Source organism: Streptomyces sp. NPDC001816, assembly GCF_042892235.1.
In the GTDB taxonomy this organism is placed as follows: domain Bacteria; phylum Actinomycetota; class Actinomycetes; order Streptomycetales; family Streptomycetaceae; genus Streptomyces.
The window spans coordinates 1,009,103-1,065,665 of the sequence record NZ_JBIATY010000002.1; the positions used below are offsets into that span (position 1 = coordinate 1,009,103).

A 56,563-nucleotide genomic window follows, 5' to 3' on the forward strand; every position below is an offset into this window, starting at 1 on the left:
GCTTCATGGTGTCGTTCCTGCTGGGCGGGCTGAGCGGGGTGCTCATCGCCTCGCCGCCGCTCGACTTCCACGCCACCGACTCGTACTTCATCGTCGCCCACCTGCACTACGTCCTGTTCGAGACCGTGGTCTTCGCGATGTTCGCAGGATTCTCTTTCTGGTGGCCCAAGTTCACTGGCAGACTCCTGGACGAGCGGCTCGGAATGCTGCACTTCTGGCTGCTGTTCCCCGCGTTCCAGCCGACGTTCCTCGTCCAGCACTGGCTCGGCGTGGAGGGCATGCCCCGCCGGTACGCCGACTACCTGCCCGCCGACGGCTTCACCCTGCTGAAGTCCGTGTCGTCCTTCGGCTCGTTCCTGCTCGGCGTCTCGACCCTGCCGTTCCTGTACAACGTCTGGCACACCGCCAGGTACGGTGAGCGAGTCACCCTGGACGATCCCTGGGGGTACGGCCGCGCCCTGGAATGGGCGACCTCCTCACCGCCCCCGCGGCACAACTTCGTCGCGCTTCCGCGTATCCGGTCGGAGTCGCCCGCTTCCGACCTGCACCATCCGGAGATCGGCCGGCCGCTCGAGACGGGAGGGCGCCGATGAAGGCCGAGTCCGCGCTCTTCTGCGGTGTCGCCGTGTTCTTCGGCGGTTCGGCCGCCCTCTACGCCTGGTGGTCCCACGCGGACCCGGCCGGCACGGCCGCGCTCGTCGTCGCGTGCCTGATGGCCGCCGTGGTGTCCTTCTTCTGCTTCGTGCAGTACCGGCGCAAGGGGCCCCGCCCGCAGGACCGCCGTGATGCCGAAGTCGTCGATGCCGCAGGTCCGCTGGAGTTCTTCCCGCCGGAGAGCGTGTGGCCGATCCTGACGGCGCTGGGCTTCGCGCTGCTGTGCATCGGCGTGGTCTACGGGCTGTGGCTGTTCCTCATCGGTTTCGGTGTTCTGGCGCGTGGCGTCCTGGGTCTGGTGTTCCAGTACGCGCGCCGGGTTCCGGGGGAGCGGCGCTGAGCGCTGCCCTGGGGGCGCCCGGGCGAAACCTCTCGACGGGTACATGGGAGCTCTCACAGCCCCCGACGTGTTCTGCCGCACCTCTCCGCTCTCCACTCCCTCGGCGAGCCGCTCCCGCTCCGCCGCCAGCAGAGCCGTGCACAGCCGCCGGGTGAGCAGGAACGCGAGCACGGGCCCTATCACCAGCGCGACGCGGAAGATCCAGGTCAGAGTGTTGACGGACATCCGGAAACTGGCCGCGATCACGTCGTTGCCGCCCGCCAGCAGCAGGACACCGTAGAAGGTGAAGCCCGCCACGCCGAGCCCGGTACGAACGGGCCGCTCGCGCGGCCGGTCGCACAGATGGCGCTCGCGCTCCCCCTCCCGCGTCAGCCGCTGTTCGACGAAGGGGTAGGCATAGAGCACGAGAAACAGCAGCCCGGGCAGGACGACGGCGGGCAACAGCACGTTCCACATGAACGTGTGGCCGGCGACATCGGTCTCCCACGGCGGCACGAGCCGCAGCGCCCCTTCCAGGAAGCCGACATACCAGGCGGGCTGGGAGCCGGTCGAGGCCTGGTCGGGCCGGTACGGTCCGTACACCCACACGGGGTTGATCTGCGCGAGGCTGCCCAGGAGGAACAGCCACCCGGCGACCATGAGGGAGAGACCGCCGGAGGAGGCCGTGAACTGCGGGAACATGGGCTTGCCGACGGCGTTGCGGTTCGACCGGCCCGGGCCGAGCCACTGCGTGTGCTTGAGGTGGAACACCAGGATCAGATGGACGGTGACGAGCGCGATCAGCGCGCCCGGCAACAGCAGCACATGCGCGCTGTACAGCCGCGGCACGATGTCCTGGCCGGGGTTTCGGCCCCGAAGACGAAAAGGCTCACGTACGTCCCCATGACCTGCAGGGAGAGCATGATGCCCTGCGCGATACGCATACCCGTGCCGGACAGCAGGTCGTCGGGGAGCGAGTAGCCGCGAAACCCTCGGCGAGGGCGAGTACCAGCAGGGTGACGCCGATGACCCCGTTCATTCCCTCGGCCGGCGGAAGGCGCCGGTGAAGAAGATCCGCATCATGTGCACCCCGATCGCGCCGACGAACACGAGCGCCGCCCAGTGGTGCGTCTGCCGCATCAGGAGACCACCGCGCACGTCGAAGCTGATGTGCAGCGTGGAGTCGAAGGCCGCGGACATGGGCACGCCCCGCAACGGCACATACCCACCGCCGTAGATCACCTCGTGCATGTCCGGCTGGAAGAACAGCGTCAGCCACACACCGGTCAGGACGAGAACGATCAGGCTGTAGAGAGCCTGCTCCCCGAGGAGGAAGGATCAGTGGTCGGGGAACGCCTTGCGCAACAGTGCGGCGCCGCGGTCGTACATCGGAAGCCCGCTCGTCCACCGCGTCGGCGACGCGCTCGGCGGCTGGCCTTCCTCGCGGCGCCGTCACAGTGGGTCCGTGCCGTGCCCGACGGCCGAGCCGCACCCCTCACGCTTCACAGGACGCCTCCCTCCGCCCCCGTACGGACCCGTTCTCGTCACCCCTTGCCCAGCAGTGGGTGTGCAGGCTGTCCCTGCGCCGCGAAACACTCGTGCGACGTGGGCGCGGCACCCGATCGGATGACATGGCCGCCGGGCGCGCGCGGCAAAGAGCTCACCGAGAACGGTGCGGCGAGGGCAGCCGGATGCGACGCGTCCGGCGTGCGCGCGGACGGCCCTGAGCGAGTGGGCCCCCTTCACAGCTCCGCCGTATCCTTCGCCAAGGCATTCGCGAGACTGCGTGGCATGCTCAGAGGGTGGAGAGCGATCCCGCGCTCCAGGGCGACGGTGCCATACCTGAGGTACTGGCCTTGGCCAAGGTCGTCACCAGGCTGCGCGCCGAGGCCGCGGAGCTGGCAGACCTGGCCGCGACGACGGCCGTCGTGGAACGCGCCAAGGGCGTCGTCATGGCCCAGGAAGGCGTGTCGTCGGACGCGGCGTACGAGCGTCTGCGCACACGTGCCGAGCGGCGCGGACGCACCCTGTTGGAGGAGTGCTGGATCACCTTGGGCCGCATCGGCCGGGGCTCCGCCCACCCATCGGTGGAGACCGCGATCGACCCGCCGACCGGCACGACCCCGGACACCGGGCTCTCGCCGTTGACTGCCGGCACATACCTGGCCGGTAAGACGGCGGTCGGCGCGAGCCGCACGAACGTGCTGGCCGAGATCGCCGAGGCCCTTGTCGGCGCCCGCACGCCGGACGATGTGGCGGAACTGCTCCAGAGGGCGCTCGGCGGCCTCGAGCACGTGGATGCCGTCGTGATCTACAGCATGGCGGCCACCGGAAGCCTGGAACTCGTGGGGTACTCCGGGATCGACGACACCACGGCCGAGCAGTGGAGCCACGTCCCACCACTTGCCGGGTTCGCGGGCCTGGCGGCGGTCGCCCATGGGGAGGCGCTGTGGCTGGAGTATCCGGGGCAGGACGCCTCGCGCTACCTGCTCATCGCCGACCCGGCCGGGCGGTGGCCGACCCGCGCCTGGCTCCCCGTACCGGGAAAGGGGCCGGCAGCGGCCGTCGTCGGGCTCTTTCGGACCTGCCGCGCCCCGTTCGACGCGAGATCGCGGACCCTGCTGCGCCGGGCCGTGAGGCTGTGCGCCGAACCGCTCAACGCGGGCCGGGGTCGGCGTACACACGCTGTCGACCCGGTCGACCCGGTCGGCGAGGTCCCGACGGCCGAGGTCCAGCGGATCTTCGACGCCCTGACCGGACCAGCGGTCCTGCTGACCCCGCTGCGGGCACCGACCGGCGCCGTGGAGGACTTCCGCATCGACGCGGCGGCACCCGAATCGGTCGACGTGGCCGGACGCCGGGGTAAGGAACTGGTGGGCCGAAGGGTCCTGGAAACGTATCCGACCATGGCGGGCACCCCCGTCTGGAGCGGGTACCTGGCAACCCTGCTGACGGGTTCCGTCTACGAAAGCGGACCATTCAGATACCGGGAGGTACTCGCCGGTGTCCCGCTCGAGTCCACCTATGCGGTGCGGGCATCACGGCTGGGGGGCCGCCTGGTGGTGTCCTGGACCTGCCAGGACACGCGCGAACGGGAGGACCGCCGCCTCGCCGAGCTGCAGCGACTGGGCAACCTCGGCTGGGCGAACTGGAATCTGATGACAGGCCGCATCACCTGGTCGGATCAGGTCTACACCACCTTCGGCCGTGCCCCCGTCAAGGGACCCATCGCCCTGGAGGCACTGCCCGAGCACGTGGTGCCGGACGATCGGCCAGGCCTGGCCGAGGCCGTACGAAGGCTGCTCGATCACGGCATGCCCATCGACGAGCCTTTCCGCATCGCCGTCGCGAACGGGGTACGGCACCTGCGCATCGTCGCGGAGGCGCAGACGGACGCAGACGGCGCCGCCGTCGAAGTGCACGGCTTCCTCCAGGACCTCACGGCGCTGCGCGATGCCGAGATCGCCCTGGGGGAGAGCGAACGCGCCGTCCTCGTGCAGCGCGGCATGCTCCAGGCCGAACGCGCGCTCGCCGACCGGCTCCGGGAAACCCTGCTGCCGATCCCCGAGCAGTCACTGGAACTGGCCGACGTGTGCGTGAACGTCGCCTACGTCGCCGCCGACAGAGGGGTGAACGTCGGTGGCGACTGGTACAGCGCCATCGAACTTCCCGACAGGAGCGCGCTGTTCGTCGTCGGCGACGTCGCCGGTCACAGCCTCGCCGCGGTCGGCACGATGGCCCAGCTGAGGTTCACCGCGAAGGGCATGGCCGTCACAGGATCATCACTGCCCGACGTCCTTCAGCGTCTGAACGCCCTCATGCTCCATACGCCCGAGAACGAGTACGGCTCCACCGCCACCGTGGTCATGGCCTACTACAGCCCCCGGAACCGCCGTCTGACCTGGGGCAGGGCGGGCCATCTGCCGCCCTTGCTGATCCGTGGCGGTGAGGCGACGTTCCTCCCGCAGCCCGAGGGCATCCTCCTCGGCGCCTCCCGTGAGCCGTCGTACGGGCAGTCGGTGCTCGACCTGCTGCCGGAAGACCACCTCCTGCTCTACACGGACGGCCTCGTGGAGGACCCGGGCGAGGACATCGACGCCGGCCTGGAACGGTTCGCCGAGACCACGCTGCGGCTCTTGCGCGAGGGCCATGGTGAAACCCTCGCCACGTCCCTGGCCGCGATGCGGCCGCACCGCCGCGACGACATCTGTGTTCTGGACATCCACGTGCCGCGGCGCGCGGATCCGCGTCCCTGTGCCGATCAGTGAAGTCGGCGATCCAGCAGGAGGTGCGACGATGTCGCCGCTGTTCGTGACCGGCGACACCGGCCTCGGCCACCCAAGGCGTGTTCGCTCTCGATCCGCGGGACGCGCCTCACATGTTCTTGCGGGCCCGTCCCTTCATCTGCTCCCCTTTCCCCTTGATTTCCTCGGCCGTCCCGCGCACTGTCTGGCCCGCCTCACCGGCCTGCTGCCGGGTCTTTCCCGCGATGCGGTCTCCCACGCCTTTGCCGCGCAGTTCCTCGTCACCGGTGGCACGTCCGGCCGCTTCCTCGACCTTGCCCTTCGTTTCCTGAGCCTTGCCCCGGATCTTCTTTCCCTGAGCAGACATCTGGATCAGCCCCTTGTCAGAGGATTCCGGCTTTCCCAGGCCATCCGATTACCTCAGCCGGTACGCCTCAAACCCGGACTGATGCCGACTTCCGGCGCGGTGAGGACATCGGCTACACATTCCGCTCTGTCGACTACTCACCGTCGGGCATTCGGCGAACCTCACTGCCGTCCCGATCCGGCCTGTCCAGAATTCCGTGTAGCAGGGCCGCCGTCGGCGATGGAACAAATTCCCCGAAATTTTCTTCCGGAATTTCTGTGCATGTCGCGAACGTGGGTACTCGGCGCCTGATCGGCGAGCGGCAGGTGCCGTGGCCGAGGCTGATGATGGAAACAGAGGAAGCGGGTGAACGATCACGAGCGAGGATGAGCGGGAAGAGGCACGTCCCTCGTCACGAAAGGCGAAGGCGACCCCGCAGCGGGCGTCGGCGACCGAGGCCATGCGGGGAGCGGCCCAGCAGCTGGCCGAGTTGCTGGGGCGGGCTCCAGAGTCCGTTTCCGCACTGAAACCGACCGATGACGGTTGGGAGGCCGAGGTCGAGGTCGTGGAGTTGGAGCGCGTCCCCGACACGAGCAGCGTGATGGCCAGCTACAAGGTCGCTCTGGACCCCGCCGGCCAGCTGGTGGCGTACGAGCGAACACGCCGCTACACCCGCGCGCAGACCGACAGAAACAGACAGGGCCGCTGACAGCGGCTCACCGTTCGCGTGAGGAGAACAAGACCGTGACTGTGGTGCCGCAAGGCGAAGGTGGTGTGGCCGCGCCGGCGGGTGGCGGATCGGGCACCTTGTACGACGTGCTGGAACTCGTCCTGGACCGAGGCCTGGTCATCGACGTGTTCGCACGGGTGTCCCTTGTGGGCATCGAAATCCTGAAGGTCGACGCACGCGTCGTCGTCGCCAGCGTGGACTCGTATCTGCGCTTCGCCGAGGCCTGCAACCGGCTGGATCTGGAATCGGGCCGCAAGGCCCCCGCCCAGCTGACGGACGTTGTCCAGAGCGTCGAGGAAGGAGGCGCTCAAGGGAAGGCCAAAGGGGCGCTGACCGGCGCCGTCGACGCATTCGCCGAATCGCTCCACAAGGGGCGTGGGGACGACAGCGACCGCAAGCGTGAGAAGGAGCACGAGCACGCCGAACGCGGCTCGAGCCGCCGTGCCCCAAAGGACCGGGAGGAGTGAGCGAGCCCATGTCCGTGTACGTGTACGCGATCACCAAGTCCGGGCATCCACTGGACCTGGACGGTATCAAGGGCGTGGGCGAAACACCCACCGAGTTGCACTCTGTGTGCAGCGACGAGCTGTGCGCTGTCGTCAGTGAGACCCCGGAGGACCTTTCCGTCACACGCCGGGACTTGGACGCGCATCTCGGGGTCCAGGAGCACCTGTGGGCCGCGGGCACCATCCTGCCGTTGAGTTTCGGGTTCGTCGCTCCGGACGAGGACGCCGTACGGGCCGTGCTGGAGCAGCAGGCCCAGGAGTTCTCCCAGCGCCTCGATGAGCTCACCGGGCGGGCGGAGTTCAACGTCAAGGGCATCCAGAGCGAGGAGGCGGTCCTGCGCGCCATCCTCGAGGAGAACGAACAGGCCCGCGCGCTGAACGAGGCGACCCGCGAGGGTGGCGGAACACAGGAGGACCGGCTGGCGCTCGGCCAACTCGTGGCACAAGAGGTGCAGAGCCGGCAGGAGGCACTCGCCGCCGACGTCGTCGCCGCCCTGAGGCCGCTGGCAGTGGCCGAACGGCTGGCCGAGCCTTCACAGCAGTACTTCGTGAACGTGTCCTTCCTGGTGGACGGCAAACAGTCCGAGGAGTTCACCCAGGCCGCGCGGGAGTTGGCAGAGCGCTACGGGGAGGACATCGAACTGCGGGTACGGGGACCGCTGCCGCCGTACAGCTTCACCTGAGCCCGTTGCGACGGACCGCTGCGGTGACAGCACGAGTCACAAGGAGGAGGAATGGCAGGACTGGTCACCGAGATCCTGGCACTTCCATTGGCTCCCCTGCGGGGCGTCGGCTGGGTGCTGGACAAGGTCGCTCGTGCGGCTGAGGAGGAGTTCTACGACCCTGCTCCCGTACAGGAAGAACTCGTGAACCTGGAGCGCGCGCGGACGGAAGGCCGTATCGACGACGAGGAGTTCGCACGGCGCGAGGAGGAACTGTTGCACCACATGGAGGACATCAGGGCCTACCAGCTGAGGCGCGGCGGGCAAAGCGGGCTGTGAGCCGTGGGCATGGAGGAAGACAGAATCATGAACAACGCCAAGATCGGCGCGGCTGTCCTCGGCGGTTACGTGCTGGGCCGGACGAAGAAGGCAAAGCTCGCCCTGAGCCTGGGTGCACTGCTGGCCGGATCACGGATCAAGCCAGGACAGGTCGCGAAGGTCCTCCAGGAGTCCCCCTTCGTCAGCAACGTCACCAAGCAAGTGCGCAGCGAGCTGACGGGGGTCGGCAAGGAAGCCGCCAGCACTGTGCTTTCGGCGAAGGCCGACCGCCTGGCCGACGCCCTGCACGAGCGCACCGCGGGACTGCACGAGAAGGCTCACCCGGACGGTGAGCGGGACCTGGACGAAGAGAACGAAGAGGAAGAGAACGCACAAGAGGCGCGCCAGGACGAGGAATCTCCGGACGAGGGGGCCCGGAGCTCGGAACGCGAGGGCAGGGGGCGCGGGAGCCAGGGGCGCGAGAAGAGTGCGCAGCACCGCGGGTCGGATCAGAAGGACGAGCCGCGCAGGAAGAGGACGACGGCCGGCGGGAGCCGCTCGAAGAGCGGCTCGTCATGATGGAGGAGGCCGGATGATGGCTGAGGGCAAGTCGGGAGGTGCCGGCACCCTGAGCAAGGTGCGCGAGCAGGCACGGCAGAACCCCGGCGCGAACCGGCTGAAGGAAGAGCTGGAAAGCTATGTCGAGGCCCGCGTTCAGCTGATGCTCGAAGGCGTAGGCCATCGCCTGGGCGAAGGGGCGCGCAAGCTGGGTGAGGCCCACATCGGCCCCGGCCTGCTGACCAGTGCCGTCGCCAAGGGCGGCAAGAAGCTCCTCGCGGGCGCGCCGTCGGGTGAGGCGTTGACGGCGACGGCGTCCCACGCCAAGGACACGCTGCTGGACAAGGCCAAGGACGTCACCGGGAAGCGGCACGAGAAGCACCCCGACGCCGCCGGTAAGGGGCTGACCATCATCGAGGACATCGACGTGGGCGTGCCCGTACGCGAGGCCTACAACCAGTGGACGCAGTTCACGGAGTTCGAGCGGTTCGCCAAGGGTGTCAAGCATGTGGAGCAGGAGGACGACATCACGACCCACTGGGAAGTGCAGATCGCCAAGGCGAGCCGCCGCTGGCGGGGCATCATCACGGAACAGGTGCCCGACGAGCGGATCGCCTGGACCACCGAGGGCGAAAAGGCCACGACCAAGGGTGTCGTCACCTTCCACCCGCTCACGGACAACCTCACCAAGGTGCTGCTGGTCCTGGAGTACCTCCCCAAAGGCGTGGTCGAGCGCGTCGGTGGCCTGGTGCGGGCGCAGGGCCGGCGTACCCGGCTCGATCTGAAGCTCTTCCGCACCTTCGTCATGATGCGCGGCGAGGCGACTGGCGCCTGGCGCGGGGAGATCCAGGAGGGAGAGGTGGTCCGCGGGGCGGAGGAGGCCGAAGAGGGCCGCGCGGAAGAGGAAGAGGCAGAGGAAGCGAAGGTGGAGACCGGGGGCGAGGAGCCCGAGGTACGCGACGAGGAGTACGACGAGGAAGAGGAGCCCGCAGAGGACGAGGACGAGTACGAGGAGGAAGAGGAGCCCGAGGACGAGTACGAGGAGGACGAGGAACCCGAAGAGGAGGACGGGGAGGAAGAGCGAGCGGCCGACGACCGCGACGACGAGGGGGAGGGAGAAGCCCCCACGACGCGTCGGCGCCGCACATAGATCCGCGAAACGAGGTCGAGTGCGCCGTGACCGAGTCACAGTCCCCCGTCCCCAGGTCGTCGCGGGCCTTGTACCCGTACGGTCAAGAGAGCGGCGGCTCAAACCTGGCCGACATCCTTGAACGCGTCCTGGACAAGGGCATCGTGATTGTCGGAGACATCAAGATCAACCTGCTCGACATCGAGCTGCTCACCATCAAGCTCCGGCTGCTGGTCGCGTCCGTCGACAAGGCGAGGGAGATCGGCATCGACTGGTGGGAGCGCGATCCCGCCCTGTCGTCCCGCGCCGATGGCCGGCACAGCCTCCAAGAGCAGAACCAGCGGCTGCGTGCCGAGGTGGAGGAGCTGCGCAGTCAACTCGCCGAGTCCCCGCGGGAGCTGGCCGGAAGCCAGGCCGGCGGCCCGCGGGGCTCCCGCGATGCCGAGCGGGTCCGGAGGGAATCGCGGGAGTCGCACGCCGAACCACGCCGTAAGCCCCGCAAGGTTCGGGACGCCGAGGGGGCCCGGGGCGACGAGGAGCGGAGCTGAGGCCGGTGGACGAGCAGCTGTGCTACGCGTACGCGGTGTTGGGATCGCCATCCACCGCACTGGAGCGGACGGTGCTGGCCGACGTTCGCGGGGTGGCCCAGGCGCCCGTCACCCTGGTGTGTTCCGGCCCGGTGGCCGCCGGGGTCAGCGCGGTGCCTCGGGACGAGTTCTCGGAGGCGGCCCTCAAGGCGAACCTGGAGGACCTGCGGTGGCTGGAGGCGACGGCCCGGGCGCACCACCTGGTCATCGAAACACTGACCGAGCACACCACGGTCCTGCCGCTGAGGCTGGCCACCGTGTATGTCGACGAGCACCGTGTGCGGGAGATGCTGAGGGAACATGAGGCGGATTTCACCGCGCTGCTCGACCGGCTCACCGACCACGTGGAGTGGGGTGTGAAGGTGTACGCCGAGGCGCCTCCACAGCCTCCGTCCGCGCCCTCGGCCGCCGGCGATCCGGCGGACGACACGAATCCCGGACGCGCATACCTGCGCAGCCGACGGCATCAGCGGCAGGCTCGCGAGGACGTGTGGCGGCTTGCCGAGGAGGCCGTGCAGCGGACGGAGTACCAAGCCCGCGGCCTGGCGGCGCAGCACACTCGGCACCGGCCGCAGCAGGGAGGCCTGACGCAGGTGCCGGGCGAGAACGTGGCCAACGACGCCTATCTGGTGCCCCGCACTCTGGCGGAGGAGTTCCGCAGCCGGATGCTGCACGCCGCGGACGATCTGCCGGGAGTTCGTGTGGAGGTCACGGGTCCCTGGGCGCCGTATTCCTTCACCGATCCCCTCGCGCTCGACGAACACCAGGAGGGAGCCGGCCGGCGGTGAGCCAATACGGAGGGTACGAGGATCGCCCGGTCGTCCAGCCGCAAGTCGCGCTGATCGATTTGCTGGACCGGCTGCTCAGCGGCGGTGTGGTCCTCACTGGCGATCTTGTACTGTCCATTGCCGACATCGACCTGGTGAGGATCTCGCTGCGCGCTGTGATCGTCTCCATCCGCGAGCAGCTGGACGACGAGTGGGCGACGATGTATCCGCCGAGGAGCGGGGGCGGTCACCGTGACACGACGTGACGAGGGGCCGCCCGCCGACCGGCTGCGGGAGGTGGCCGAGGCCGCGAGCAGGGCGTTCTCACTGCTGCCCGCCCGGCCTGACGAGATCTCCGCGCCCACGTCCAGCCGCGGCCAGACCGCCGCACGGCGACTGCGCGCCGATCCGGACACCGTGGAACGGGACCTGGTCAAACTGGTTCTGACCATCGTCGAGCTGCTGCGCCAGCTGATGGAGCGACAGGCCCTGCACCGGGTCGATGAGGGTGACCTCACCGAGGAGCAGGAAGAACGGCTCGGTCTGACCCTGATGCTGCTCCACGACCGGATGTCCGAACTCTGCGACCACTACGGCCTCACGCTCGCCGACCTCAACATCGACCTGGGACCACTGGGGACGCTGCTTCCCCCGTGAAGGCTGCGTCGGTCGCCGTTGTGCACCCTCGTACGGCCCTGAGACGGCCCGAGGCTCGGCCTGTTGGATGGGCTCTGACGTCACAGCTCAGGATGCCGGTGGAGCACGGTCGTGCCACGCTGGGAGAGGTTGCGCCGCTCCGAGCGTTCGGTGGACGCATGGCCCTGCCACACAAGGACTCCGACATGGCCCGTGACGCCGTCCCACTCAGAACGGCCAATGCGAACCCACGGCCGTGGCACGCAGCCGCGTCGGGTACGACCGTCCTCGCAGCAGCACTGATGATCTTCGGTGTGCGGCACTGCACAAGCACGGTCTTGATCACTGACGCCAGGTAGGTGGCCCATCTGGTCGTCTTGGCCGAGTCAGGCTGCTGTGGCTACGCGTGCTGGTGGCGGCGCGGTGGTGAAGGGGCGGTTGTCGCGAAGAAGAGCCCACAGAACGGCGGCGCGGCGGCGTGCGAGGGCGATGACGGCGGCGCGGCTGGGTGCGGAAGGCATCGCTGATCTGCCGGTCGAGCTGCTTCAACCGGCACCTGTCTGTGTCAAGCGGTTCGGGCAGCCTCCGTGCTTCGGCAGTCGCGGATGAGCTGGCGACAGATCACATCCGGGCGGGACCGGGCGAGTCGTCAACCGCGGGTGATGCTCGTTCATGCCGCCCTCGTCGCAGGCAACGCCCAGGCGATTGATGAACGCCGGCTCGCTGCATGCCAGGACCCGCCGCAACTGCTCCCGCCACTGCGTGTAGTAGGCACCTGCGTCGGGTCGTTGTGCTGCCATGCCGAGATCAACGAGTGTCGGCGGGCAAGAGGTTGTACGCCGGACGGGCAGAGTCCTGACGTCGGTTGCGGCACCTGGCCGCGGGCGCCGACCGGATCAGGTGCCGGCCGGTGGGGTGGAGCGCAGGGCGAGCAACGCGATGTCGTCGGTGCTGTCGGCGCCGAGCCCCCTCAGCAGTTCGTCGCAGAAGACGTCCAGGGGCTCGCGGGCGAGGGCGGCGGCGTGCTGGCGCAGCCGGGTCAGCCCGTGGTCGAGGGATTCGCCGCGGCGCTCGATCAGTCCGTTGGCGAACAGCAACACGGTGGAATGGGCGGGCAGCTCGTCGATGGCGGTCGGGCGCCGGTGCTCGGCATCCATGCCGATCAGCAGCCCCGCGCCCGTCTCCAGAGGACTCTGCCTCCTCCTCCCGGTGCCCTCGGCGCTCTGAGGTTGAGCAGGACGACGTCACATGTAGAGCCGCGCCCTGCCTGGTCGCGGCCCGTCCGCGAGTCGGTCTCCCGCTCGCGGGCCCGCTGCGCCCCTGGCTGAGGAGTCCGCGGTCGCGGCTCCAACCCTTCGGCGTGGAGATAGGGGGTCCGACAGCAAAGATGCCCAACACTTTCCGAGTTGGGCATCAGGTCCGTGCGCGCGCTGTCCCGGTGCCCTGCCGAAGGACCCGGCCAGGCGCCGGGTTCGTTCGGGCAGGCAGGTCCTCGGATTCTCCGGCCAGGGAGGTACACCGTTGTGGGACAGTTCCGGATTCTCACCGGATTTCCCTGCGACTGCTCGACTCGACTGTACCGCTGGCCCGGCGAGGTGCGCGGGACCACCGTCGGCGGTCTTGCACCGCCTCGTGCCACCGTGCGTGGTGACGGCAGGAACCGTTCGTCTTACTGATCATTTCAGAATGAAGTGCTTGGCCAGACGGTTGTGCGCTGCGAACATGCGATCTCCACTGGGCAGTGGAGGACCCAGCACCTGATGACGCAGTGTCGGCTCTGGCGGCTCGCATAGGCTGGCCGGTCTCATCCGACGCACCGCGACGAGGATCAGCCCATGTGCAGCAGCACCAGGATCCGCCTGATAGAGCCCGCCGATGCCGCCCCGATCGCCGCGCATAGAGTGCGGGACTTCGAGGCTTTCCGGCCGTGGGAACCGGCCCAGCCGGCCGACTTCTTCACCCCGGAGGGCCAGGCGGAGCGGATCGACAGGCTGCTGGCCGGATACCGGGCCGGCGCGGCCTGGCCGGGTGTGGTACTCGCCGACGACCGGGTGATCGGGCAGGTCACCGTCGGAGGCATTCTGCCGCAGCCCCACCTTCGCCGCGGTTCCGTTGGTTACTGGATCGCCAGCGTCGCCCAAAATCAAGGGCACGCCGGGCGCGCCGTCGGGCTTGTACTCCAGGTGATGACGGACGAACTCGGGTTGCACCGCGCTGAGGCGTCCACCAATCTGGAGAATCTGCCGTCGCAACGGGTGCTGCGCCGCAACGGGTTCAGCCCGTACGGCGTCGCACACTCCTCGATCTTTCTCGACGGGAGCTGGCGGGATGGGCTGCTGTGGGAGCGGGTCCTGGGCGACTGACTGATCGTTTCACAACGAGGTCTGCAGGCGGCGGAGGCATATGAGGCTGCAGGCCAGTTCGAGCAGGCCGTGATGGAGGTCAGCACGTCTTTCGTAGCGGATGCGGAGTCGTTTGAACTGGTGAAGCCAGGCGAAGGCGCGCTGGACTACCCAGCGGACCTTGCCCAGTCCGGAGCCGTGGGCGGCATCGCGTCGGGCGATCACGGGTTTGATGCCGCGTTTCCACAGCAGGCGGCGGTACTTGTCGAAGTCATAGCCCCGGTCGGCGTACAGTCGCCGGGGCTTGCGCCGAGGGCGTCCCCGCAGGCCCCGGATCGGGGGAACCGCGTTCAGCAGGGGCAGAAGCTGGGTGACGTCGTGCCGGTTGCCGCCGGTGAGCGTGACGGCGAGCGGGGTTCCGTGCCGGTCGACGATCAGACATCCGATGGGGTTAAGCGGTCAAGCTGCGGCAGTGAGGATGGGCTCGGGGCGGGAGGGGAAGGCGATGGTTTCGTCGTAGTGGACTTGTTTGTCGAGGCAGTGGTGCAAGCACCCGATCATGCGGTTGAAGAGATTTCGCAGGGCTGAGATGTGCCGGTCGCCGGTGGTGCGTCTGCGGTCGTAGTGAGCCCTGGCGCCGACTGAGGCCGTCAGGGACGCGAACGACCAGACGTAGCCGGCAGCAGCGAGACGCTGGTTCTTGATCCGGCGGGCCCTGACGGAGACGCTCTTGCCGGATGCCCGGGTCACTGGTGCTGCTCCGGCGTAGGACTTGAGGGCCCTGGCATCGGCAAAGCGGGATCGGTCGTCTCCGATCTCAGCGAGCACACGGGCGCCGGTGAGGGAGCCGAGTCCGGGGAAGCTGGTGATGATGTCGGCGTCCGGGTGTGTCTCAAAAGCTTCCACCGCGGCTTCGGCGAGCTCCTCTGCGCTGGTGCAGGCGGCGTCCAATTTTCGGAGCAGTGTCAGGGCCTGGTGGCCCATCGCGTCTTCGACCAGCGGGAGTTGGCGCATTTGAGGGGCTCGTAGGACCGCGTGTAGGCGCGTGGCCTCGGCCTCGATCCCGCGTTGGCGTCCGGCTCTTTTCAGTGCGGCCCGCAGCTGGGTTTTGGTCAGCCGGGCGGCCCGGGCCGGAGTGGGTGCGGCTGCCAGCAGCGCGCGGGCGACGGATGAGCACAGGCCGCCGAGGATCGGCTGGACGGCGGCGAGGTAGCCGGGGAAGTATTCGTGCAGGTGGGACCGTAGTTTGTTGGCAGCCTGGGTGCGGTCCCAGACCGCGTCCTGCTGGGCGCGGGCCAAGACGGCGATGGCCTGGGCGAGTTCGGTGTCGGCAGGCAGCGTCCGGTGTGCTGCGGCGTCGGTGCGCAAGATGTTGGCGAGGACCATGGCATCGAGGTGGTCTGACTTCTTGCGTGCGACGGTGTGGCGGTCACGGTATCGGGACGCTGCCATCGGGTTGATCGCGTAGACGGGGCAGCCGGTGGCTCGCAGGCATGCCACCAGCAGTCCTCGGGACGTCTCGATGGCGGCTGGTATGCGGGTTTCGGGCGTGTCCCCGTGTTCGGCCAGGAGGTCCAGTAGTTGCTGGAGGCCGGTGGCGTCGTCAGCGATCCTGGCCCGGGCGACCAGCGTGCCGTCGGCGTCGATGAGGGCGATGTCATGGTGGTCGCTGGCCCAGTCGATACCGCAGAAGATATTCATGGGGTTGTCTCGCGTCCTTCCTGTCGGTTGCACCTCTCGCTTGCTGGTCACAGCCGTGGAGACACGCGACTCCCTAATGGAAGGGCTCTGACGGCCCGGCATCCGATTAGCCGTTCGTGACCCCAGCTACCCGCGAGGTCCTCAGTCTTTTCAGGAGCTTGAAGGCTCCCGGTGAGCTGGGAGGTGTTCCTCGCGAGCGGCTCAGACCACGAACATCCTCGCCTCGGTTGAGTACGTGCCGCCGCCACGACGCAAGGCTGGTGAACCCGTCTGATCAAAGGGCTCCGGGCCCGGTGGTGTTTCAGGCTTCACCAGCCTCGTAACTCACCATTAGGTGGTGTTTCGATCCTGCCCGGCCCCGGTCGACCGGTGAGGGACCGACGTGGTCCCCCCTTTGAGGGCCCGGATGTGCGAGCCGTCCACGGAACAGTTGTCCAAGTTCAGCAGGTTGGCGCGGCGTAGCTCGCCCAGCAGGGGGGCGTGCAGGCGGGGCCAGACACCGGCCTCGGTCCAGTCCCGTAGCCGGCGCCAGGCCGTCACACCGGAGCAGCCCACACTCTCTGCGGGAACGTCACGCCAGGCGACACCGGTCCGCAGCACATACATGACGCCAGCAAGCGCCGTTCGGTCGGGAACACGCAACCGCCCTGGATGGCGACGGCGCCGCTCGGGAGCAGGGGGCAACAGCCGAGCCACCCGCTCCCACAGGTCGTCGGGGACAAGATCACCACGCACCCCGGACACCCTGCCGACCAAGATCGCCGAGGGCAAGACCCACAGCTCAACTCGTTCTGAAACGATCAGTTAGGCGCTCAGGGTGGTGACGTGTGCGGTGGCTGCCTTGACCCCGCCTGACCGTCTCGCGGTGGCTTCGGTCGCCGCCCACCCCACACCCTCCGCAGGCATCCCTTGGAATTGATCATCTAGAGTCCGGCCACGCGCCCTCTCTGTACCCTGATTCCCCGTGAGCCCCCGCTCTGGCACGAGAATGGCACCGCCCTTTGGCTACTCGTACACGACGGCTGCGCTGAGCGCCCGCGCAAAGAACGTCCAGTCGCCGTCCGGCGGCATCTCTTCGCCGAGGTACCGGTACGAGCCGGGCGAGTCCGTGATCCACGCGGCGAGCGCACCGAGGTAGTCCTCCACGGTGCGGTTCTCCCACTCCTCGCCCCGTCGGTGAAAGTCGTCGCAGAGGCTGTGGATCATGGCGGCGAGGGACTCTCGCGTCATGACTTCCTTGAAGGGATCGGGCGCATCGTTCGGCATGGCTGGACCGTAGCGTGGTCGACCTAGTGCCGTCCGTCGATTGGTCACGGCTCCACGCCGGCTTTGCAGTCTGGCCTCATCTCGACCAGGTCGATCACAGTGCCCTGAAGGCAGTGCGAGCGGAGGTGAGTCGTGGAAGATGATGGTGCGGCCGATCCACACGTAGTCCATTCCGCGCGAGCGGAGGTGAGCCGCTGCTCGCAGCGTCGCTGCTGCCAGCGATGAATCTGCCGCGCGGTGCTCATCTTCACCGCCGCGTCCCTGTCCGCGACCGCGCAGGAGGCGTTCGGTGACACCTTCAGCGTGATCGCCCTCGCTCGGCGCTGAGGACGGGCAGGCGATCGTGGGCAGATGTGGCCCCGCCTCTCCAGCACCACTTCCTCCCCGATTCACCGTCTGGGAGACACTGGAGGCTTGCCCGTTCCCAACGCGTCGGCCTCGGGAACGGCCGTCTACAGCTGGGTCAGCTGGTCCACACGAAGCCCTCCGCGTCCGTGATGGACCTCTTACCCCTGTAGTGGTCGAGGTGCCATGTATCCGCATGGGGCGGCCGGGTACAGAAACCGCGCTGGCTGGGGTGCCACTCTCCGCAGTAGCCGGCCGCCCTACGCGCGGACAGTCCAGGCGCCGCCGCGGGCGTGACGGGGGGGCTTAGGTTCGATGTTCATCGTCGGCATTCCCTCTGGAGGCGGTACAGGCCGCGGCCGAGGATGCAGTCCGCCGCCGTGTCCGCGTCTGCGCACAGCGGGCAGAACGAGCTGTGGTCGAGCAGCGCGCGGTGGGCGCGGTCGGCGGTGCACCGGTGGCAGCTGCGGGGAACCAGTGTACTCCGTCGAGATACTCAACGTAGCGGCCCAGTGGTTCGCTGCCGCGCCCGGAAGCCATCAGCCCCGGGCCCAAGTCCTCGCCCTTCTCGCACGCGGTCGAGTAGTGCGACAAGACGAGTTATCTAGGGTGTCGATTGAGCGTCAGGTGTGTCAGGCAAGTAGCCCCATAAGTCCGTTCCTTGGAAGTATCCGACGGTTGTTCAGGCATGTGCGGGACGTCCGTGAAGCCGCCGGCCTCTCCGGTCCTTGTACGGAACGTCGGCCAGAGACTGCCCTGACTGCGGTCCGGGACGCAGTAGGCCACGCCCCCGCCACGGGCCGCGAAAAGTCCTTCCCGCGCCTGGATCTCAGTGTCACAGTGGTGGGCTGCGGACGGGGAGGCATGAATGAACGCAGGGGGCCATGGGGGCGGGGGCCACGGAGGCGGGCATGGTGGGCATGGTGGCGGCCACCACGGAGGTGGGCCCGGTGGGCATGCTGGCGGGCACCACGGGCACGAGGACGGGGGCGAACGCCCCGACGCCCCCCTCCCGCCTGAAACTGGCCACAGCAGCCCGCCCGCGGAGCCAGGCGGTTGCCTTGGCCTTCTCTTAGTCCTGCTTTGGGTAACCGGAGTTTTAGCCGGCTGCGTCGGCGCCCTCCGTATCTTCCCCAACAACGTGTGGCTCGCAGTCCCCGCCGCATTCTTCTGGTGGGTCTTGATGATCGCCCTGCTCGTAGGCGCACTGAACCTCAAGGAACGTCGCTAGGGGCGCTCCCTGCCCTCACCCGCGGGCGAAGCCCGCCCGCCCGACCCCACCCAGGTCGTCCTTTGTTGCTGCCGCTCCACAGCGGCCCCCAAGCCGCCGCACGCGCCAGCGGCGGGCTCTACTCCGACGTAGCTCGTCGCAATGGCCACAGCCATTGAAACCCCTCCACCAACAGGGCCTTGGTGTTGCCGTTGTCGGCGACCTGCCGGGCCAGGTTCTCCGCGCCTTTCGGGTCCCCGGCCTCCTCCCGTATCAGGGCAAGGCGGACCAGGGCGTCGGTCTCGCCGTGGTTGGCGGCCTGCCGGCAGAGGGCTTCGGCACCCTGCTGAGCTTCTGCCACAGGCCGTTGATGTACTCGTACAGCTCGTAAGGGCGCCGCGCCGGGAAGTGCCGCCCGGCGCGGCGCGGTGTTGGGGGAGTGAAACGGCGGTTGACGTGCGACTGTTCGCGGGGTCAGAAGTCGCCGTCGGCGACCTGGAGGACGGTCAGGCCGATGGCCCGCCAGGCCTGGACGACCTGACTGCGGTCATCGAGCACACAGACGACGTCAAATGTGTCTCGTACGTGGGCGTCGAAGAGTTCGACCTTGACGATCGAGTCCTTCCGGGAGTCCCCGGTCGGCCGCATGAACGGGCCCGCGAACGGGACGTCGACGTGCTCGGTCAGCCAGGCCTCGGTCGCCTCGCGGCAGCTGTCGGTGCGGCCTGAGAGGAACACGATCTGGTTGCCCGCCGCGTGCAGCGCCCGTACAACCTGGATGACTGGCGGGTTCGGCAGGTCCTCGTGTACCCGCGTCTCGTCGAACGGGCTGCGGCCCGTCATCAGGGCGACCGTCCCGTCGATGTCCACGAGGACCGCCTTGAGACTGCCGGGCTTCGGCTCGTATGCCCGCCCCACCGGCGCGACCGCCCGGCTTTCCTCGGGCAGCGGCAGTGGTGTGGGCTTGCCCGCCAGGTAGCGTTGGTGGAGGTCGCGGATGACCCCTTCTCCCACGGAAGCCGCGCGGGCTTCATCCCGATCAAGGCAGGTGGCAAGCGGGACGTGGGTGAAATCGTGCACGCGCAACTCGGCACCGGCCCGGTCCGCAAGGCGGGCCAGGTCGCGGGCGACGCGCTGCGGCAGATTGGTGTCATCGCAGACCACGTCATAACCGCGGCGCAGGAGATCGAGAATCGCAGCGTCCCGGGCGGCCATCACGCGCTTCTCGGTTACGCCCTTGATGTGCTCGCCGGAATCAAGCATGGCCCGCAGGTCGTCGCGGTTGACGCGGGCCCGGCCACCACGGTTTTCGGCCGTCCAGGCACGCGCCCAGGTGGTCTTGCCGCTGGCGGGCAGGCCACGGGTGAAGTGCAGAGTGGGCATCAGGAGTTGTCCTCGGTGTTGGGGTTGACGGGCCGCAGGTCGCCCTCGGGGCGCAGGGTGTGCCAGATCCGGGCCGACGGGTCACGGCCGTCCAGGAGCTGGAACAGCCAGGCGCGCAGCGGCGAACGGCTGGCAAGCGCGGCGTATTCCTTGCGCGTCCACCCTTCGGCCAGCGCGTCGAGGATGCGCCGGTGCTGAGCACTCGCCTCGGTGAGGATCGCGTCGCGCTGCGCGGTCAGGTCGGCTGCGACGTCCTTGACCCAGCCGTGAAACTCATCGGGCAGCCCGTCACAGATCTCGGCGGTGGTGTCGCCCGCGCCGAGGCGCTCCCAGACGGCCCGGGCGTTGAGGCCGGTAATGATCCGGTGCAGTGCCACGTAGTCGTCCTGCTTGATCTTGATCATGGAGTCGTCGTGGCCAGGGAAGCGCAGGACGAAGCCTTCGGCGCCCAGGCGCGGCGCAGCAGCCAGCGCCTCGGCAAGCGTTGCGAAGTCGAAGGTATCTACTCGGGGTCCGTCCCACGGGAGGTTATCCGCGGGGACGGGTGCTCCCGTCGCGAGATCGACACCGCCGAGCAGCACGAGGTCGTCCATGGTCCCGTAGTCGCAGACGATTCGGTTCTCCGGGAAGATGATCTCGAAGAGGTAGGTGACACCAGGCTTGATCGTGGCAGTGGCCGCGTAGCGCTCCTGCCAGACCTTCGTTGCGTGCAGGGCCTGGTCCGAGGCAAAGGAGCCCCGGGTGGCGATCGCGTAGCCGCCGCCAGGCACCGGGTAGAGAATGCCCAGCGAGCCGTCGAGCTTGTCAGTGACCACGACCGGGTCGTCCAGACCGAAGGTGCCCTCGGGGTGCTCTGAGTAGTTGAAGAACTTGGCGTACGGCCGGGCCAGGATCCGCCCCTGGCGGTCGATGACGAGCCCGCGGCACTGCCGGGTGACCTGGTTCCACTCGCGCTCGAACTGTGCCTTCTCGGTGTAGTTGAGGATGCGCAGCGGCAACGTGGGGTGGGTCTGCTCACGTACAAAGCCCTCGTCGAGGCAGCGCGCGAGCAGGCTGGGGTCGAACAGGTCATCTATGTGGGAAAGCATCGTCGTCTCTCCTGGCGAGGGGCAGAAGGGCTGATCATGCCTGGGCGCCTATGGGAGGCGCCTTCGGTTTTCTCAGTGCGGATCATGGCGGGCTCTCGGCTGAGCGGTCGCGTGGCGGCGAATCCTCGGAACGGCCAGCTCCCAGGAGGCGGGGTGTCCTCGTCGTAGGTTGCTGATGTCGTCGCGCAGCTCCAACGCGGCGTACTGCAACGCCTCGAACTCGACTGCCATGTGGGGTTCCTACGATGGAAGCGGATGTGGTGCGCTGCATCCCTGCCTGCCAGGTAGGACAGGCCGCGTGTGGTCAGACAGAAGCGAGCGCCGGCTCGCCGCACCGACGAGTGCCGAGAAGCGTGTGCAGCATGGTCGCGGTACGGGAGGCCTGCCCGTGGGTTCCTCATCGGTGACAGAGGCGGCCGGTGGGACTGCCCCAGGTCACTCGGCGGCCTTCGCCGGGTCGAGCGGCCCGGTCATGCCGTCCGCCTGCGGCCCCCGGGCAACAATTTCCTCGCCGGCTGCGGCTTCATCGGTGCGCTCGCCTGCGATGGTTCGCAGACCGTGGGCTACTTCTGGAGGCGCTGGGCTGGCCGCTGGTCTGGGACCAGGACGAGGAGACCGCCATCCAGTCACCGAACGGCGGTACGAAGATCACGTGGGGTGGTCCGCCGCTCATGCCGGACCCCGGCAAGGACCTGCACTTCGACCTCGCACCGGACGACGATCAGCAAGCGGAGGTCGAGCGCCTGCTCTCCCTCGGGGCGAAGCGTCTCGACTCCGCCCACGGCGGGGACGGCGCAGTGCTGCTGGCCGACCCCGACGGCAACGAGTTCCGCGTGCTCACGCGCCGGTGAAGCGGGAGCCGCGGTGGGCGGTTGCTGCTGCGAGGAGCGCAGCAGAGAGTCGGGCAGGCCCCCGTCACCCAACGAGCAGCTCAACGCGTCCCGCGAGTAGAGAGCCACACCCAACCCTGAATTAGGCAGCAGAGTCGGTCTTGCCTTCGCCGCGGTAGCTCTCGGAGGCGCGGTGGATGGCCCGGCCGGAGATGTAGTGGACCGGCTGGTCGTGGTGGAGGAGGATCGCGATGGCCAGGGCGGCGCTGCCGTCGGCCAGGTCGATGCCCCAGGTCACCTCGTGGCTCAAGGCCAGGACGTCGGCCAGGAGTTCGAGGAGTTCGGTCTCGTCGTTGGTGACGCGTCGGGACAGCAGCCGGTGGCCGCTGTCGTCGATCGCGACGCAGTGGTGATGGGTCTTGCCTGCGTCGATGCCGGCCCAGATCGCGGCCATGTGGTGCCTCCGTGCGGTGTGGTGCTGGTGCCTCCCGACGGACGACCTCGCTGTCGATTCCCTACGGAGCGATCATTCGCAATTCCTAATTGGCAGCCGAGTCGTCGTGGGGCGTCGAGCGGCCAATCGATGGAAGCCACAAGCGGCAGAAGATTGAAAGCCACGCCCGACGCCCCTGGGTGGGCCAACCATACGAAGGGCTCGCCCTGTCCCGGAGAAGAACGCAGGGAAGATTGATCGGCATGGTCCGCCCTGCCTCTGGCCCGTGTCCTGGTGGTGAAGGTGGCGTGGGGGAGTTGTCAGAGCTGGTCGACGCGCGTAGCGGAGGGTGCCGGGGCTGCGGTTTTCTCGTGTGTGTATCTCCAACCCCCCACACTTCATGGAGACTTCATGCGTTGCGCTGCCTTCGGCCTGCCCGCAACCGCGCTGTTCCTGATCGGCATAGCTGCCGCTCCCGCGCTGGCTGAGCCGCCCGCGCCCCCGTCGACGGCGACCGCCCGGAGCGAGCTGGCCGCCCTGGCCGTGGCTCCGCCGCATTCGATGGACGGCTATGCCCGCGACAAGTTCGACATCTGGTCCACTCAGCCGGACGGCTGTACCACCCGCCAGGACGTCCTCGCCCGCGACGGGAAAGACGTCCAGGACAAGCCCGGCCGCTGCCAGCCGGCAAGTGGTTCCTGGTCCTCGGTCTACGACGACACCACGGTCACCGACGTCGCCCAGGCGACCATCGACCATCGACCACATGGTCCCCCTCGCCGAGGCCTGGCGCTCGGGTGCCGACACCTGGACCGCGGATCAGCGCAAGGCCTTCGGAAACGACCTGCAAGACCCCCAGCTGCTGATCGCCTCGGAGTCCTCCAACTCCTCGAAGTCCGACAGCGGGCCGGCCGACTGGAAGCCCACCGACCACGCCTTCTGGTGCACCTACGCCAAGGACTACACCCACATCAAATCGATCTGGAAGCTGACCACTACCGGCCAGGAGAAGACGGCCCTGTCCTCCATGCTCGACACCTGCACGACCTGACACCCACGCGTCTGCCCCTGGCGGGCAACCGCAGTGACGCGACGCAGACGTCGGCCCTGGCGTGCCGGACACCGGTGCAAAAGAGCCGATGGTGCGCGGCGGTGGGGTATCGGCCCCGTTGAAACGCCGGCCGCGCACACGGCCGGCGCCGCTGATGCGGCACGCGTCGAGCAGGGCAGTGAGGCCGGCTCACGCAGAGCCGACTGCTGCCGACGCGCACGGCGACTTTGGTGTGCCGTTTTCCCTGGTGGGAGCGGTCGGCCGATTCCCGACCAGCATTCACCCAGCGCAGTGACATGCACGTGTCATACATGCCAGTCTCTGTTCACCCGCTGTACGAGCACCACCCATTCCACAGCTGTTCGGGTTGGCCCCATACCGGCCCGGCGGCGTTCCCCCCACAACAAGGAGCCTTTGTGAGCCTCCTCAATGTGCGTCATGAGCGCACCACTTTGGCCATCGCGACCGCGGTGGCGGCCGGAGCCCTGCTGTCCACGGGTCTGGCCACCAGTGCCTCCGCCCAGATCCCGGGCGAATCCGCGGCCGCGAAGCCGCTTGGTGCGGCCCCGACCTCCCTGTCGGCCGCCGCCCGCGCCACTCTGGTCCAGAGGGCGCAGGCCGGCGCCGCCACCACGGCGCAGCGAATAGGTCTGGGCGCGAAGGAGAAGCTGGTCGTCAAGGACGTCGTCAGGGACGTCGACGGCACCGTGCACACCCGCTACGAGCGCACCTATGCGGGTCTGCCCGTGCTCGGCGGCGACCTGGTCGTCCACACGGCCAAGTCCGGCAAGGCCGAGGGCGTCACCAAGGCGACCAAGTCGGCCATCAAGGTGGCCTCGCTCAAGCCGCAGATCACCGCCGCCCAGGCTAAGAAGCAGGCGGCGTCCGCCGCCAAGGCCCTCGGCTCCGCCAAGTCCGCCGCGAACGGGGCCCGCAAGGTGATCTGGGCCGGCTCCGGCAAGCCCGTCCTCGCCTACGAGACGGTCGTCGGCGGCCTGCAGGACGACGGCACCCCGAACCAGCTGCACGTCATCACCGACGCTGCCACCGGCAAGAAACTCTTCCAGTACCAGGGCGTCGAGACCGGCGTCGGCAACACCCAGTACAGCGGCAAGGTCGACCTGGCCAGCACCCAGTCCGGATCGTCGTACACCCTCACCGACGGCACGCGCGGTGGCCACAAGACCTACAACCTCGACCACGGCTCCGACGGAACCGGCAAACTGTTCTCCCAGGACAGCGACACCTGGGGCGACGGAAAGGTCTCCAACGCGGCCACCGCAGCTGCGGACGCCGCCTACGGCGCCCAGGAGACCTGGGACTTCTACAAGAAGACCTTCAACCGAAGCGGCATCAAGAACGACGGCGTCGGCGCCTATTCCCGCGTCCACTATGGCAACGCCTACGTGAACGCCTTCTGGGACGACAGCTGCTTCTGCATGACCTACGGCGACGGCACCAAGGACGCCGCCCCGCTCACCTCACTGGACGTCGCCGGCCACGAGATGAGCCACGGCGTCACCTCCAACACCGCGGGCCTGGAGTACTCCGGCGAGTCCGGCGGCCTCAACGAGGCCACCTCCGACATCTTCGGCACCGGCGTGGAGTTCTACGCCAACAACTCCACCGACGTCGGCGACTACCTCATCGGCGAGAAGATCGACATCAACGGCGACGGCAAACCACTGCGCTACATGGACAAGCCCAGCAAGGACGGCGGCTCCGCCGACTACTGGTCCGCGGACGTCGGCAACAAGGACGTGCACTACTCCTCCGGCGTCGCCAACCACTTCTTCTACCTCCTCGCCGAGGGCAGCGGCGCGAAGAAGATCAACGACGTCAGCTACGACTCGCCCACCCAGGACGGCTCCAAGGTCACCGGCATCGGCCGCGACAAGGCCCTGCAGATCTGGTACAAGGCGCTGACCACGTACTTCACCTCGAAGACCGACTACAAGGCAGCCCGCGAAGGCACCGTGAAGGCGGCAACGGACCTGTATGGCGCGGACAGCACCGAAGCCAAGACGGTCGCCGCGGCCTGGACCGCAGTCAACGTCAGCTGACCCACCGCACCAAGGGCGGCAACAGGGACTCGACCCCCTGCTGCCGCCCCCGGCGCACGCCCCGAACCACAGGCCGTCTTTCGCGGCAGACACCCAGCAGGATCGACGAGCAGCTCGGGCATCCGCGGCTCGGCGCCGGCGACCTCGCGGACGGCTTCCCATGTGCCGTATCACCGCCACCCTCAGCTCCCTGGCCCTCGGCGCCGCGGGCCTGATCGCCGCCTCGGCCGGCACCCGCCCAGGCCTCGACCTGTTCCCACGCCTGTCTGCCGCTGCCCGACTCCTCCTGCATGCCGGGCTCCTACAACCCGGACGTCACCCAGTCGACCATCCACAGCACCATCTGCGTCTCCGGCTGGACCGCCACCGTCCGCCCCCCGACCACCCACATCAACCCCCTCAAGGCCCAGGGCATCATCGACTACGGCTACACGGACACGAACATGGCCGTCTACGAGGAAGACCACCTCGTCCCCCTCGAACTCGGCGGCGCGCCCCGCGATCCCGGCAACCTGTGGCCCGAGCCCTACTCCGGCTCCCAGACCGCGCACTCCAAGGACGCAGTGGAGACGAAGCTGAAGAACCCCGTCTGCGCCGGCACCATCACCCTGTCCGCCGCCCGCAGCGCCATCAAGACCAACTGGACCACGGCCCTGCAGGTCACCGGAATCGGCTGACCCGGCCAACCGCCGGGGCTCCTCAGGCCAGACGGGGTGGCCGGGGGCCTGCGGCCCTGTCACCAGGCTGCGGCGCGCATCTCTGCGTCGTACTCGGCTTGGAGGTCCGTGTACGAGTGCAGGTATCCGCCGTACCCCCGTACAGCTTCCAGGCCGCAGCGTGCAAGCGGCGGATGTCCGCGTCGAAGTCGATGTTCTGCTGGTGCGGGCGGGCTCGGACCAGACCGTTGCCGCCCTTGAAGCCCTTCACCCTGCTGTACCGGAATGTCTGTCCCTTGTTGTCTTTGGTGAAGCCAGTCCAGGGTGGCCTGAGTGATGTCATCTATCCGGTCATTGGGTGGGTCCAGGTGGAGCTGGCCGAGGTACTGGTTCAGTCGGTCGGCAATGTCGTGCACGGCGTGTGGGGTGTTGAGGAGCTTGTCGGGCTGGTCGTCCGGCAGCCGGACGCCGCGGCGCAGACAGTCCGGTACGAAGCGACCGTGCTGCTCGCCGCCATCAACGAATGGCTGTGACCGGCACGCGACCACGTCTCAAGCCCACACCGCCCTGACCACGGCGTGGCCTGCGGTAGCCGCCCGCCCGTAGAACCCTTGGAGGCGCCTGTGATAGTCGAGGAACTCCTGCCTGACCTGCGCCTCGTCCCAGCCGGACCAGACGAGCTTGGCACTGGCGCCGTTCCACAGCTCGTCGAAAGAGACACTCGCGAGGAAGCCTGCGGCCTGTGACACCCCAGGCGGTTCCAGAATCCCCAGGGGCGGGTTGGTGGGGTCGGCATCGGCGCTGTGTGCCACGGGGCGCCCGCCGTAAATCGGCAGCTCCCAGGGCTTGCCGGCATCCGCACCGAGGAGATCGGCAGCGGCGTAGAGGTCATTGACGGCATGCCAGACCTTGTCGATCGAGACGGCGATGCCCGCTGCGTACTCGGCAGGTTGGTTCTCCCAAGCCTTCCACATGAACGCCGCAAGCCAGGTGTGGTCGTCCCGGATCTCGGATTCCGCGACGGCGCGCATGTGCATGTGGATGCTCACAGCGACGAGTCCTCGAGTTCGGCGGCCCGCCTGTCGGGCCGAACGGACAGAACTTACTCGACGGCAGTGACGGCGAGATGCCCGTCTCTTAGAGGTCCTAACAAAGGCGTCGGACGTGTCTGTAGGTGATGAGACATGTAGCGAGTCCGAGGAAGGCTTCATGGATGTCGTCCCGTCGCTCCCACCGGATGCGCAGGCGACGGAAGCCGTGCAGCCAAGCAATCGTCCGTTCGACGACATACCGGAAGATGCCCAGGCCGGAGCCGTGTGGCTCTCCGCGCTTCGCGATCACGGGACGGATGCCGCGCTGCCACAGCAGGCGCCGGTACTTGTCGTGGTCGTAGCCGCGGTCGGCGAGCAGTGCGTCGGGCAGGTGCCGGGGCCGGCCGACAACCCCTGCGGCGGACGGGATCTTGTCCAACAGGGGCAGGAGTTGGGTGACGTCGTTGCGGTTGCCGCCGGTCAGCGACACCGCGAGCGGGATGCCCTGAGCGTCGGTGACGACGTGGTGCTTGCTGCCCGGTCGTGCACGGTCGACCGGACTGGGACCGCTTTTGGGCCCCTGCGGGCCGCCCGCACATGGGAGGAGTCGATCACCGCCCGGGACCAATCCAGCTTCTTCACCGACCGCAGCTTCTTCAACAGCAGCACATGCAGCTGGTCCCACACACCGGCCTCGTTCCACGCGGCCAGGCGCCGCCAGCAGGTCATGCCCGAACCGAAGCCCAGTTCTTGCGGCAGGTACTCCTACTGGATGCCGGTGTGCAGCACGAACAGGATCCCGCACAATGCCTGCCGGTCCGGCACCCTCGGCCGTCCCTCGACCAGTTTCGGCCCCGGCTTGGGCAGCAACGGCTCGACCAGAGCCCACAGTTCATCCGACACGATCCACGGCCGCGACTGACGATTCCCCACGACCAGACCAACGAGCGGATAAGCCAGCAGTCACATGATCAACCACTTCTGTTAGGACTTCTTAACGCCGGAATGCCCGGCCCGGTGCTGTCAGGACGCCCTCCGACACCCGAGCGCCGTGTGTCGTCGAGATCGACCACTGCGGACAGGTACACATCCGTGCGGGACTTTCGCAACAGGCCCTAGATGAACACCACCCTGTCGTCTTCCTGGGAGTACGACGGAAGCTCGGAGTCGTCGTAGTCGGCCGAGCAGGAAGCCGAGCCGCCGGCACACCTGGTCGGCGAGCCGCAGCAGCGCGGCGGTCGGACCACGAGTCAGTGCTCGCGGACTGGAACCCCCGATGGGGGTCGCTCCGGGTGAGCAGCCCTGTAACGCGCGGCGAGTTGCCCACCGCGCCGTCTCAACGCAGTCGTTTCGGCCTAGTCATTGTGTAGTGAATGGGTCCCATGGAGCAGTAGGAGTGCCATCTGCGTCCAGCCCGTACGGCCAGCGTTGTCTTGGCAAGAGCTGCTGTTCTGCTGTCCGGGACATCCATGCCGGGTGGAGCAGGGCGTCGGTTGCTCCAGCATCAGCGAGTTGCTGGATCAGGGCGCCGACGGCCTCTCCGTCTCCGGCCTCCTCCCGTATCAGGGCCAGGCGGATCAGGGCGGAGGGAGAGCCGGAGTCGGCGGCCTGTCGGTAGAGGGCTTCGGCCCCCTCTCGGTCCCCAGCCTTCATCCGCTTGTCTGCCAAGGTGATCAAGGCGTCGGTGTTGCCGGTACTGGCGGCCTTTCGGGCCAAAATCTCCACGTCACCAGCCTCAGCCCGCAGCACGGCCAAGTCGATCAGGGCATCGGTGTAACCAGCCTTGTGAGCCTCCCGATAGAGCGCCTCGGCACCCTCCCGATCCCCGGATTCCCATCGAAGTTTGGCCAGGCGGACCAGTCCATCGGGGTCGCCGGCTTTGGCGGCCTGCCCGGCCAGGGCTTCGGCGGCCTCTCCATCCCCGGCCTCTTCCCGCATCACGGCCAGGCGGAGCAGTATATCGGGGTCGCCGGCTTTGGCGGCCTGCAGAGCCAGGGCTTCGGCGGTTTCCGGTTCCCCGGCAACCTCGCGCGCCACGGCCAGCATGAGCAGGGCGGCGTCGTTACCGGCGTCGGAGGCCTGCCGGGCCAGGGCTTCGGCAGTTTCTCGTTCGCCAGCCTCCTCCCTCATCAGGGACAGGCGGACGAGGCCCTCGGGGTAGTCTGCGTCGGCGGCCTGCTGGACCAGGGCTTCGGCGGCCTCTCCGTCTCCGCCCATCTCCCGCAGCACGGCCAGGTGGACTAGGCCCTCGGAGTCGCCGGCGTCGGCAGCTTGCTGGTAGAGAGTCTCTGCTCTCTCCAGGCTCCCAGCCGCCTCCCACAGCATCCCCAGGCGCACCAGGGCGATGGAGCTGCCCGCCTCCGCTGCTCGCAAGCGGAGGTAGTGGGCCCATTGGAGGCGGTGCCGGGTCTCTGCTGCCTGGGCGAGGCTATCGAGATCTTTGGGGTGGGTGAGGTGGCGGTGGGCGGCATGCCAAAAGGAGGCGGGCGGACACAGTAGGCGGCGGGTTTTGCGGCCGCGCTGTTCCAGGTAGTCGGCGAGCCGGAACACCGGGCCCTGTGCCGTGAGGGGGCCGGTGGAGGGCAGCGAGGGGCCAGGCGGGCGTCGTTTGGGGCGGGGGCTGACACGGTGCAGGGGGGCTTGCTTGCCGTGGACGAGGTGCGCAAGTTCAGCGAAGGCAGCCTCTGCCCAGTCGTTCGCGAGTTGGTCGTAGTCACTGTCAGTGAGGTAGTCGATGGCGGCGTCGGTGAGGAAGGCCTGTTGCAGGTGGATGCCGACGCCGAGGCGGCGCGCGTCCATAGCCGCTTCCAGTACGGCTCTGGCGGCTGGTGTGCCGTGCTCGTAGCGGTGCACAAGCTCGGGTGCTCCGGCGAGGTCCTGGGGCAGACGTCCGTTGGTGCGCGTACGGGCGAGAGCGTCGGCCAGCAGCCAGTCTCCGTCAGCGGCAAGAGCGTCGGCAGCGGCCAGAGCTGGGCCGTCGAAGGCTTCGGGAACACTCACAGTCCGACTGGTCAGCAGTTCCCGAACCCGGCTGTGCGGATCCGGTGTTCCGGGCGCGGGCAGAGAGGTGTACTGGCTGGCGTATTCAGGCCAGAGGGTTCCCAGAACCAATACCGGTCCGCGCTCGGGCTGGGTGAGAAGGGCGTGCACGGCGGCCGCGATCTGCTCACCGACCTTCGGGTCACCGAGGTAGTGCTGGGCCTCGTTCAGCCACACTACCGTCCGCGGCTGGACGCGATGCAGGTCCTCCAACGCGGCCTCGGCCCGGGTGGGGTCGAAGGGATGCCACAGCCGCCAACTCCTCTCAGCCAGCGGTTGGACAGCCTCCCAACACGCCCTCGTCTTCCCTGTCGATGAGGAGCCGACCAGGACCAGCATCCGACTGCGGCCCTCTGTGCAATCCCGCACGGCGTCCGCGAGCACACGGTCGTGCTCACGGAGCACGTAGGCGGGCAACACCCGCCGCTCAGGCGAGCGGGAACCGCGTCCGTCAGAGATAGGGCCAGCCGGATGCACCTCCAGATCGTGCGGCTCCCACATGCTGATCGACCTGCCCGGCACCGGTCCCGACATCGCTGGGGAGTTGACTTCCTGCACCGCACTGCGTCGCAGTTCCAGCAGTTCGTCCACCGGAAGCTTCAGTACGTGGACCAGCGCGGAAACCGTTTCTGCCGAAGGCACAGGCGCGTTCGGATTGAACGCCTCCGACACCGTCGTACGCCCCAGCTGCACCCGGGCCGCCAACTGGGACTTGTTCAGCCGGGAGCGGGCCAGTCCGTCGCTCAACCTCTTATGCAGCTCGGCACGGGCCCAACTGTGCTCAACCTGCTCATCAGCCACTTGTGCATGCCCCCAGACGCCGGTGTGTTCGCCGGTGTTCATCTTCCTACCGGCGAACCCCGGCGCAGACCAATTCCGCGACCGTCGGCCACATCAACACCCCACGAACTACTGGAGCTTGCTGTGTCCCCTCTCACTGTCATCCTGCTCACGACCGCACTGGTCGTCGTGGTCGCGCTGCTGGCCGCCGCCGGCGCGGCCAAACTCGCCCGCATCGAGGGCGCCACCTACCCCGCTGCGCTCAGGCACGCGGCGACCACGTTCGCAGCTGTGCTCACTCTCGCGGCCGCCGTGACGGCCGCCCTTGCCGCCGTGTCCGCCTGAGTCTGGGCAAACCAATTCAGTGCGGACACGCGCAGAGAGGCGCACTGGCTGGAAGCTATGGCCACGGTCACCACTGCTCGCCTCCCTACCCGTCACTCGTCGTCGGACTGCAGCTTGGGAAGCGTGGGCACACCATCGGGAGACCGGCCGGCGGCATTCCGGCCCCCGGCCTGAGGACTCTGCTGCTTCGTTCAGGGTTAGGTGTGGCCCTCTACTCGCGGGACGCGTTGAGCTGCTCGTTGGGTGACGGGGCCTGCCCGACTCTCTGCTGCGCCCGGTCGCAGCAGCAACCGCCTACCGCGGCTCCCGCTTCACCGGCGCGTGAGCACGCGGAACTCGTTGCCGTCGGGGTCGGCCAGCAGCACTGCGCCGTCCCCGCCGTGGGCGGAGTCGAGACGCTTCGCCCCGAGGGAGAGCAGGCGCTCGACCTCCGCTTGCTGATCGTCGTCCGGTGCGAGGTCGAAGTGCAGGTCCTTGCCGGGGTCCGGCATGAGCGGCGGACCACCCCACGTGATCTTCGTACCGCCGTTCGGTGACTGGATGGCGGTCTCCTCGTCCTGGTCCCAGGCCAGCGGCCAGCCCAGCGCCTCGCTCCAGAAGTAGCCCACGGTCTGCGAGCCATCGCAGGCGAGCGCACCGATGAAGCCGCAGCCGGCGAGGAAATTGTTGCCCGGCTCGATGACACAGAACTCGTTGCCCTCGGGGTCGGCGAGTACCACATGGGACGCGTCCGGTCCCTGGCCGACGTCAGCGTGCTGCGCACCGAAGTCGAGCGCTCTGGCCACGGTCTCCTGCTGGTCCTCCAGGGAGGAGCTGGTCAGGTCGAAGTGCAGCCGGTTCTGGGCGGCCTTCTGCGTTTGGGAGGGACGGAAGCCGAGGCGGTAGCCGGCGTCATTCCCGGACAGCAGGGCGACGCCATCGTAAGGATCGCCGGCCCTCTCCAAGCCCAGGACGCCGGACCAGAAATGCGCTAGGCGCTCGGGCTGGTGCGCGTCGAAGGAGATTGCGAAGAGTCGGCTGCTCATTGCGCCACGCATCCTCGGTCCGTTGAGTGCCAACGGTCGGCAGGGCGCCGTGTCAGCGCCTCGAACGAGGATCCTATGAGCGGGCCAGCCCCAGTTGCAGCCGAATATTCCGCGGCCCCGGAGCCGGAGCTGCACCATTCGGGGTTCGGGCTGCCAGCTGGTGGCTGAGGCGCGTGAGTCTGCTGGTCCGGGGCGTGTAGGAGGGTTGGCCGGGATTCCAGTGGGCGTCGAGGCGGATGACGTTGACGGCGGTGGCTGAGAAGGCGTGGTGGAGGTCGCCGGAAAGCTCGTCCACCTCCATCACGGCGACCACTCCGGATTCGGCGTCGAACTCACCCCCTGGAACACCGGCACCTCCTACCTGGGCAACCTCACCGGGTAGCGCACGTCGTCCCTCGTCACCGAACGCGGAAAGCGCCAGGAGGCGGAGACGGCTCAGGCCGCGCGGAAGGTCGGCGGCTGGCTTGACCGCTTCCGTGATGGGGATTCTTGAAAACGGCTCTGTCCGCAGTTCCGTGAATCCCCAGGTCAGCGAAGTGAGCGAGGGATCGTTTCGGCAGAGTATGTCCCGGCATGGCGAGCAAGACGGTCGAGGCCGTGCTGTTTCCCGGGATCGATGTGCGAGTGGAGCGCGTCAGCGACTCTTCCGACGTCCTGGTGGTGGAGGCGTTGTCCACCGCTCGCCCGGGCCGGTGCCCGTACTGCCGGAAACAGGCAAGGCGCACGCACAGTTCGTATCAACGCGACCTGAATGAAAGGCCGTTGGGCCCTCACCGGATCATAGTCCGGCTGCGCGTCCACCGATACTTCTGTGACCGGAAGAGCTGTTCCCGCAAGACGTTCGTCGAGCAGGTGCCGGGCCTGTCCGAGCGGCACCGTCGCTCCAGCACCGGGCTGACAGGCTGTCTGCGGTCCATCGCGATCGAGCTCGGCGGACGTCCGGCCGCGCGGTTGTGCCGCCGCCTGCGGCTGGTCGCGGGCCGTACCCGGCTGCTCAGGCTGCTGACGGCGCCGACGGTGCCGGACCGCGCGCCGCGGGTGGTGGGGGTGGACGAGTTTGCCTTCCGCAAGGGCTGCACCTACGGCACCGTGCTGGTCGACGTCGAGGCCGGCCGGGTCGTGGACGTGCTGCCCGACCGCACTTCCGAGACATTCGCGACCTGGCTCACCGAGCATCCCGGCGTCGAGATCATCTGCCGGGGCCGGGCCGCTGCCTACACCAAGGCGGTCAAGGAAGCTGCCCCCAATGCCCTCGAAGTCGCGGATCGCTGGCACCTGCTGCAGAACCTGTCCGCCGCGGGGGAGAAGACCTGCCACCAGCACCGCGACTGCCTGCGCAAACGTGCCGAGGAGGAGACAGTGACCGAGGTGCCGGAGGCGGCCCCGATGCTGTTACCGCCCGCGGAACTGCCCCGCACCCAGATCATCGAACGCACCCGCCACCGCTACGAGGACATCCACCGCCTGCTGGAGAAACGCTGGACGATCAGCGCCATCGCCCGCCGGCTGAACCTCGACCGCAAGACCGTGCGCCGCTTTCGCGACGCCGACCTCGACGAGCTGCTGGCCTCCGCCCGCGACCGCCGCCCCAACGGCGTCCTGGAGCCCTTCAAGGCATACCTCAACGCTCGCTTCACCGAGGCGCAAGGCCAGGTCAGCGGCACCCGGCTGTTCCTGGAGATCCAGGCTCGCGGCTACCGCGGCAGCCGCCAGGTCGTCCGCAAACACCTCGCCGCCCTCCGCGCGGGCACCGCCGAACCGGTCCGGGCCGACATCCCGAGCCCCCGCAAGATCACCTCGTGGATCATGCGGCCTCGGGAGACGCTCACCGAAAGCCAGGACGAGCGCCTCCTTCAAGTCCGGCTCGCCTGCCCGGACATCACCCGGGCCTGCGACCTCGCCCGGGCCTTCGCAGATCTGGTGCGTCACCGGCGCGGATACCTGCTGCTGGAGTGGATCCGGCAGGCCGAGCAGGACGCACCGAAGCCTATGAAGGGCTTCGCCGGCTTCCTCCGCCAGGACCTCGACGCGGTGACCGCCGGCCTGACCCTGCCCTGGAGCTCCGGGGTCGTTGAAGGAAACGTGAACCGGGTGAAGACACTGAAGCGGGCTATGTATGGCCGAGCCTCGTTCGCCCTCCTCCGGACCCGGATTCTCACCCAGCCATGAGGGCTGCGACCCACGCTCGCCTCATGCGACGAGCCTGGTGGCAAAGGCCGCTATCAGAGTGTCCGCCCTCAGCAGCAGCTCAGGGTTGGAAGTTCCCGCCACGCGGACAGAAACCTCATCGCCACTCACGGCCTTGGCAAGGTGCACTTCGAGGTGATGGTCCGATCCGATGAGTGGATAGCTGTACCAACGATCCGGGTGCTCATCATCGGTGGCCTCAAGGCCGAGTTCGACCGCCTGCCAGTCGGTGCCATCGAAGTCATAGTTGGCGTAACGCGCCAAGAGAGCCAAGAAGGGCTGGACGTTCTCGTTCCAGATCCAGCCCTCTACCCCGCGTTCCCGGTCGCTCTCTACCATCCTGTCAGAGTGCCACATGCGGCACGTTCGTTCCCTGCCATATGTCCGTTCACGGAACTGCGGACAGAGCCTTGAAAACGACCAAGGCAACTCCTTACCTCGCTTGCTCCGGATCTCAACGAACTGGGGAACAGCGAGCCGCAGCCCTCGATGAGCCGGGACCGCCCGCTCGTTCAGTGTTCGGGCCGTTGCCGAGTCGGCATTCGTCGGTACGGAAGTGCTCAGAACTGGTGCCGCGGGCGGCGGCCGAGACCTACGATTCCGCCACCGGCAAGCGACGGGGGCAGTGTGGGCGGCGGGTGGTGGCGACAGCGTGCCTGGGGGACGCTGTCTCTGGGAGCATGCGCATGGCTGGTGGTCGAAACGGCTTCTGGGCTGCTGCCCGACCTGTACAAGGAGACCTTCGGCGACAGCGGATGGCCGCTGTTTGCGGGGGCCGCGCTGATCCTCGTGGTCGCGGCGGCTATCGCGGTCCGGCAGATGCGCAGGCAGCAAGGCATGGACGCTCCGACCGAGCGTCGTCGTGTTCGGCCTGAACAAGCTCGACGGCGCTGGCAAGGACGACCGCACCGACTCCGCATGGACGGTGCCCGTCTTCGGCGACGACAAGGACGAGCCCGGCTACAGCAGCGGTGACACGTTCGCCGAGCGCGCCAAGACGCAGGCCTGGCGCTGGAACCTCGACTACGTCGAGGACACCCACGGCAACGCCTCCACGTACTGGTACGCGGCCGAGCACAACAACTACGACAAGCTCGGCGACGACAACACCGGCACTGATTACGTCCGCGGCGGGTACCTGAAGGAGATCCGCTACGGCCAGCGCGCCGACAAGCTGTTCTCCGCATCCCCGGCCGCCTCGGACAAGGTCGTCTTCAGCTATGACGAGCGGTGCCTGGCCTCCGGCGACGGCTGCGACAAGCTGACGAAGGACACCCGGGACAACTGGCCGGACGTGCCGTTTGACGCGATCTGCAAGGATGGCGACAAGTGCGACGGCAACGTCGGACCGAGCTTCTTCACCCGTAAGCGGCTCACCACCATCACCACCTACGCGTGGAACGCGGCCGCCTCCACCCCCGCCTTCGAGCCGGTGGACGCGTGGGCGCTCAAGCAGCTCTACCTCGACCCCGGCGACACGGGTGACTCCACCGACCAGTCGCTGTGGCTGGATGAGATCAAGCACACCGGCAAGCGCGGCACCGACCTCTCCCTGGACCCGGTCACGTTCAGCCACGTCATGATGCCCAACCGGGTCGACGGCAAGAGCGATGACATCCTGCCGCTGAACAAGCCCAGGCTGAAGACGGTCACCTCCGAGACCGGCGCGCAGACCATCGTCTCGTACCTGGACGCCGACTGCACCGCCAGCGGCACCAAGCCCAAGGTGGACGAGAACACCAAGCGCTGCTACCCCGTGTACTGGTCGCCCAACGGCGAGAAGGACCCGCGGCTCGACTGGTTCCAGAAGTACCCTGTCAGCTCCGTCTCCACCAGCGACCCCCAGGGCGGCTCGGAAGACGTCCAGCACTCCTACCTGTACGCCGGTGGTGGTGCCTGGCACTACGACGAGGACCCGATGACTCCCGCCAAGGAGCGCACCTGGTCCGTCTGGCGCGGCTACCAGCAGGTCACCCACCTCACTGGAGTCTCCACGGGCACGCAGAGCAAGGAGACCACGGTCTACCTGCGCGGCATGAACGGCGACCGCGTTCTCGGCCCGGACGGCAAGACCCCCGACCCCGACAAGCGCAAGACGGTCAAGGTCTCCGGGATCAAGGCCGACGAGATCACCGACTCCGAGCCCTACGTCGGCTTCACCCGCGAAACGGTCACCTACAACGGCGCGACCGAGGTCGGCGGCAGCATCAGCGACCCGTGGTCGAAGCGGACCGCGACGCAGCACAAGTCCTACGCGGACACCGAGGCGTACTACGTCCGCACCGCCGCCACCCACACGCGCACCAACATCACCAGCAAGCTCACCCCCACCGACCGCACCCGTACGGTCAAGTCCACCTACGACGACTTCGGCATGGCCGAGACGGTCGAGGACGAGGGCGACGACGCGGTCAAGGGCGACGAGAAGTGCACCCGCACCTGGTACGCCCGCAACGACGACAAGGGCATCAACTCCCTCACCTCCCGGACCCGCACCGTCGCCAAACCGTGCACGACCGCGGACTCGGCGCTCGATCTGCCCGCGGACGTGAAAACGCCGGGCGATGTCATCTCCGACACCGCTGTGGTCTACGACGACACGACGGACCCGACCTGGTCGGCGACGCAGAAGCCCACCAAGCGCGACGCCACCTGGACGGGCCGCGCCAAGGGCTACGGCAGCGCCGACGCCCCGCTCTGGCAGAAGGTGTCCACGACGTCGTACGACACCCTCGGGCGTCCGACGACCGTCAAGGACACTCACGACCTCGCGGTGGCCTCGACCTCCTACGTGCCCGAGGACACAGGGCCGCTGACCGCGACGTCGGTTGAGAACGCCAAGAAGTTCAAGACGACCTCGACCCTGGACTTTGCCACCGGCGCGGCGCTGAAGGTCACCGACCCCAATGGCAAGGTCACCGAAAGCGAGTACGACAGCCTGGGCCGTGTCACCAAGGTCTGGCTGCCCAACCGCATCCGGCTGATGGACAAGAGCCCGAACTACGTCTACGACTACCACCTCACCAGCAGTGGCAAGGAAATGTCGTGGGTGTCCACCGGGGTTCTCAGTGACAACGGCTCCGGCTACAACACCTCCTACGAGTTCTACGACTCCCTGCTGCGTTCACGCCAGACCCAGACCCCGACCCCGCAAAAGGGCCGACTGCTCTCCCTGACGCGCTACGACACGCGCGGCCTGGCGGTCAGCCAGCAGGCCGACATCTGGGACAGCACCTCGCTGCCCAGCTCCACACCCCAGGAGATCGAGGGCGGCGCCGCCCCGATCCAGACGGACACCACCTACGACGGCGCCAGCCGGCCCACCAAGGCGGTGACGAAGGTCCACGGCGTCACCCGCTGGAGCACCGACACCACCTACACCGGCGACACCGTCGCGACCACTGCTCCCGCCGGCGGCCAGGCCGTCGCACAGGTCACCGATGCGCTCGGCCGACTCACCCAGCGCCGCGAATACGCAGGCCCGCAGCCGACCGGCACCGACTACACGACGACCGACTACACCTACACGGCCGCCAGTCAGCAGAAGACCGTCACCGGCCCCGACAAGACCAAGTGGTCTTACACCTACGACCTCTTCGGCCGACAGGTCAGCTCGAGCGACCCGGACAAGGGCAAGGCCGCAACCGAGTACAACGACCTCGACCAGGTCGTCAGCACCACGCCGAACGACGACGCGACCAAGAAGCTGCTGTTCGGCTACGACCAGCTGGGCCGCAAGACGGGTCTGTGGCAGAAGGAGGAGACGGACGCCAACAAGCTCGCAGCCTGGAGCTTCGACGAGCTCGCCAAGGGGCAGCAGGACACCGCCACCCGCTACGTCGGCGGTGTGAAGGGCAAGGCCTACACCCAGAAGGTCACCGCCTACGACGCCATGTACCACGTGACGGGCAGCGATCTGCTCCTGCCCGACGACGAGCCCCTGGTCACCGACAAATACGTCAAGAACAAGCTGTCCTTCACCACCGGCTACAACCTCGACGGTTCGATCAGCCAGTATTCCGCACCGGCCGTTGGGGGCCTACCGTCCGAAGGCATCTCCTACACCTTCAACGCCCTCGGGGGGCAGCTCACCGCCAAGGGAACCACCGGCTACCTGCAGGGCGCCGAGTTCTCCCCCGAAGGGGATCTGCGCCAGCTCACATTGGGCATGGACGGCGCGTCCTCGGCGAAGAAGGCGTACCTCAACTGGGACTACGAAGAAGGCACTCGTCGCCTGACCCGATCCTTCGTCACCGATGACGTGCACGGCTACATGCCGCAGGAGCTGAAGTTCACCCAGGACGACGCGGGCAACGTCACCTCGATCTTCGACGGCTCTACCCAGGGTGGCATGGCCAAGGCCGATTACCAGTGCTTCGCCTATGACGGCGACCGCCGCATGACCGAGGCCTGGACTCCGAAGACCGCGGACTGCGCGGCCTCAGGCCGCACGGTGTCCAACCTCGACGGGGCGGCCCCGTACTGGACCTCGTACACCTACACGGACGCTGGCCAGCGCAAGACGGAGATCCAGCACACCACGTCGGGTGACAAGAGCACGGCGTACACCTACGACGACACCACGGACAACAAGCCGCACACGCTGGACAAGACGACTGGTACCCGCACCGGCAGCTACACCTACGACAAGAGCGGCAACACCATTGCCCGCCCCGGCCCATGGTGTCGACCGGGTCGGCGCCGCCGTCCCGGACTGCCTGCCGGATCCCCCCAGACTCAGCCCGCGCACCGTCACACCAGCGGTGGAGACCGTGCTCGCGTTCGTGAACACGCGTGCGGACGGGTCCGGGTGCCTGGCGGGTGGCCAAGTCGCGGGGCAGGAAACAACGCAACCTAGATGATCGATTCCAAGGGTTGGTGGTCGTAGCGATTCCGGACCGGAGGGGTGGCACGGCCCCGTAGGCTGAGCCCCCGTCCGCACTGTCTGGGGGAGTAATGACCAGTAGGTTCACCGAGTTGGTTGTCGATTGCCACGATCCGGAGCGGCTCGCGGCCTTCTGGTGCGCGGTACTGGGCTTCAAGGTGATCGACCGGAGCGAGGGCAAGGTCGAGATCGGTTCCTGGGAGCCGACCGTCGAGGAGGTTCGGGCCCGCCAGATGCCGCCCACCCTGCTCTTCATCCAGGTGCCCGAGGGCAAGACCGTGAAGAACCGGCTCCACCTGGACGTCAGCCCGATCGACGGCAGTACCGACGACGAGGTGGCCAGGCTGCTTGGCCTTGGCGCCGCCAAGGTGGACGTGGGCCAGGGTCCTGGCCGGAGCTGGGTGGTCATGGCCGATCCCGAGGGCAACGAGTTCGACGTCGTGCGCTCCCTGGCACCATCCAATTAGATGATCACTCCCAAGAGTTAGCTGTATGAGGCCAGGACGTTGGTGACGGTCTGCCTGAGTGTTGTCGCGGGTGGTTGTCCGTCGAGGGCGGTGTGGGGTCGGTGGTAGTTGTAGTGGATGTTCCACACCGCCAGCGCCTGGGCTCGCTGTGTTTCGGAGGTCCAGGTGTGCGCGTACAGGAACTCTTCTGCCAGGTTCCGGTTGTACCGTTCCACTTTCCCGTTGTGCCGGGGCGTGTACGGTCGGATCCGTTGGTGCCGTGAGCCGAGTAGGGCGCGGGTGAATGCGTCGGCGCGGTAGCAGGCACCATTGTCGGTGACGAGCCGTTCGATGCGGGTGATGCCGTGTGCGGCAAACCACGCCCTGGCTCGGTGCAGGAATGCAATCGCCGTCGAGGCTTTCTCATCCGGCAAGGGCTCGGTGTAGGCGAGGCGGGTGTGCCCGTCGATTGTGGAGTGTAGGTACACGTACCCTCCACGGCCGGTCTTCTTTTTGTTCCGGCTGACTGCCCGGGAGTGGTCGCTGTCTCGGCCGTGGGCTCGCCATCCGCCGCCGTCAGGTATCCGTCCGACCTTCTTCACGTCGGTGTGCACCATGTGTCCCGGCCGGCGAGCGGTGATTGTGCGTGGTTTCCGAGTGGTGTGGCCGTCGGGGTCGATGAATCGGCGTCTGCTCAGACCGAGATGGGCGAGGTGCCGGGTGACGGTGCGACGGCTCACAGTGGGCCCGGTTTGGCTGAGTTCGAAGGCGATTCGTCCTGCGGACCACTTGTGGGTTCGGCGCATCTGCTCGATCCGCTCCACTACCTCGCCCGGTGTGGCTGTGGGTTGACGGTGGGGTGTGGAGGACCGGTCGTGCAGGCCGAGCTCACCATGACGACGGTACCGGTTGGCCCACTTGGACGCGCATGCCCTGGAGATGCCCATCTCCGCAGCAACGTGGGCGATCGGACGTGACACGCATCGCTCGACGAGTCGCCTGCGGCCCTCAATGGAGAGGGGTGCGTTGGCATGGGTGCCCATCAGATGGCGGCGAGGTTGTTGAGCAGGCGCCCCAGCTCTGCCGGCGCCTGAATGTGGACCAGGTGACCCTGGCCGGGGAGTTCGTGGACTCCGGCATGCGCGACGTGCTGCCGCACGAGGTCGAACGACGTTCCGTAGGGGGCCGTTCCGCGATTACGCTGGCCGATGATCAGGTCGACTTGATCTGCCTGTCGCGCCATCACATCCGGAGGCGGCGCCGCGTTGAGCGCGCTGAGTTCGGCGTACAGCGGTCCGCTCAAGCGGCGCAAGATCGCCCAACCGTCATGATCGGTCCGAAGATCGTCGACATGCGCAGCGGAGAAGCCGGAGATCTGCCGATTGACGATCTCGACGCAGCGATCCCAGTCCGCCGTCTCCGCCGCGTTCTTCAGGTCCGGCAGCGCATGGCGTCCGAACGGCTGCATCACCGGCTCATAGGCGATCACCTGGGGAATCGGGCGCTCGTTGGCGGCCAGCAAGGTGATCATGCCGCCGTAGCTCCAACCGAAGAGAGCCCTCGCGCTGTCGAACTCGTCAAGGACCACGCCGAGGTCCTCAACCTCTGTCCGCAGCGAGTACGAGTTGGTCAACGGCCCCGAGGAAGCACGTCCCCGACGGTTCACGACTACCACTGAGGGCCAAGCGTCGATGGCGCCCGCAACACGGCGCCACGTATGCGCATCACTCATCACGCCCGGAACGACGACGAGGCCCGGAGTGTCCGGCTCGCCGTACACATCGACCGTGACCCAGCTGTCCCCGCCGACCGACAGCTTCTTCTGAATCGTTCGCTCCATAAATCTATTATGGAGCGAACGATCTACAATGCAAGCGTGACCGAACGCAACCGTGGACGCCCCCGAGCCTTCGACCGCGACCGTGCGGTCCTTGACGCCGCTCGCCTCTTCTGGCGACGCGGCTACTCCGGCACCTCGACCCGCACCCTGACCGCGGCCCTCGGGCTTTCCACCTCCAGCCTCTACGCCGCCTTCGGCAGCAAGGCCGGACTGTTCGAGGAAGCGGTGCGGACCTACGCCGAGCGTTACCGCGAGATCTACCAGCAGGCAGTTGCCGAGAACGACATCCAGATGGTCATCGAACGCATCCTCACCGACTCGGTCCACGAGTTCACCCAGCCAAGCGACACGCACCCCGGATGTCTCATCAGCAGCGCCGTGATGACCGACAGCACGAGCACGCTCGATACCAGCGCCTACATCGCCGAGCTGCACAGCTCGAACGAGCAGGCCCTCCTCGTGCGCATCGAACGAGCGATCCAGGACGGGGAACTAGCCGCGGGCACCAACGCAGCAGTCCTGACCGCGCTCATCCAATCCGTCTGGCACGGATTGTCGGTGCGATCCAACGTCGACACGGCTCGCGAGGACCTGCTCGCGACGGCGCAACTTGCTCACCAGCTGATCTGCCAACAACTCACGTCACCAACGTCCTGACCCGCAACAACTAGTGTTCGGCGAGTTTGTCGATGCGCTTGCGGAGGAGGTCGGCGTGGCCGTTGTGCCGTGCGTATTCCTCGATCATGTGGGTGAGGATGTAGCGGAGTGAGAAGATGTCGTCTCGGTACTGCGCGGTGACGTCGGGGGATTGGGCGGCATCCACGATGTCGCGGGATCGGGCGCACTCCTCGTGCCAGATTGCGAACGCCTCGGACGGGTCTGCGGTGTCGACGGCGAAAGCGCCGCCGTCGCTTCGGGGCCAGTGCACATCGCTGTGCTCGCCGTTCAACACGTTGCGGAACCAGGTCCGCTCGACGTCGGCCATGTGCCGGACGAGGCCGAGCAGTGACAAGCCCGAGGGCTGCACGGCTTTTTCCCTGAGCTGCTCGGCTGTGAGCCCTGCACATGCCATGGCCAGCGTGTCACGCTGGCGCTGCAGGAAGCCGGTCAGCGTGGCGTGCTCATCGGCCACCCGCGGAGGTTCGGTCCTCTCCGGGTTGTCCATCGGGCCATCATGACAGCGAGGGGCGCACGGCAGTGGGATCTCTGCGGCTGACCTGCGCCGCCGACGACCGGCTGCCGCTCGGCGGTTCGCTCGAGCCTTCGGAGTGTGGGGGCCGGTCTTGGCATGCGTCCTGTGGTGGGCTCCCGCCCCCGCCCCGCCGTCGGCCGACGCTGTGGTGCACGGCCCTGGGAGCGGCTTCCCCCTTTGCGCCCGGGAGACGCGGCACGGGGCCGTGGAGCGCCGCATCCTCGCCCCACCCGTCCCGGGTCTGGCAGCCCCGGGGACGCGAGGTCTGCTCGGGGGTGACCGGTACGAGGTTCTGGCCGGCTGGGACCGGGGTGAGGTGTTCACCGTGTCCCGCAACGCTCAGGGTGAGATCGATGGGATCGTCGCGAACCATGGCCTCGATGTGCGCGCCGGCGGCACGATCGCCCTGTACGCCTCGTCCCCGGCTTGGCACGGGCTGGGCCAGGTCATTCCCGGCGGTACCACGGACATCGACACCGTGCTGAGCGAGGGCGGTCTCGACTTCACCGTCACCACTGTGCCCGCGTTGCACCGGTGGAGCGGTGAACTCCGCGAGCACGCCGACCAGTTCCACACCGTCCGTGAGGACACCGGCGCGCCGCTCGGCGTCGTCGGCCGCCGATACCAGCCGATCCAGAACCGGCAGGGCTTCGAGTTCCTTCAGGAGCTGGTGGGGCGCTTCGATGTGGTGTGGGAGTCGGCGGGGGTGATTCGGGGCGGGCGCCATCTCCATCCGCCTGCCGGAGTCCGTGACTGTCGACGCTGACGGCATCAACGTCGTGATCGTTCCGTACGTGGCCGTGATGAACGACCACTCCGGGCAGGGGCAGTTCCAGTGCGTCGTCACCCCGTGGCGGCCCGTCTGCGCCAGCACCGAGCGCTTCGCCGTCCGAGTGCAGTACTTCGAGCACATTTGCTGCCGAAGAGACCGCGCTCGGCCCCTCCCTGGTTATCTAGCGTTATCGGGGGTCCGCCCAGGTCAAGTGGGGACAAGCGATCAGGCAGGTGAGGCATGTTGCCGTCAGGGGCTGGGGATGGGGTGTCCTGTGCGACGCACGGCACACCCCAGCATGAGGCCTGTGGCCGTTGGGCTACGAGGTGAGCTGGTTCAGGAGCCAGGTGACGGTGGCGCGGACGGTTCCGGAGACGACACCGCCGAGGGTGGCGCTAGCCAGGGCCAGGCGCTCGCGGCGTGTTAGGCGCGTTCGGGACATGGGACCTCCACATGTTGTGGTCAGCGGGTGGGTCGCCGGTTGGCTCGCTGTCCACGTTCGACCCCGCACGAAGATCAACTCTCAGTTGCGCCAAGACGCCAACCGGAGCTGCTGGTCGAGCTGTTCAGCCCATGCCGGGCGCGGGCGCCGGGGATGATGGTGCGATGAGTCGCGACACGGGGGGCGGTCCGGTGAAGCGGCCGCGGGCGCTGGAGCGGGCGCGGGTGGGATGGCCGAGCTCTCTGCAGGAGCTAAAGGACCTGCTGTACGAGGTGTACCTGGCGGCGGGCACGCCGAGCCTGGATGAGATCGCCGCGGACATCGCCAAGAACGACCGTCTGCCGGGTTCGCCGAGCCGGGATACCGTCCGTCGTTGCATCAGCGATCCGGTCCTTCCGCCCGGCCAGGCCGATGTGGTTGCTGTGTCCGTGGTGCTGGCCCGCCGTGCTGCGTGGGATCAGCGGGATCTGGCTGGGCGAGTGCGCGAGCTCTGGGTCGCGGCACGGATGGCCAGGGGTGCGGGGCGACCGATCGGTGAGTTCGACGACCGGCTAGTGCTGGATGATCTGGAGGTTCACCGGGCCCTTCACGCCGGTGACGGCCGCGAGCGGCTCGGTGCCCTGCCGGCTTACGTCCCACGGGAATTCGACGCACGTCTGGACACAGTGGTCGCTACCGCGGCGGCAGGGCAGAGCGGCATCGCGGTCCTGGTCGGGGGATCGTCGACGGGCAAGACCCGCGCGCTGTGGGAAGCCGCCAGGAAGCTGCCGGACGCCTGGCGGCTGTGGCATCCCATTACCCCCACCCGCCCCGATGCGGCCTTGGCCGAACTGCCCGACATCGCCCCTAGGACCGTGGTGTGGCTGAACGAGGCCCAGCACTACCTGGGCCCGGACCCGATCGGGGAAGAGGTCGCCGCGGGCCTGCGGAACCTGCTGCGCGACCCGGCGCGAGGCCCCGTGCTGGTGCTGGCCACGCTGTGGCCCGGGCACTGGCAGAGTCTGACCACCCGCACCACCGTGGACCGGCATGCCCAGGCACGGGAGCTGCTGAGCGGGCACAAGATCGACGTGCCGGAGGCGTTCACTCACGCCGACCTAGTCGCGCTCACGGAAACGGCCGGCACCGATTCCCGGCTCAAGGAGGCTGCCGAATACGCCCACGCCGCCCAGATCACCCAGTACTTGGCCGGAGTACCGGTCCTGACAGACCGCTACCACAGCGCCACGGGCGCCACCCGGGCTGTCATCCACGCGGCCATGGACGTCCGCCGGCTCGGCGCCGCCCCCTACATCTCGCTGGCCTGGCTGGCCGGCGCCGCCCCCGGCTACCTCACCGAGGCCGAGTGGAACGCCACTGGCAACGAGTGGCTGGCCCAGGCCCTCGACTACGTCACCCAGGGATGCAACGGCATCCCCGGCATTCTCACCCCCGTCAAGACCACCACCCCTCGCAATCCGCGCAACGGGCGCAACCGCCGCTCGGCGGACGTCTCTAGCCTTGCTGCCGGGCAGCCGGCCCGGGACATGCCCGGGCCGCATTACCAGCTGGCCGACTACCTCGACCAGTACGGCCGCCTCCACCGCGCCGATCAGATCCCCCCGATCGACTTCTGGACCGCAGCAGCTAACCATGCCCACCCCGCCGACCTAACTGCGCTGAGTAACGCCGCTTCGCAACGCGGCTTGCACCGCGATGCCGCCCAACTCCGCAAGCGCGCCGTCCACAGTGACCCCCGGGCCGCAGCGCAGCTGCTGCGACAGCTCCACCGCTTGTGTTCTACCGACCGCCGCCCAGCCCAGTGGGTCGTGGACCATGTCTCCCTTGACGACGAGCCGGACACGGTGGTGCAGCTGCTGGCAGCGCTTTGGGACGTCGGGACCAGCCAGCAGTTCACCGACTTACTCGCCCGCGACCCGGCCGCCCACGTCACCGTGGACGACGCCCGCGCAGTAGGTCGGCTACTGAAGGCATTGTCGGAGGTCGCCGCCCATGAGCAGGCCGCCGCTCTAGCCGAACGTGCCGCACGCCACGCCCCTCTCGACGACCCAAGCGGCGTGGCCTTTCTAATGGAGACGATGCGGGAGATCGGATGCCATGAACAGGTCGCTGTGATTCTGACAGGCGACCCGGCCGCCCACGTCACCGTGGACGACGCCTACGGAGTAGGTCGGCTGCTGAAGGCATTGTCGGAGGTCGCCGCCCATGAGCAGGCCGCCGCTCTAGCCGAACGTGCCGCACGCCACGCCCCTCTTGACGACCGGCACGATGCGATCCGGCTCCTGGAGAGCATGCGAGAGGTCGGAGCCTACGAGCAGGCCGCGGCCCTCGCAGAACGTGCCGCACGCTACGCCCCTCTCGACAGCAAAGGTGCCGCATCCTTCATGCTGAAGAGTCTGCAGAAGTCGGGGGCCTACAGGCAGGCTGCCAGGCTCGCCGAACGGGCCGCCGCCCAAGGCGCCCTCGACAACCCGGCCGACGTCACCTGGTTGCTGGACAGGCTGCTGAGGTCCAAGTCCTATGAGCAGACCGCCGCGTTGCTGGCGCATGACCCGGCCGCCCACGTCACCCTCGACGATCACTACGCCTTAATCAAATTACTGAAAAAGCTTAGGGAAGCTGGGGCGCATGAACAGGCCGCAGCTCTCGAGGTACGGGTCGCCACCCACATCATCGTCGGCATCGCGCACATCATGTCCCCACTGGAGGAGAGACTGAGGAAAAGTGGAGTCCTTGAGCAGGTCACCACGCTGTTGGCGCATGACCCAGAACCTCACGTCGCCCTCCGCCACCCTTTCGCGATGCGCGACCTGCTAGAAGAGTTGGGAAAGCTTCAATACCACGAGCAAATCGAGGCCCTCACCGACTGGGCTGTTTCCCACATCAACCTCGACAGGCCGAGCGCCGTAGCCTGGTTCCTGGTGCACCTGTGTGAGGTGGGGGCTCACGACCACGCCGTTGCTCTAGCCGAACGGGCCGCACGCCACCCCATCTCCGACGACTGGGAGGGCGTAGCCCGGCTGCTGAAACACATGTGGCATATCCAGGCACACGAGCAGGCCACCGCTCTTGCCCAGCGAGCCGCCGCCCACCTCGCCCTCCACCACCCGTATGACGTTTCCAGCCTCCTGGCGAGGCTATGGGAGACGGGATGCCGCGAACTAGCCGCCGTCGTCGCGACCGGGGCTGCCGGCCATATCGCCGCCGACAGCACGGGCGCTGTGTCCGTCCTGCTGGACCGAATGGCCCGTGTTGCTGCGCGAGAGGAAGCAGCAGCCCTCGCCGAGCGGACCGCACCGTACGCCGGGCTCGAGGACCCGAAGGCCGTAACTTGGTTGCTTAAGAGACTTTCGGAGTCGGGCTACCACCAGCAGATGACCGTGTTATTGGCACGCGATCCGGCCTCACACGCTGCCCTTCATGACTCGCATGCCGTCTACGAACTATGGGTGAGACTGCAAGAAGTCGGGGCCCATGAACAGGCCACCCGCCTGGTCGAGCGGCTCCCTGCCGCAGGACACTTCGACTTGTACATCCAAATGATCAACCACGCGCAGCGGTTCATGTACGGACGTGAGCCAGATGGAAGCCCCGCCGCTCCATGGACCTGGGAGGACCTGGAGTGATCCCACCGGTGTTCGCAGGTCTCAATTGCGGCGTCGGGGATAAATCGAACCGTGGTTATCGCTGGGATTGATCCCAGACGCGGGATTGATGGAGCACTGCAGTTACCAGCGCCAGGGCAGCGGACCAGAGCTTGTCCAGGCCGCCGCCCCGACCACGGCCGCGTTTTCCCTTGACCACGCTCGCTACCGGCCGCCGTCAGACCGCGGACAAGGGGGTCTTGTGCACGCTGCTCGCTCGATCACCGCCCACCGAAGGGCGGTCCGAAGCGAAGGAGTCACTGCGATGACCACGCACCGACCACCGGCCGGCGGCCGGCGCGCCCGCCCCGGCCATGGGCCCGACCAGCATCGGGCAAGCCGCCGCGGCCTCCTGCGGTTCGCACTTGGGAGGCCACTGTGGAACCCACTTTGGTGCCCGGCATCGAGCAGGACGGAGAAAGCCAAGGTCACCACGCAGATTCGGGCGCGTGCCGCGTTGTCACGACCCTCTTCTCTCCTCCTGAACTTGCAAGTGATGTCCGTGGAGGAGGAGATCATCGGGTCCGGGGGCCGGATGCCCTCTGCGGCCGGATGCGGCCGGCGCCCGGCAGGTGGCCGTGCGCGACAGGCGAGGAAGGGGCGGGGCTGATGGCGGGGAAGCGGAAGACGAACCCGGCGGGGTCGACGAACAACCTGCGCGGCGACGTGCTGCGCGTGCTCGGTGTGCTGAAGGTCGCGACCGTCGAACAGATCCAGCAGATCTCAGCCCCGCACATGAGCTACCGGCACACCGACAAGGCCAAGCCCTCGGAGCGGAAGCAGGCCCGCACCGCCTCGCATCTCGGGGCGCTCTCCGATCTGCGCAAGCACGGCCTGGTGGAGAACGGCGGGAGGACCTCGGGCGGGGACACCCTGCGCAACCTCACGCCCATGGGCCTGAAGGCCGCCTCTTACGAGCTGGGGCGGCCGGTGGGGGAGATGGGCGGCCCGGCCCGTGGCGCGGGCCGCAGCGGCGCCTCCCACCCGATGGCGGTCAACGACGCCCTCTTCGCGCTGATGCGCCCGAAGCCGGACCCGGCCCTGCTCGATGGCGAGCCGGCCGAAGCCCTCGCCGCCGCGCAGGCCGCGGTTGGTTTTACCGCCGGGAGCCATCAGCGTTTGTTGGTCACCGCTGGAAACGCTCCGTCAGCCGCAAAAGACCTGTCGCTGAATTCTGGGAGCGCGCCGGTACTTGCCTCCGGCCGTCTCGTCTGCTGGTCGGCTCGGAGCAAGTGATCATGGCTCCGGACTCCAGAATCTCTGACCCCATCCGCAAGCTGGCCGTCAGGGTAGGTCCGGAGCGCCGCAGGTGTGACCCCGCGATCGCTGGCGACGCCGCGTACCTCGCTGTCCGCCGACCTCACCACTGAAACCGACTACCCGAGAGGACCCAACAGCTGATGTCCATATGGCCTTCGATTGTTGCCGTACTCGGTACCCTCGCCGGTGCCCTGACCGCCGGACTCCTCCAGCACCGTTCGGCACGCACCGCGCGCGCAGAGGAGCGCGCCGACGGCCACCGCCAGGACCAGCTCGGTGCCGTCACCGACTTCGCGGCCGCCCTGGACGCGCACCGCTCGGCGATGTTCCATCGGGAGCGTCTGGCGCTGGCCGAGGCAGGCACCGAGCACCAACTGGAGGCCCAGACGAGGTCCCACGACACCCGGGCGGCAATCACCGCGCCCCACATCCGCCTTCAGGTCCTGGTCCCCGAGCTGGCCGGCCCCGCCCAGCAGGCCGCAGATGCCACGTACGCGCTGCGCAAGGCCATCGACCGGACCGAGCTGGATGCCCGGCGGCATGCGGCCAAGGAAGCATCGGTCGCCTTCATCGCCGCGGCCGCCACGCTGCTGAGCCCCAACAACCGCTGACTGAGGGCGACCACTGCCAGCGTCCTGGCCGTCCGGTCGTGCCAGCCCCATACGCCCTACAACACTCGCGCGTTCCCGTGGCGGGTGTTCCTATTTCTCACCGACATTCAGGACGTCGGTGATCGTGAAGCGTTCCTGAAAGCCGCAAACAAGCGTCCTTGGAGATGACCTACGCAGCCACGCGGTCGACGTGCCGGACGGGTTGGGCACCATCGCCTCCTACGCGACCGAGGTGGCGCTGCCCGCGACGGGCACGTGGTCCAACCCCGGCAAGGGCGGCGCCCAGGCGGACATCGTCATCACCGAGCCCGAGGACGGGGTGCCGCTGCTGTTCGTGGAGATCGACAACTGTTACGAGTCCGCGCAGGAACTCGCGGCGAAGGTCGACAAGTACATGCGGTTCTGCCACGGAGGGTGAAGGACGCCGATGGCAAGGAGCGGCCGATGTGGCGCACCCGCTGGTGGGTGCCCGACGGACGGCACGGCGATCAGCCGCACCCGCTGCTGCTGCTCGTCTTCAACCGCGTCGGCCTGCGCACCCCCAACACGGTCGTCGCGCAGCTGGCTGAGCTGACCGAACGGCACGGCAGGGCACGGCCCACGACGGCTTCCACATGTACGACGGCAAGCTGCCCATCGTGGTCACCGGCATGAAGCAGCTGAAGGAGCACGGCCCGGCCGGGGTGATCCTCCGGCGCTTCGGCCGCACGGAGAACCAGACGCTCCTGGAGGCGATCGGCAACCCCCGCCGTGAAGCCCACGACGCCCGCCAACAGGCCAACTACGAAGCCCGCGAGCGGGAGTACAAGGAGCAGCTGCGCCGTGCGGCCGAGCAGCAGCGGGCCGAGCGGGAGGCCCGCCGTCCGGTGTGCGCCGGCTGCGGCACGCGGTTTACCGACGAACGGTGGAAGGCCATCGAGCCCGCAGGATGGGGCACCCCACGGGCCATCACCACCGAACGCCAAGCCGAGCACACCGAGCCCGAGCAGAAGGCCAGCGGCACCTGGCTCTCGCGCTTCCGCAGCTGACGCAGACAGGCCCTGGGTTGTCGGTGGCAGCTGCAAGGCTGAACGGATGGACCGTGATGACGAGCAGCTGCTGCGCCGCCGGGTCTACGGTGGCGACCATGACCACCCGGCCCGCGGCCAGACGGGCGCTACCGAGCTGGTCGGCGGGCCGCTGGACGGCCCGCTGCTCGACATCACCGGCTGGACGCAGGATGAAGTCGACACCGACGTCGCGCTCTCCACAGAGCTGGGGCAGTTTGGCGTCGGCGGCCGGGCGATGTATGACCCGCGCCCCGGAGACCCGGCCCGCTTCTACTGGACCGGTGACACTCCCTGACCGCCCCGGCCGACGCGCCCCGCGATCCCGCCAAGGGCACGCTGGGAGGCGTGACCAGGGCACCGATCGTTGTGCACCGCCCTTCCCGTACAGGCGGCCGGAAGGTCACCGTGCACCGCCACGGTCGGGACGACTTGCGGATTTTGTGATGGCGGCTACTCGTGCTGACCGGGTTCAGTGGGCTCGTCCGGCTCCGGGCCAGGAAGGTCACCCGATTCCGGCTCCCCGGACCCGCGGCGACGGACGGCATCCACGGTCTTGCGGATGGCAACGATGATCTCGGGCAGTTGCTTGAGTGTCTGAAGGAGCAGTGTCAGCCCCAGGCCAACCGCTCCGAAGAAGCCGATGAGGCTGAGGTTGATGTGGTCCCAGTTCACAGTGTTCGACCCCTCCTTCAGTGGCTCTGGATCGACCAGGTGATCAAGGCCAGGAACGCACTTCCCACCGTTGAGGCCAAACCGCGTACGGCGCTGAACATCGCGGCACGACCGAGCCGCCGAGCGGTGCTGCTGTTGCCCTGCTGCATGATCAACTCCCAACTGTGCCCGGCCTGTTGCCGGGGGCAGGAGCAAGAATCCGCAGGAACTGGCTGCCCGTCCGGAAAGGCGGGCGGATTGGATGAAGACGTCCTAAGCTGCTGGTCGGCGGGCGTGCCCGCAGTGCCCGCACCGGGCACAGACAGGCCCGGGCAACAGTGAGGAGGCCTTCATCGCCACAGGGGACGCCCTCAAGCTGTACGACGAGATGTGCAAGCTGAGAGATCGGGCGAAGAAGGGCAGAGGCAAGGCTGGTAAGGCGTTCTCGCAGCGCGCGATCGCAAAAGCGCTCAGCGAGCCGCCCTATTCGATCACGTTTCGGGCCCAAAACCTCAGTGAATGGCTCCCGAAAGTGGCGGCGGACGCCGAGGTTCCTCAAAACGCGGACGTGGTGTGGGTACTGGTTCGGCTGTGGTCCGATTGGGCGGCAGAGAAGCCGGACGAGCTTTTCTGGCGAAACCTCGTGGAGCGCGCTCAGGCAGATCGGGCCGAGCGTGCGGCTGCGGCGCGGTCCGCGACCCAGACGAGCAGGCGGGGCGGTAAGACGGCCCTCGTGGACGAGGGCCGCGCCCAGCTGGAGGCGTACCTCGCCGATGTCTGCAGCCGCGTAGAGGCTCCCGGACCCTACGTTGCCCAGTCGGTGGTGAGCTGGCACGAAGGGCGGCCCGCCGACCGTTCGACGGCCCAGCCGGCGAGCGCCGCCGTCTTCACCACCGCGCCGCTCGTGGTGGTGCTCGGTGATCCTGGTGGCGGAAAGACCGCGCTTCTACGACGTCACGAGCTCGACGTCTGCCGCCAGTGGAGGGACGGAGTCCGGTCTGCCGCGCTGCCGGTCTACGTTCCGGCCACGTTGCTCAGCCAAGAGCCGCTCGCGGCGCCGCTCTACGCCGACCCGCCGGCGCCCGGCTCTCACTGGCTGGTCCTGCTCGACGGCCTCGACGAGATCACTAACGCGCAGGCACGCCGTAAGGCGCTGCGGGACATCGTCCGGTGGGTCGCGGAACGGCGAGAGACCCACCGCCTTGTGGTCACCACGCGATACCTGTCCAAGCAGGAGCAGAACGATCTGAAGGAGGCGGCGCCCGTCTGCTTAGAGCTCTTGCGGTTCGAGTCAGGTGACGTCCGGGAGCTGGCTGCGGCGTGGCTCGGTCCGGATCAAGTCGACGGCCTCATGGCTGCGGTCGCCGAGGCACGTCTCGACGACCTGGTCAAGCTGCCCATGATCGGTGCCATTCTCTGCGAATTGCACCGGGTCCACCCCGACCGGCCTCTGGGCAGCACCCGCGGGGATATCTACGACGCGTTCATCACCGAGCTGATGGCGACCACGCCACGCACCGATACCCTGCCGGAGCATCACGCGGGCAAGCAAGGCGACTCCAGGGCACCGGCCTGGCAAAGCCCGGCAGTGGAGAAGCACGTCCTCGAGCTGAGCACGCTGCCGCCCGCGGACGTTCGTGCCTTGCTGGCGACGGTGGCCGCCACTCGCCGACAGGGAAGCGGACCCGTCCGGCCGGTTTTGGACGTCCTGCTGGAGCGGGACTGCATCAAGCCGCGCGGCGCCGTGCCGGTCAAGTGGTGGAGAGAGCAGCTCATCGCCTGCTTCCGGCGTAGCGGGGTGCTCCAGCAGCAGGGGGCGGAGCTGGAGTTCGCGCATCGCACGTACGAGGAGTTCTTGGCCGCCTGGACTCTCGGTGATCCACGCGAGGGAGGCTTGGCGGAGCTGCGGCGCGTCCTCGGCAGCCACCGGCGCCGGCACTGGCCGTGGCGGCCCGCTCCTGGTTACCGCGCCGTGGGCGGCTGGGGCCGGCGGATGTGGGCGGCTGCCGAGGGTGAGAACATGTCTTACCTCGGCTTCCTCATGGACCGGCTCACTGACGCCGCAGCGGCGGATCTCGGCGAGCTGCCGTCATCTTCCGGCATCAGCGGCTGCACGTTCCTTGCCGCACAAAAGCGGCTCGGCACCTACCTCCCGGTCGAGGTGCAGGCCCAAGCGGTGGAGAAACTCCAGCGGCACATCAAGATCGGTCGACAGGCCCGGCTCGGGACCTCGATCGACATCGACGCGGTGAATCAGCTGGATCCGCACTCTGTGCCGATGGCCGAGGCTCTCGCCGCACTGGCGATCGACGACTCCCGGGTCGATGCGGCCAGTGCGCTGCTCGCCTTCGCCGAGAGCCGGGCCGAGGGGCTGGTGGCATTGCGGGAACTGGCCCGCTCGCCGAGGCTGACCAGTCTGCAGGGCCAGGTGGCGGCGGCGACGGCGATTTTCCGCGACGGCGACGACAGCGGCCTCGACCTGATCGTGGACCTGGCGTCCAATCCAGGGCTGGACCCCGACGTCCGGCTCGGCATCGCATGGCAGCTCAGCAAGCTTCACCGGCAACGCGGCCTCGACCTCCTCACCAGCTGGATCGACACCCGGGCCGGGGGCGACTTCTGGTTCAAGGCGGCGCTTACCGTGGTCGAGATCGACGAGGCATACGGCGTCGCGTGGTTGAACGCCATCGCCGATGATCCCGCCTGTCCGGCCAAGACACGGATCAACGCAGCCTATGTGGCCGCGCTCAACAGAGATCCACGGGGGGCGGAGGTCCTCCTGCGCTTCGCCCGCGATCCTGACGTGGAAGAAGACCTGCGCGTGGCGGCGGTGTACTTCGTGGCCAAGGTCGGCCATCCGTCAGCCATGGTGGTGCGCGACGAGCTGGCCCAGGACCCGAACCTGACACCCGGGGGCCGTAAGTTGCTACGCCGACTGGTCCCAGCCGAGTAGCTCTGTTCGCTGCCGCGTGCCACGAGCGCTGGAAGGCCGCACAGCAGGACGGCTGACCCCGACGACAGCGGGGCCGGGACAGGATCACCCTGCCCGGCCTCGCGGCTCGTCCGTTCGCGGCTATGTCCATCGCATGCCGATCGCGGAGAGTTGCTCGATGCGCTCGGTGGTGAGCGTCGCGGCCCGCGAGCGTTGGTTGTTGATCCATGCTCCGAGCTTGATCTCCCGCTCCTCCCGCTCCTCCCGCTGCTCCCGGTCCTGGCCGTCACCGTCTTCGCCACCGCCACCCACGATGATCTGTTCGGTGTGTTTTCTGGGTACGCGCAGGTGTCCTTCGCGTTGGTAGTACTGGCGGGCGGCTGCGACGTTGAGGGACCATTTGTCGGCTTGGCTACGCCGCGGTTTCGGCTTTTCGTCCTCGCCAGCGGGTGTCATGCCGAGGATGTGTTCGCACATCCATTGCTGCACAGCGGTGAGCTCGTCGAAGCCGAGGCGTTGGGTGTGTACCCACCGTCCGAGGTCTTCGCCTTGGTGTAGGACGTCGCCTGGCGCGGTCGGCAGTGTGCCGTCGGCTTCGAGGTGCTGGCGGGTGAGGTGGAAGCGGCGTTGCCATTCCACCGGCCAGGCCGGGCACCACGACGGGTCGATGTTCTCCAGTTGTCAACGGTCACGTAATTCCTCAGGGCAAACGTCACGTAATTCCCCAGGCAGTGGGCGCTGGTTCCGCGGTTCCCGGCCGCCGTCATGGTTCCCATCGGTCGGTAGGGGGCGCCGGCCTGAGAAGCTGTCTCAAGTCAGCGTCAGCTACTTACCAGGAGAAGGTTGTGGGTCGTGACGACCAGTCAGCAAGCAGTTCGACGGCGCTGTCGTCGGAGCGGATCGCTGAGGTCGACGGGGTCATCTTTCACATCACACGGTGGGCGAGGGACCGTGAAGACATCGTCGGTCTGCTCCTCGTCGGATCATGTGCTCGCAACGCCGCACGACCCGACTCCGACATCGACATCGTCCTGCTCACTACGGACGAGCCCCGATACCTTGACGACGCCGCCTGGGCGAACTGATCCGCACCCAGGCGTGGGGACCGGTCACCGAACGACGCTACTCCACCGCCTCCGGCCTGGAGGTCGAGGTCGGCATCGGCTCTCCGGCCTGGGCGAGGACGGACCCCGTCGATCCGGGGACGCGCCGCGTGGTGACCGACGGCGCCCGCGTGCTGCACGACCCGACAGGCGTTCTGGCCGATCTGCTCGCCGCTTGTTAGTCGACCGGGGGCCCTCATCCAGACCGGCACCGAGTCCTACCGCTACCAAGCCGCCGTCGCCCAGCCTCCGGCTCACACCGCTGATCGGCGGCAATGGGCCGCACCGACCCATCGGGATACTGAGTCGCATGATGATGAACGCCACCGACGCGCTGACCGTGATCAGGACCCTCGAAACCGCGGGCATCGAGGTCTGGCTCGGTGACGGTGGGTGGGGCGTCGACGCCCTCCTCGGCGAGCAGACCCGCCCGCACAAGGACGTCGACCTGATCGCCCGGGTGGACCAGGCCCAGGACCTGGTCGCCGCTCTTCGACCGCTCGGATACACCGTCACCGAGGGCCGCCTCGCCTCCTGTTTCGTCCTCGGCGACCAGGACGGCAGGAGCGTGGACGTCCACCCGGTCGTCTTCGACGAAGAGGGCAACGGCGACTACACCATGGACAACGGCGAGATCTGGGTCTACGAGGCGGCCTGGTTCAACGCCACCGGAACGATCAACGGCGAAGCGGTCCGCTGCCTCACCGCCCGGGGGCAGGTGCTCTGCCACACCGGCTACACACTCGACGACGAGGACCGGCGGGACATGGCAGCCCTCCATCAGCGATTCGGCGTCGAACTCCTTCCCGAACAATGCTGACGGACCCGCCGGATGCCCGTCCACGACCGCCGTCCCCATGGGGACACGTGACCACGAGGGTGGGGAATTACGTGACGCTGATCATGCAGATCGTGGGGAATTACGTGACCGCTGACACACCTACGCCGAAGGCATCCGCGAGCATATCCAGGCCGCTCAGCAACGCCAGCAGCCCACCATCCTTCGACCCGCCGACACACGGGCCGCCTCCGCAGCACTGTGCGCAGAACTCGAGCTGGCCAGGAAGGAGATCCGGACCCTGCGGGAGACAGAGAACGGATGCGGCAGGCCATCAGGCACCAGCTCGGACAGCAACTCGATGCCCTCGGCAACACGCACCTGACCCAATGCGTCGACGAACTCACCCGGGACAACCATCGGCTCGAAGACCAACTCCGGCAGACCGCCCACGAAAACCACGCCTTCCGAGCCCGTCTCACGACCCTGGAAGCAGACCTGGTCGCAGCGCGAACCAGCCTTCGACGACTGATCCGAGAGGAGAACACAAGCCGCTGAACGAGAACGCCACACGTCGCAGTTTGCATCGGAATATGTGATTCGTGCGACGCTGGTCCGCACGCTATGCCCAATCCACGCCCAGCTCCCGAAGCGCGGTGCCCGTGATCATTCTTCCGGACGGAGGGTGGCGGGTTGAGCTGACGTGATCAGTCGGTGTTGGCTGGAC

General features: G+C 67.9%; 51 protein-coding genes, 9 pseudogenes and 1 riboswitch (1 of these 61 only partly in view). Of the genes and pseudogenes, 35 read left to right on the plus strand and 25 right to left on the minus strand.

Features of this window, described 5'->3' with window-relative positions:
- Positions 1–593 (plus strand): annotated as a pseudogene (locus ACFYZZ_RS10650) (cbb3-type cytochrome c oxidase subunit I) (it extends 954 nt beyond the left edge of the window).
- Positions 590–994, plus strand: coding sequence for a cytochrome c oxidase subunit 4 (locus tag ACFYZZ_RS10655; RefSeq protein WP_389173548.1), 405 nt, complete (start codon positions 590–592; stop codon positions 992–994). The pseudogene ACFYZZ_RS10650 and the gene ACFYZZ_RS10655 overlap by 4 nt, the downstream one beginning before the upstream one ends.
- Before the next feature lie 630 nt (positions 995–1,624).
- Here ACFYZZ_RS10655 and ACFYZZ_RS10660 read toward each other — a convergent pair.
- Positions 1,625–1,917, minus strand: a pseudogene (locus ACFYZZ_RS10660) (cytochrome b N-terminal domain-containing protein); the annotation flags it as partial.
- A 91-nt stretch (positions 1,918–2,008) separates the two neighbouring features.
- Positions 2,009–2,254: a cytochrome b N-terminal domain-containing protein gene (locus ACFYZZ_RS10665; protein ID WP_389173550.1), complete on the minus strand. Its 246-nt coding sequence runs from the start codon at positions 2,252–2,254 to the stop codon at positions 2,009–2,011.
- Positions 2,255–2,775: 521 nt separating this feature from the next.
- Here ACFYZZ_RS10665 and ACFYZZ_RS10670 point away from each other — a divergent pair.
- Positions 2,776–5,241, plus strand: coding sequence for a SpoIIE family protein phosphatase (locus ACFYZZ_RS10670; RefSeq protein WP_389173552.1), 2,466 nt, complete (start codon positions 2,776–2,778; stop codon positions 5,239–5,241).
- A 106-nt stretch (positions 5,242–5,347) separates the two neighbouring features.
- On the opposite strand, the gene ACFYZZ_RS10675 is transcribed toward ACFYZZ_RS10670, so the two are convergent.
- Positions 5,348–5,584 (minus strand): CsbD family protein, encoded by a 237-nt coding sequence (locus ACFYZZ_RS10675; protein WP_389173554.1) that lies wholly within the window; start codon positions 5,582–5,584, stop codon positions 5,348–5,350.
- A 352-nt stretch (positions 5,585–5,936) separates the two neighbouring features.
- Between ACFYZZ_RS10675 and ACFYZZ_RS10680 the strand changes: the two genes are divergently transcribed.
- From ACFYZZ_RS10680 to ACFYZZ_RS10725, 10 genes are all read left to right on the plus strand, one after another.
- A complete protein-coding gene (locus ACFYZZ_RS10680; RefSeq protein ID WP_389173721.1) occupies positions 5,937–6,272 on the plus strand; it encodes a gas vesicle protein in 336 nt (111 codons plus the stop codon).
- Positions 6,273–6,313: 41 nt separating this feature from the next.
- A complete protein-coding gene (locus ACFYZZ_RS10685; RefSeq protein WP_389173723.1) occupies positions 6,314–6,760 on the plus strand; it encodes a gas vesicle structural protein GvpA in 447 nt (148 codons plus the stop codon).
- 8 nt (positions 6,761–6,768) lie between these two features.
- Entirely contained in the window at positions 6,769–7,482 is a 714-nt protein-coding gene (locus tag ACFYZZ_RS10690) for a GvpL/GvpF family gas vesicle protein (protein ID WP_389173555.1), read from the plus strand.
- A gap of 51 nt (positions 7,483–7,533) precedes the next feature.
- Complete coding sequence (locus tag ACFYZZ_RS10695; RefSeq protein WP_361238904.1) at positions 7,534–7,800, plus strand: gas vesicle protein GvpG; 267 nt, start codon at positions 7,534–7,536, stop codon at positions 7,798–7,800.
- Positions 7,801–7,809: 9 nt separating this feature from the next.
- A complete protein-coding gene (locus ACFYZZ_RS10700; RefSeq protein ID WP_389173725.1) occupies positions 7,810–8,358 on the plus strand; it encodes an ABC transporter substrate-binding protein in 549 nt (182 codons plus the stop codon).
- Positions 8,359–8,374: 16 nt separating this feature from the next.
- On the plus strand, positions 8,375–9,487 hold the full coding sequence (locus ACFYZZ_RS10705) for an SRPBCC family protein (RefSeq protein ID WP_389173557.1): 1,113 nt from the start codon (positions 8,375–8,377) through the stop codon (positions 9,485–9,487).
- A 143-nt stretch (positions 9,488–9,630) separates the two neighbouring features.
- Entirely contained in the window at positions 9,631–10,014 is a 384-nt protein-coding gene (gene gvpJ / locus ACFYZZ_RS10710) for a gas vesicle protein GvpJ (RefSeq protein WP_389173559.1), read from the plus strand.
- 5 nt (positions 10,015–10,019) lie between these two features.
- Entirely contained in the window at positions 10,020–10,841 is an 822-nt protein-coding gene (locus ACFYZZ_RS10715) for a GvpL/GvpF family gas vesicle protein (RefSeq protein ID WP_389173561.1), read from the plus strand.
- The gene (locus ACFYZZ_RS10720) at positions 10,838–11,086 is read left to right on the plus strand and encodes a gas vesicle protein (protein ID WP_361238893.1); all 249 of its coding nucleotides are present in this window, start codon (positions 10,838–10,840) and stop codon (positions 11,084–11,086) included. Before ACFYZZ_RS10715 ends, ACFYZZ_RS10720 begins: the two co-directional genes overlap by 4 nt.
- The gene (locus tag ACFYZZ_RS10725; protein WP_389173563.1) at positions 11,073–11,477 is read left to right on the plus strand and encodes a gas vesicle protein K; all 405 of its coding nucleotides are present in this window, start codon (positions 11,073–11,075) and stop codon (positions 11,475–11,477) included. Before ACFYZZ_RS10720 ends, ACFYZZ_RS10725 begins: the two co-directional genes overlap by 14 nt.
- 875 nt (positions 11,478–12,352) lie before the next feature.
- Here the strand turns inward: ACFYZZ_RS10725 and ACFYZZ_RS10730 are convergent.
- Positions 12,353–12,613 (minus strand): SpoIIE family protein phosphatase, encoded by a 261-nt coding sequence (locus ACFYZZ_RS10730; protein ID WP_389173564.1) that lies wholly within the window; start codon positions 12,611–12,613, stop codon positions 12,353–12,355.
- A 308-nt stretch (positions 12,614–12,921) separates the two neighbouring features.
- Positions 12,922–13,055: riboswitch (cobalamin riboswitch) on the minus strand.
- Positions 13,056–13,291: 236 nt separating this feature from the next.
- Between ACFYZZ_RS10730 and ACFYZZ_RS10735 the strand changes: the two genes are divergently transcribed.
- Positions 13,292–13,819 (plus strand): GNAT family N-acetyltransferase, encoded by a 528-nt coding sequence (locus ACFYZZ_RS10735; RefSeq protein ID WP_389173566.1) that lies wholly within the window; start codon positions 13,292–13,294, stop codon positions 13,817–13,819.
- A gap of 9 nt (positions 13,820–13,828) precedes the next feature.
- Here the strand turns inward: ACFYZZ_RS10735 and ACFYZZ_RS10740 are convergent.
- The 8 genes and pseudogenes from ACFYZZ_RS10740 to ACFYZZ_RS10775 all read right to left on the minus strand — a co-directional run.
- Positions 13,829–14,236 (minus strand): annotated as a pseudogene (locus ACFYZZ_RS10740) (IS5 family transposase); the annotation flags it as partial.
- 21 nt (positions 14,237–14,257) lie between these two features.
- Positions 14,258–15,499, minus strand: a complete 1,242-nt coding sequence (locus ACFYZZ_RS10745) for an IS110 family transposase (RefSeq protein ID WP_389173568.1) — start codon at positions 15,497–15,499, stop codon at positions 14,258–14,260.
- Positions 15,500–15,827: 328 nt separating this feature from the next.
- Positions 15,828–16,234: pseudogene (locus ACFYZZ_RS10750) on the minus strand (transposase); the annotation flags it as partial.
- A gap of 270 nt (positions 16,235–16,504) precedes the next feature.
- The gene (locus ACFYZZ_RS10755; RefSeq protein WP_389173570.1) at positions 16,505–16,765 is read right to left on the minus strand and encodes a hypothetical protein; all 261 of its coding nucleotides are present in this window, start codon (positions 16,763–16,765) and stop codon (positions 16,505–16,507) included.
- Positions 16,766–18,459: 1,694 nt separating this feature from the next.
- On the minus strand, positions 18,460–18,681 hold the full coding sequence (locus ACFYZZ_RS10760; RefSeq protein ID WP_389173572.1) for a hypothetical protein: 222 nt from the start codon (positions 18,679–18,681) through the stop codon (positions 18,460–18,462).
- Between the two features lie 113 nt (positions 18,682–18,794).
- Positions 18,795–19,703, minus strand: coding sequence for an AAA family ATPase (locus ACFYZZ_RS10765; RefSeq protein WP_389173574.1), 909 nt, complete (start codon positions 19,701–19,703; stop codon positions 18,795–18,797).
- A complete protein-coding gene (locus ACFYZZ_RS10770) occupies positions 19,703–20,791 on the minus strand; it encodes an RNA ligase (protein ID WP_389173576.1) in 1,089 nt (362 codons plus the stop codon). Before ACFYZZ_RS10770 ends, ACFYZZ_RS10765 begins: the two co-directional genes overlap by 1 nt.
- A gap of 72 nt (positions 20,792–20,863) precedes the next feature.
- A complete protein-coding gene (locus ACFYZZ_RS10775) occupies positions 20,864–21,022 on the minus strand; it encodes a hypothetical protein (protein ID WP_389173578.1) in 159 nt (52 codons plus the stop codon).
- A gap of 261 nt (positions 21,023–21,283) precedes the next feature.
- Here ACFYZZ_RS10775 and ACFYZZ_RS10780 point away from each other — a divergent pair.
- Positions 21,284–21,642 (plus strand): annotated as a pseudogene (locus ACFYZZ_RS10780) (VOC family protein); the annotation flags it as partial.
- Positions 21,643–21,772: 130 nt separating this feature from the next.
- Here the strand turns inward: ACFYZZ_RS10780 and ACFYZZ_RS10785 are convergent.
- Positions 21,773–22,075 (minus strand): annotated as a pseudogene (locus ACFYZZ_RS10785) (IS110 family transposase); the annotation flags it as partial.
- Between the two features lie 745 nt (positions 22,076–22,820).
- Between ACFYZZ_RS10785 and ACFYZZ_RS10790 the strand changes: the two are divergent.
- From ACFYZZ_RS10790 to ACFYZZ_RS10805, 4 genes are all read left to right on the plus strand, one after another.
- Positions 22,821–23,105 carry a DUF1524 domain-containing protein gene (locus ACFYZZ_RS10790; RefSeq protein ID WP_389173580.1) on the plus strand — a complete coding sequence of 95 codons (285 nt, stop codon included), beginning with the start codon at positions 22,821–22,823 and terminating at the stop codon, positions 23,103–23,105.
- A gap of 416 nt (positions 23,106–23,521) precedes the next feature.
- Positions 23,522–25,168 (plus strand): M4 family metallopeptidase, encoded by a 1,647-nt coding sequence (locus ACFYZZ_RS10795; protein WP_389173582.1) that lies wholly within the window; start codon positions 23,522–23,524, stop codon positions 25,166–25,168.
- 290 nt (positions 25,169–25,458) lie between these two features.
- The gene (locus ACFYZZ_RS10800; protein ID WP_389173584.1) at positions 25,459–25,845 is read left to right on the plus strand and encodes a hypothetical protein; all 387 of its coding nucleotides are present in this window, start codon (positions 25,459–25,461) and stop codon (positions 25,843–25,845) included.
- A gap of 236 nt (positions 25,846–26,081) precedes the next feature.
- Complete coding sequence (locus ACFYZZ_RS10805) at positions 26,082–26,357, plus strand: hypothetical protein (RefSeq protein ID WP_389173586.1); 276 nt, start codon at positions 26,082–26,084, stop codon at positions 26,355–26,357.
- Positions 26,358–26,375: 18 nt separating this feature from the next.
- Here the strand turns inward: ACFYZZ_RS10805 and ACFYZZ_RS10810 are convergent, their stop codons facing one another.
- From ACFYZZ_RS10810 to ACFYZZ_RS10820, 3 genes and pseudogenes are all read right to left on the minus strand, one after another.
- Positions 26,376–26,873 carry a DUF1877 family protein gene (locus tag ACFYZZ_RS10810; RefSeq protein ID WP_389173588.1) on the minus strand — a complete coding sequence of 166 codons (498 nt, stop codon included), beginning with the start codon at positions 26,871–26,873 and terminating at the stop codon, positions 26,376–26,378.
- 97 nt (positions 26,874–26,970) lie between these two features.
- Positions 26,971–27,788, minus strand: a pseudogene (locus ACFYZZ_RS10815) (IS5 family transposase).
- A 426-nt stretch (positions 27,789–28,214) separates the two neighbouring features.
- Positions 28,215–30,737: a hypothetical protein gene (locus ACFYZZ_RS10820; protein ID WP_389173589.1), complete on the minus strand. Its 2,523-nt coding sequence runs from the start codon at positions 30,735–30,737 to the stop codon at positions 28,215–28,217.
- An 81-nt stretch (positions 30,738–30,818) separates the two neighbouring features.
- On the opposite strand from ACFYZZ_RS10820, the gene ACFYZZ_RS10825 reads away from it, so the two are divergent.
- Complete coding sequence (locus tag ACFYZZ_RS10825) at positions 30,819–31,019, plus strand: hypothetical protein (protein ID WP_389173590.1); 201 nt, start codon at positions 30,819–30,821, stop codon at positions 31,017–31,019.
- A gap of 311 nt (positions 31,020–31,330) precedes the next feature.
- Here ACFYZZ_RS10825 and ACFYZZ_RS10830 read toward each other — a convergent pair whose 3' ends face one another.
- Positions 31,331–32,044 carry a VOC family protein gene (locus tag ACFYZZ_RS10830; protein ID WP_389173591.1) on the minus strand — a complete coding sequence of 238 codons (714 nt, stop codon included), beginning with the start codon at positions 32,042–32,044 and terminating at the stop codon, positions 31,331–31,333.
- Between the two features lie 573 nt (positions 32,045–32,617).
- On the opposite strand from ACFYZZ_RS10830, the gene ACFYZZ_RS10835 reads away from it, so the two are divergent.
- Positions 32,618–34,213, plus strand: a complete 1,596-nt coding sequence (locus ACFYZZ_RS10835; RefSeq protein WP_389173593.1) for an ISL3 family transposase — start codon at positions 32,618–32,620, stop codon at positions 34,211–34,213.
- Positions 34,214–34,234: 21 nt separating this feature from the next.
- Here ACFYZZ_RS10835 and ACFYZZ_RS10840 read toward each other — a convergent pair whose 3' ends face one another.
- Positions 34,235–34,570, minus strand: a complete 336-nt coding sequence (locus ACFYZZ_RS10840; protein ID WP_389173595.1) for a hypothetical protein — start codon at positions 34,568–34,570, stop codon at positions 34,235–34,237.
- Between the two features lie 523 nt (positions 34,571–35,093).
- On the opposite strand from ACFYZZ_RS10840, the pseudogene ACFYZZ_RS10845 reads away from it, so the two are divergent.
- Both ACFYZZ_RS10845 and ACFYZZ_RS10850 read left to right on the plus strand, forming a co-directional pair.
- Positions 35,094–38,912: pseudogene (locus tag ACFYZZ_RS10845) on the plus strand (RHS repeat-associated core domain-containing protein); the annotation flags it as partial.
- 275 nt (positions 38,913–39,187) lie between these two features.
- Positions 39,188–39,583 carry a VOC family protein gene (locus tag ACFYZZ_RS10850; RefSeq protein ID WP_237510768.1) on the plus strand — a complete coding sequence of 132 codons (396 nt, stop codon included), beginning with the start codon at positions 39,188–39,190 and terminating at the stop codon, positions 39,581–39,583.
- A gap of 17 nt (positions 39,584–39,600) precedes the next feature.
- On the opposite strand, the gene ACFYZZ_RS10855 is transcribed toward ACFYZZ_RS10850, so the two are convergent.
- Both ACFYZZ_RS10855 and ACFYZZ_RS10860 read right to left on the minus strand, forming a co-directional pair.
- Positions 39,601–40,605 (minus strand): IS481 family transposase, encoded by a 1,005-nt coding sequence (locus ACFYZZ_RS10855; protein WP_389173597.1) that lies wholly within the window; start codon positions 40,603–40,605, stop codon positions 39,601–39,603.
- Positions 40,605–41,402, minus strand: coding sequence for an alpha/beta fold hydrolase (locus ACFYZZ_RS10860; RefSeq protein WP_389173598.1), 798 nt, complete (start codon positions 41,400–41,402; stop codon positions 40,605–40,607). The genes ACFYZZ_RS10855 and ACFYZZ_RS10860 overlap by 1 nt, the downstream gene beginning before the upstream one ends.
- Before the next feature lie 36 nt (positions 41,403–41,438).
- Here ACFYZZ_RS10860 and ACFYZZ_RS10865 point away from each other — a divergent pair, with 36 nt between their 5' ends.
- Positions 41,439–42,059 (plus strand): TetR/AcrR family transcriptional regulator, encoded by a 621-nt coding sequence (locus tag ACFYZZ_RS10865; RefSeq protein WP_389173600.1) that lies wholly within the window; start codon positions 41,439–41,441, stop codon positions 42,057–42,059.
- A gap of 10 nt (positions 42,060–42,069) precedes the next feature.
- Here ACFYZZ_RS10865 and ACFYZZ_RS10870 read toward each other — a convergent pair whose 3' ends face one another.
- Positions 42,070–42,567, minus strand: a complete 498-nt coding sequence (locus ACFYZZ_RS10870; protein WP_389173602.1) for a DinB family protein — start codon at positions 42,565–42,567, stop codon at positions 42,070–42,072.
- Between the two features lie 409 nt (positions 42,568–42,976).
- Between ACFYZZ_RS10870 and ACFYZZ_RS10875 the strand changes: the two are divergent.
- The 8 genes and pseudogenes from ACFYZZ_RS10875 to ACFYZZ_RS10910 all read left to right on the plus strand — a co-directional run bounded on the left by ACFYZZ_RS10875 (position 42,977) and on the right by ACFYZZ_RS10910 (position 50,667).
- Positions 42,977–43,793 (plus strand): annotated as a pseudogene (locus tag ACFYZZ_RS10875) (DUF932 domain-containing protein).
- Between the two features lie 179 nt (positions 43,794–43,972).
- Complete coding sequence (locus ACFYZZ_RS10880; RefSeq protein ID WP_389173603.1) at positions 43,973–47,434, plus strand: hypothetical protein; 3,462 nt, start codon at positions 43,973–43,975, stop codon at positions 47,432–47,434.
- A 627-nt stretch (positions 47,435–48,061) separates the two neighbouring features.
- Positions 48,062–48,688, plus strand: a complete 627-nt coding sequence (locus tag ACFYZZ_RS10885; RefSeq protein WP_389173605.1) for a hypothetical protein — start codon at positions 48,062–48,064, stop codon at positions 48,686–48,688.
- Between the two features lie 164 nt (positions 48,689–48,852).
- Positions 48,853–49,323, plus strand: coding sequence for a hypothetical protein (locus ACFYZZ_RS10890; RefSeq protein WP_389173607.1), 471 nt, complete (start codon positions 48,853–48,855; stop codon positions 49,321–49,323).
- 190 nt (positions 49,324–49,513) lie between these two features.
- The gene (locus tag ACFYZZ_RS10895) at positions 49,514–49,741 is read left to right on the plus strand and encodes a replication-relaxation family protein (protein ID WP_389173609.1); all 228 of its coding nucleotides are present in this window, start codon (positions 49,514–49,516) and stop codon (positions 49,739–49,741) included.
- A gap of 26 nt (positions 49,742–49,767) precedes the next feature.
- The gene (locus ACFYZZ_RS10900; RefSeq protein ID WP_389173610.1) at positions 49,768–49,977 is read left to right on the plus strand and encodes a hypothetical protein; all 210 of its coding nucleotides are present in this window, start codon (positions 49,768–49,770) and stop codon (positions 49,975–49,977) included.
- The gene (locus ACFYZZ_RS10905) at positions 49,938–50,351 is read left to right on the plus strand and encodes a hypothetical protein (RefSeq protein WP_389173612.1); all 414 of its coding nucleotides are present in this window, start codon (positions 49,938–49,940) and stop codon (positions 50,349–50,351) included. The genes ACFYZZ_RS10900 and ACFYZZ_RS10905 overlap by 40 nt, the downstream gene beginning before the upstream one ends.
- 46 nt (positions 50,352–50,397) lie before the next feature.
- Positions 50,398–50,667, plus strand: coding sequence for a hypothetical protein (locus tag ACFYZZ_RS10910; protein ID WP_389173614.1), 270 nt, complete (start codon positions 50,398–50,400; stop codon positions 50,665–50,667).
- A 155-nt stretch (positions 50,668–50,822) separates the two neighbouring features.
- Here the strand turns inward: ACFYZZ_RS10910 and ACFYZZ_RS10915 are convergent, their stop codons facing one another.
- Positions 50,823–51,044, minus strand: coding sequence for a hypothetical protein (locus ACFYZZ_RS10915; RefSeq protein ID WP_389173616.1), 222 nt, complete (start codon positions 51,042–51,044; stop codon positions 50,823–50,825).
- Between the two features lie 17 nt (positions 51,045–51,061).
- A complete protein-coding gene (locus tag ACFYZZ_RS10920; RefSeq protein ID WP_389173617.1) occupies positions 51,062–51,199 on the minus strand; it encodes a hypothetical protein in 138 nt (45 codons plus the stop codon).
- A 212-nt stretch (positions 51,200–51,411) separates the two neighbouring features.
- Between ACFYZZ_RS10920 and ACFYZZ_RS10925 the strand changes: the two genes are divergently transcribed.
- Positions 51,412–53,976 carry an NACHT domain-containing protein gene (locus ACFYZZ_RS10925; RefSeq protein WP_389173619.1) on the plus strand — a complete coding sequence of 855 codons (2,565 nt, stop codon included), beginning with the start codon at positions 51,412–51,414 and terminating at the stop codon, positions 53,974–53,976.
- A gap of 120 nt (positions 53,977–54,096) precedes the next feature.
- On the opposite strand, the gene ACFYZZ_RS10930 is transcribed toward ACFYZZ_RS10925, so the two are convergent.
- On the minus strand, positions 54,097–54,594 hold the full coding sequence (locus ACFYZZ_RS10930) for a helicase associated domain-containing protein (RefSeq protein WP_389173621.1): 498 nt from the start codon (positions 54,592–54,594) through the stop codon (positions 54,097–54,099).
- A gap of 206 nt (positions 54,595–54,800) precedes the next feature.
- Here ACFYZZ_RS10930 and ACFYZZ_RS10935 point away from each other — a divergent pair, with 206 nt between their 5' ends.
- Both ACFYZZ_RS10935 and ACFYZZ_RS10940 read left to right on the plus strand, forming a co-directional pair.
- Positions 54,801–55,040 carry a nucleotidyltransferase domain-containing protein gene (locus ACFYZZ_RS10935; RefSeq protein WP_389173623.1) on the plus strand — a complete coding sequence of 80 codons (240 nt, stop codon included), beginning with the start codon at positions 54,801–54,803 and terminating at the stop codon, positions 55,038–55,040.
- A 328-nt stretch (positions 55,041–55,368) separates the two neighbouring features.
- Entirely contained in the window at positions 55,369–55,878 is a 510-nt protein-coding gene (locus ACFYZZ_RS10940; protein ID WP_389173625.1) for a nucleotidyltransferase domain-containing protein, read from the plus strand.
- Between the two features lie 156 nt (positions 55,879–56,034).
- Here the strand turns inward: ACFYZZ_RS10940 and ACFYZZ_RS10945 are convergent, their stop codons facing one another.
- Positions 56,035–56,457, minus strand: coding sequence for a hypothetical protein (locus tag ACFYZZ_RS10945; protein WP_389173626.1), 423 nt, complete (start codon positions 56,455–56,457; stop codon positions 56,035–56,037).
- Between the last annotated feature and the right edge of the window lie 106 nt (positions 56,458–56,563).

Coding starts and splice junctions, on each gene's coding strand:
- ACFYZZ_RS10745 (WP_389173568.1), bottom strand. CDS start 15,499: ATGAATATCTTCTGCGGTATCGACTGGGCCAGCGACCACCATGACATC.
- ACFYZZ_RS10730 (WP_389173564.1), bottom strand. CDS start 12,613: ATGGATGCCGAGCACCGGCGCCCGACCGCCATCGACGAGCTGCCCGCC.
- ACFYZZ_RS10830 (WP_389173591.1), bottom strand. CDS start 32,044: ATGAGCAGCCGACTCTTCGCAATCTCCTTCGACGCGCACCAGCCCGAG.
- ACFYZZ_RS10870 (WP_389173602.1), bottom strand. CDS start 42,567: ATGGACAACCCGGAGAGGACCGAACCTCCGCGGGTGGCCGATGAGCAC.
- ACFYZZ_RS10850 (WP_237510768.1), top strand. CDS start 39,188: ATGACCAGTAGGTTCACCGAGTTGGTTGTCGATTGCCACGATCCGGAG.
- ACFYZZ_RS10880 (WP_389173603.1), top strand. CDS start 43,973: ATGAGTCGCGACACGGGGGGCGGTCCGGTGAAGCGGCCGCGGGCGCTG.
- ACFYZZ_RS10820 (WP_389173589.1), bottom strand. CDS start 30,737: ATGAACACCGGCGAACACACCGGCGTCTGGGGGCATGCACAAGTGGCT.
- ACFYZZ_RS10655 (WP_389173548.1), top strand. CDS start 590: ATGAAGGCCGAGTCCGCGCTCTTCTGCGGTGTCGCCGTGTTCTTCGGC.
- ACFYZZ_RS10690 (WP_389173555.1), top strand. CDS start 6,769: ATGTCCGTGTACGTGTACGCGATCACCAAGTCCGGGCATCCACTGGAC.
- ACFYZZ_RS10700 (WP_389173725.1), top strand. CDS start 7,810: ATGGAGGAAGACAGAATCATGAACAACGCCAAGATCGGCGCGGCTGTC.
- ACFYZZ_RS10925 (WP_389173619.1), top strand. CDS start 51,412: ATGTGCAAGCTGAGAGATCGGGCGAAGAAGGGCAGAGGCAAGGCTGGT.
- ACFYZZ_RS10800 (WP_389173584.1), top strand. CDS start 25,459: ATGCCGGGCTCCTACAACCCGGACGTCACCCAGTCGACCATCCACAGC.
- ACFYZZ_RS10705 (WP_389173557.1), top strand. CDS start 8,375: ATGGCTGAGGGCAAGTCGGGAGGTGCCGGCACCCTGAGCAAGGTGCGC.
- ACFYZZ_RS10840 (WP_389173595.1), bottom strand. CDS start 34,570: ATGGTAGAGAGCGACCGGGAACGCGGGGTAGAGGGCTGGATCTGGAAC.
- ACFYZZ_RS10835 (WP_389173593.1), top strand. CDS start 32,618: ATGGCGAGCAAGACGGTCGAGGCCGTGCTGTTTCCCGGGATCGATGTG.
- ACFYZZ_RS10775 (WP_389173578.1), bottom strand. CDS start 21,022: ATGGCAGTCGAGTTCGAGGCGTTGCAGTACGCCGCGTTGGAGCTGCGC.
- ACFYZZ_RS10905 (WP_389173612.1), top strand. CDS start 49,938: ATGTACGACGGCAAGCTGCCCATCGTGGTCACCGGCATGAAGCAGCTG.
- ACFYZZ_RS10755 (WP_389173570.1), bottom strand. CDS start 16,765: ATGCCGAACGATGCGCCCGATCCCTTCAAGGAAGTCATGACGCGAGAG.
- ACFYZZ_RS10790 (WP_389173580.1), top strand. CDS start 22,821: ATGGTCCCCCTCGCCGAGGCCTGGCGCTCGGGTGCCGACACCTGGACC.
- ACFYZZ_RS10770 (WP_389173576.1), bottom strand. CDS start 20,791: ATGCTTTCCCACATAGATGACCTGTTCGACCCCAGCCTGCTCGCGCGC.
- ACFYZZ_RS10885 (WP_389173605.1), top strand. CDS start 48,062: ATGGCGGGGAAGCGGAAGACGAACCCGGCGGGGTCGACGAACAACCTG.
- ACFYZZ_RS10735 (WP_389173566.1), top strand. CDS start 13,292: ATGTGCAGCAGCACCAGGATCCGCCTGATAGAGCCCGCCGATGCCGCC.
- ACFYZZ_RS10675 (WP_389173554.1), bottom strand. CDS start 5,584: ATGTCTGCTCAGGGAAAGAAGATCCGGGGCAAGGCTCAGGAAACGAAG.
- ACFYZZ_RS10890 (WP_389173607.1), top strand. CDS start 48,853: ATGTCCATATGGCCTTCGATTGTTGCCGTACTCGGTACCCTCGCCGGT.
- ACFYZZ_RS10860 (WP_389173598.1), bottom strand. CDS start 41,402: ATGGAGCGAACGATTCAGAAGAAGCTGTCGGTCGGCGGGGACAGCTGG.
- ACFYZZ_RS10910 (WP_389173614.1), top strand. CDS start 50,398: ATGGACCGTGATGACGAGCAGCTGCTGCGCCGCCGGGTCTACGGTGGC.
- ACFYZZ_RS10900 (WP_389173610.1), top strand. CDS start 49,768: ATGTGGCGCACCCGCTGGTGGGTGCCCGACGGACGGCACGGCGATCAG.
- ACFYZZ_RS10765 (WP_389173574.1), bottom strand. CDS start 19,703: ATGCCCACTCTGCACTTCACCCGTGGCCTGCCCGCCAGCGGCAAGACC.
- ACFYZZ_RS10695 (WP_361238904.1), top strand. CDS start 7,534: ATGGCAGGACTGGTCACCGAGATCCTGGCACTTCCATTGGCTCCCCTG.
- ACFYZZ_RS10855 (WP_389173597.1), bottom strand. CDS start 40,605: ATGGGCACCCATGCCAACGCACCCCTCTCCATTGAGGGCCGCAGGCGA.
- ACFYZZ_RS10940 (WP_389173625.1), top strand. CDS start 55,369: ATGATGATGAACGCCACCGACGCGCTGACCGTGATCAGGACCCTCGAA.